Here is a 41,738-nt window from a genome sequence, read left to right as displayed (position 1 = left end):
CAACTGATAAATATCAAAAAAGACAAAAACTTAGAATTTGAGAAAATTAAAAACAAAGACAGTTATTTCAAACTTGTTCCATTATGGAACAAGTTTGAGGGGAATTAAAATAAAAACAGATCTTAAAATCAAACTGAAATTTTGAATATTTGTGTTTTAATGTTATAGAAATATATAATTTTGATTTTTTATACATTAAATCTAAAGTGTATTATATCTCCATCAACAACTTCATAATCTTTACCTTCTAAACGGAGTTTTCCAGCTTCTTTTGCTCCATTTTCACCTTTGTAGGCAATAAAATCTTTAAAACTGATAACTTCTGCCCTAATAAAGCCTCTTTCAAAATCATTATGAATAACGCTTGCTGCTTTTGGAGCTTTGTAACCTTTTTTTATTGTCCAAGAATGTACTTCAGTTATTCCAGCTGTGAAGTAGTTAATAAGTCCAAGTTTAGAAAAAGAGGTACGTATAATTTGCTCAAGTCCGCTTTCTTTTACCCCTAAGGAATTCAAAAATTCAATGCCTTCATCTATACTAAGACTTAATAATTCTTCTTCTATTTTAGCACAAAGTTTAATTACTTCGTGATCGTGTTTTGTTGCATATGTTTTGAGTTTTTTGACATAATCATTATCTTCATTGATGCTTTCTTCATCAACATTTGCCCCATAAATAACTTCTTTTGCTGAAAGTAAACGTAATTCTTTGATTAAAGCTTGATATTTTTCATCTTTTTTTTCAAAAGTATTTGCGCTGAAACCTTGATTAAGATGATGTAATAAAGAATCTATCAATTCTAATTTTTCTTTCGCTTCTTTAGCATTTGTTCGAGCTTCCTTTGCAAGTTTTTCTTTCCTTTTGCTTAGTTGTTCTATATCTGCTAAAATAAGCTCTGTATTAATAATTTCAACATCTCTCAAAGGATCCACATTTCCCTCAATATGAGTGATATTTTTTTCATCAAAACAACGTACCAAATGTAAAATTATTTCACTCTCTCGTATATTTGAAAGAAATTTATTTCCTAAGCCCTCACCCTTACTTGCTCCACGCACTAATCCTGCAATATCGACAAATTCAATAAAGGAATGGATTATTTTTTGAGGTTTTACAATTTTAGCCAACTCATCAAGACGTGTATCAGGTACTTTAACCATAGCTTTATTTGGCTCTATCGTGCAAAAAGGGTAGTTTGCACTTTGAGCGTTTTGAGCTTTAGTTAATGCGTTGAAAGTTGTTGATTTGCCAACATTTGGCAAACCTACTATACCAACACAAAGACTCATTGAGATTTCTTTAAAAGATGAAATAAAAAGGTAAGACACATTCTCACACCAGCTCCACCAGCCCCAAAAGCCGTATAGCCCCAGTTTTTTTCTGTATAGGCAGGTCCTGCTATGTCAAGATGAAGCCATTTGTCTTTATATTCTTTACGAATAAATTTTTCTAAAAAAAGTCCAGCTGTAAGAGCTCCACCATATCGACTTGAACTTGTGTTGCTTATATCCGCAATATTTGACTTAATAAGCTCTTTTAAATAAGGATTAAAGTGCAAGATAGTAGTATATTCTCCACTCTTTTTGCTACTTTGGTAAAATTCATTTTGCAGATCCTCATTCACACCCATAATCGCAGTTGTATATTCGCCAAGTCCTATTACACAAGCACCTGTTAAAGTTGCCATATCGATAAGCAAGTCAGGTTTTAAATCCTGTGCGTAGGAGAGACAGTCAGCCAAAACAAGCCTCCCTTCAGCATCTGTGTTTCTCACTTCAATACTAACACCTTCTCGAGAAATGAGAACATCATCAGGCTTATAAGCATTGCCCCCTATCATATTTTCAGTTGCTCCTATAATGCAATGTACTTCAAGATCCATAGTAAGTTCTGATACAGCTTTCATAATTCCTAAAGCAGCAGCCCCACCGCTCTTATCAGCTTTCATCGTAAGCATATAATCGCTTGGTTTTAAACTTAATCCTCCACTATCATAGGTTAATCCTTTACCTACAAAAACAACACGTTTTTTTGCATTTTTGCCTTTATAGCTTAGATGAATGAGTCTTGGAGGGTGAATGGAAGCACGGTTAACAGCTAAAAAAGCAGCCATTTTCTGCTTATGAAGGAAGTTTTCATCATAAATTTTACACGTTATATTCTTGTTTGTCTTTGCAAGATTTTGTGCGTCCTGTGCCATTGTAAGTGGGGTGTAGAGTTCCGGAATTTCATTGACTATATCTTTAGTGTAATTGGTAGCATTTGCAAAAATTTCTCCCCTTTCGATTCCTAGTCGTGCTTCTTTTATATCAAAAACTTTTTGTGAAAATTCTTCAGTAGAAATGAAAAATTTTTCTAAGGTAGATGTTTTTTTTTCACTTTTATATCTGTCGAATTTATAGGCGCCAAAAAGTACACCTTCAACTAAAGAAGCGAAACTTCTTACAACACATTTGCCAACAACGCTTGCAGTTTTTACACTCTTGATGTTGAGTTTTTCAAGGATTTTATAGGCAGTATAAAAAGTAAGTCTTATTTCTTCATATTCAACATTTTTAAGCTCTATAAAGAGTTTTTTATTTGTTATATCAAGACAAGCGCCTTCGCCTTTAAAATTGTTTATTTTAAAAAAATCTTTTTCTTTGGAGAATTGTTTTAGCTTTTCTTTTTGTACAAAAACAATCTCAAAATCTGCTTTAATAGCATTGAGTTTTTTGTTGCTTAATTCAAATTTCATTGTTTTTTCCTTTCTTTTAATATCGTTTTTTCCATCTGTTTAAAGCTAAAAAATAAGAGTGATAAAAAAGCCAAGATAAGAATAAGAGCAAGATACCAATGTTTTTTCGCCCAAAATAAAAAATCTTGTATTAAAGAACCAAAATACCAAGTTAAGAGTATGGTAATGCTTGCCCATATCCAAGCACTCAAAAGATTAATAAAGGCAAATTTCTTTGCACTGTAACGTGTAATACCTATGCTCATCGGTATAATTGTACGAAAACCATACATATAACGTTGAATAAAGATGATAGGCCAACCAAATTTTTGTAAAAGTAAGTGTCCTACTGCAAATTTGCGCCTTTGTGTATGGAGTTTTTTTTGGATATATTTTTTATTATATCTTCCTATGTAAAAATAAATTTGATCACCTACAAAACCACCAAGTCCAGCTATAAAAATAGCAAGGGCTAAATGCATTTTGCCATCGTGTACAGCAAGTCCTGCAAAAATAAGTCCAAGTTCGCCTTCTAAGATGCTCCAAAAGAATAATATAACATATCCCCATTTTTCAACGTGTTGATTCCATATATTTATAATAAAAGCTTCAAGAGAAAAATCATTTTGAATAAGTCCGTATATAATATAAGCTATAAGAGCTATTAAGATAAGAAAAATAAATATCTTACACCATTTTTTCATTCAAAACTCCTTAAAATTTTAAAATACTGTATACAGGGACAAAGAGACTTAATTTTTTTTCTCCACCTAAATTTTCAAGATTCATCAAAAAACAGACTTCAACACATTCTCCTCCTGCTTTTTTGATGAGTTCATAAGAGGCCAAGGCTGTTCCTCCTGTGGCAATAAGATCATCTACAAGTAAAACTTTTGCCTTATTTTTACCTTTGAAAGCATCTTGGTGAATTTGTATTGAGTCTTTACCATATTCAAGTTCATACTCACAGCTAAAGGTAGATGATGGAAGTTTGCCCGGTTTTCGCAGCGGAACAAAAGGCAGTTTTAAACTCGCACAAATCATAGCAGCGAAAATAAAACCTCTACTCTCTGTACCAACTACAAAGTCCAAATTCACATTTTTATAGCGGTTTGTGAGATGGGCAAGTAAAAGCTCTAAAGCTTTTTTGTCATTAAGCAGAGTGGTAATATCTCTAAATAAAATACCTTTTTTTGGAAAGTCAGGTATAACTCGTATGCTGTTGGTAAGGTATCGGCGTTCTTCAGCTGTAAGTTCTTTCATAGTAAGGCCTCTATTTTTGCTTCTAATTCTTTAATTCTTTGTCGCAATTTATCGTTTTCTAATCTGTATTGAGAATTTCGAGTCCTTAGTGAGGTAAGATCGGTTTTGATTTTATTAAGTTCTTCAGTTAATATATCGATATTTCCAAGACTTCTTTGAAGTTGAACTTGAAGTTTTCTAATGATAATTTCTGTATCATCTAGATTGTTTTTTATAAAATCTTTTGAAATTTTTTCTTTATTAAGTAAGGTTCTATAATAAAGCAACATAACGATTAAATAAAGAGTGGCACAAATAAGTATTGTTAAAATTAACCAATTTGCTAGCATTGTAAATTAACCTCAATTTTTTGAATTCTCTGTATATGCCTTCCTTGTTCAAAAGGTGTTTGGATAAAATGTGAAATAATATCAATAGCCAATTCAACACCTATTAATCTTCCGCCTAAAGCTAATACATTTGCATCATTATGTTTTCTTGCAAGTTTTGCACTCAAACTTTCATTGCATAGAGCACAACGAATATGTGGATGTCTGTTTGCAGCCATACAAACGCCTATACCTGAACCGCAAATAAGAATTCCAAAGCTTGTATCATCTATTTTTGAAGCTAATAAATGAGCATAGTCCGGATAATCGCAGCTTTGAGTAGAATTGACACCAAGGTCAGTGAAAGTAATATGTTCTTTTTGAAAAAAAAGACAAATTTTCTGTTTGAGTTCAAATCCTGCGTGATCATTAGCGATATAAATAATCTTTCTTAACATTATATTAAAGTGTATCCAAAAATAAATTTTTTAAGTTTATATTCTATCATAATAAAATTATAAAAATAGCCTTTTATCTAAAATTATAGAGTAAATTTTATTTTGTTTGTGTTATACTTCTGTTTTGACTTTTTTCAAGCACTTTAGAATTTAAATTTTCAAAGGCAAACTAATGAAGCTTATATTAATAGGTTCATCGACCGGGGGTCCTAATCAGCTTAAATTTCTTTTAAATGATGTGGATATTAAAAGTTCTTGCGTCGTGATTGCTCAACATATGAGTGCCGGGTTTATTCCTTCTTTTATTGGACAGTTTAATAAAGAAGCTTTAAGCGAGGTATCTTTGCTTGGAAACAAAGAATTACTAAGCAATAAAATTTATGTTTGTCAGAAAAACACTATTTTAACTGGAAATTTGAGTATTATGGCTAGTTGGAAAGATGTAGTTACGACTTTTAATCCTAATGTGGATTTGCTTTTTGAATCAGCTCTTTCACTTGTTGCTACAAATAAAATTCTTGCTATTCTTTTAACAGGAATGGGTGATGATGGAGCGAAGAGTCTTTTTAAACTTTACAAGGCAGGAGTAAAATGCTTGTGTGAAAATGAACAGGATTCTGTAGTTTATGGTATGCCAAAACGGGCTAAAGAGATAAATCCCTATCTGAAAACTATGGGCTTAGAAGAAATCAAAAAAGAGATTATACATTTCATAGAAGAATAACCAAAATTTAATATATTAAATAAAGTGGGGGGGGGGATTGAATTTTATGGAAAATAAAATTAGTGAATTAGAATTAAATGAATTTATTAAAATTGTAACTGAAATTAGCGGTATTGATTTGAATGAAAAAAGAAATATTTTGATGCTTAAATTACCCAATTTTATTAGCAAATTACATTTTCAAAATTTTGCCGAATTTGTAAATAAAATTCGACTCAATAAACAGCTAAGACAGGAAGTTTTAGATTTTGTAACTATTGGAGAGACCTATTTTCTAAGAGAGCTCTCTCAACTTCAAGACATTGTTGTATATGCGAAAAGTTTAGAAAAAAAAGTTGGAATTTTAAGTGCTCCCTGTTCAAGTGGAGAGGAAGTGTATTCTTTAGCTTTACTTGGAGCAAAAAATTGTTTTAAGGATATGTATATCTTAGGGATTGATATTAATTCAAATGCTATTGAAAAAGCAAGAATGGGTAAATATCAAGGCAGAACTCTACAACGTTTAAGTGAATCCGAAAAGAAGAAGTTTTTTGTTGAGGAAAATGGGGTTTTTAGCATTAATAAAAATGAAATATGCGTGTGTAAATTTGATATGTGTAATGTTTTGGAGGATAAGTTTTTAAAACTTGGGCAATTTGATATTGTCATTTCTAGAAATATGATTATTTATTTTGATTACAATTCTAGAGTAAAATTGATGGAGTATTTTTATAGAGTTTTGTCAAATAAAGGTCGTTTGTACGTTGGCAATGCAGATATTATTCCTGAAACCAAATTTTTTAAAAAAGTTTTTTCAGGTGGTAGCTCATATTATGAGAAAATGTAACTTTAATATAATGTTTTTTAAATTGTAACTTAATGAAACAAAATATTAAATTTTGTACAATTTTTAATTTTATTATAATGAAGTTGGAAACTCTAACTTTATAATTAACAGTAAGACTTTAAACTATAAAGTATTATTGAAAGGGAAATTTTGATTGAGTTAAAAAACGTCAGTAAATATTATGGCAAACATCAGGTGTTGAAAGATATTAATCTGTGTGTTAAAGATGGTGAAAAACTTGTTATTATTGGTCCTTCTGGAAGTGGCAAAAGTACAACTATAAGATGTATGAATGGTCTTGAAGAAGTCAGCTCTGGAGAAGTAGTTGTAAATGGTTTAAAGCTTACGCATAAAAACAAAATAGAAATTTGTAGAAAATACTGTGCTATGGTTTTTCAACATTTCAATCTCTATCCTCATATGAGTGTTTTGCATAATCTTACTTTAGCTCCTATAAAACTTCAAAAGAAAAGCAAAAAAGAAGCTGAAGAGATAGCATACCATTATCTTAAGGTTGTAGGGCTTGTTGATAAGGCAAATGTATATCCTGCTACTTTGTCCGGAGGGCAACAGCAACGTGTTGCTATAGCAAGGAGTTTGTGTACAAAAAAGCCTTATATTCTTTTTGACGAACCCACTTCAGCTCTTGATCCTGAAACTATACAAGAGGTTTTAGATGTGATGAAACAAATTTCAAAACAAAGCAATACAACTATGGTTGTTGTAACACACGAAATGGGCTTTGCGAAGGAAGTGGCGGATAGAATTCTTTTTATGGAAGATGGGAGTATTGTTGAAGAAAATAAACCAAAAGATTTTTTTTCATCTCCAAAAACAGAAAGAGCTAAACTTTTTCTAGGAAAAATTTTAAAAAATTAAATTCAATTCTAAAAAGGAGGAAAATATGGTTTGCAAAAATATTGCATTGAAATTGACAGCGTTATTTTTTGGTCTTTGTATGACTTTTAGTAATGTCTTTGGCTCTAAGATTGATGATATTAAAGCTAGAGGACAACTTGTTGTAGGTGTAAAAAATGATGTTCCTCATTATGCTTTGCTTGATCAAGCCACAGGAGAGATTAAAGGATTTGAAATTGATGTGGCTAAGAGTTTAGCCAAAAGCATATTTGATGATGAAAATAAAATCAAACTTATTCCTGTAAATGCAAAAACACGAGGTCCTTTGCTTGATAATGGAACTGTTGATGTTGTTATTGCAACTTTTACTATTACACCTGAAAGAAAAAGAATTTATAATTTTTCAGAACCTTATTATCAGGATGCTATAGGTTTGCTTGTTTTAAAGGAAAAAGGATATAAGTCTTTAGCAGATATGAAAAAAGCAAATATAGGAGTAGCTCAAGCTGCTACAACAAAAAAAGCTCTCACTCAAGCTGCTAAAAAAGAAGGTGTAGAAATAAAATTTACCGAGTTTCCTGATTATCCAAGTATTAAAGCAGCACTTGATGCAAAAAGAGTAGATGCTTTTTCTGTTGATAAATCTATATTGTTAGGATATGTCGATGCTCAAAGTGAAATTTTACCCGATTCTTTTGATCCACAAAGCTATGGGATTGTAAGCAAAAAAGGAGATGAAGATTTTGCAAATTATATTAATACTTTTGTTCAACAAAATAAGCAAAATATTGATGAATTAGCAAAAAAATGGGGATTATAAAATGAATGAAAGTGTTGGTTTTGTTGAGTATTTAAGACAGCTTCTTATTTTTTTAGGAATTTATGATGAAAATAGCATTAATCCTTTTGCTTTATGGAAATTTCTTGATGCTTTACAAGATTGGAAAGCCTTTTTACAAGGTTTTCTTTACACTTTGGAAGTAAGTTTTTTTGCTTTAGCTATTGCTATTATCTTTGGTACTATTGGAGGGATAATGGCGACAAGTAAAATAAAAATCATCAAAGCTTACACTCGGACTTATGTAGAGGTTTTTCAAAATACTCCTTTGGTTATACAAATTTTTTTCTTGTATTTCGGTTTGCCTCGTTTAGGAGTTAATCTTGATATTTATACTATAGGTGTTTTAGGCATAGGAGCTTATCACGGTGCTTATATCAGTGAAGTTGTTAGAGGCGGGATATTGGCTGTACCTAGAGGTCAGTTTGAAGCTTCTGCTGCTCAAGGTTTTACTTATGTTCAACAGATGCGATATATTATTATACCTCAAACTATAAAAATTATTTTGCCGCCGATGACAAATCAAATGGTAAATTTAATCAAAAATACTTCTGTGCTTTTGATAATAGGAGGTGTTGAACTTATGGGCACAGCAGATAGCTATGCAGCCGAATACGGAAATTATGCTCCATCTTATATCTTTGCGGCAATTTTATATTTTATAATTTGCTACCCTTTGGCGTATTTTGCAAAATTTTATGAAGAAAAGCTTAAGAAAACACATTTATTACGGTGAGATTTATATGGAAAATGTTTTAAACATTCAGAATTTTGATTTTTTACTACAAGGTTTGGCTTTGACTTTTAAAATTTTTCTAGCTACTTGTATTCTTTCTATCTTTTTTGGGACATTTTTAGCTATTACTAAAAATTATGGCGACAAAATAAGCAGGTTTTTTACTTCTTGTTATATAGATATTTTTCGCAATACTCCTCTTTTACTTTGGATGCTTGCTGCTTGTTTTGTTTTGCCAAGTTTTTTTGGTAGAGCTGAACCTGCTTTTTGGGGGACAATAGGTTTTTCTTTATATACAAGTTCTGTTATGGCCGAAATTATTAGAGGAGGTTTAAATTCTATCCCTAAAGGACAATTTGAAGCAGCATATTCTCAAGGCTTTGGAAAATTTTTTACTCTTTTTTACATCATTTTACCTCAAGCTTTTAGAAAAATTATCCCTTCTTTGCTTTCACAAATTGTTACAACTTTTAAAGATACCGCATATTTAGCAGGAATGCAGATCGCCGAACTTACTTATAAGTCAAAAATTCTCCTTGCTCAACTTAAGAGTTTTGAGGAAATTTTACTAATGATAGCTTTAGTGGCTGGAATTTATTTTATTATTTGTTTCTCTTTATCTATGAGTGTGCGTTATTATGCCAAAAAAACAGCTTATATTTTATAAAATCGTAATTTAGAGTGAGGTTATTTAATGCGTGGTTATAAAATTTTTTCAGGTTCTTCCAATGTTGAGCTTGCAAAGCAGATTTCAAAATACCTTTCTTTGCCTTTAAGTGATGCTGGAGTGAAACGTTTTAGCGATGGAGAGATTAGTGTTCAAATAGACGAAAGTGTACGTGGTAAAGATGTGTTTATTATACAAAGCACCTGTGCTCCTACAAATGACAATTTAATAGAACTTCTTATCCTTACAGATGCATTAAGACGTTCTAGTGCTAATTCTATCACAGCTATTGTCCCGTATTTTGGTTATGCAAGACAAGATAGAAAGGCTAATCCTAGAGTACCAATTACTGCTAAACTTGTGGCAAATTTAATAGAAGCATCAGGAATTGACCGTGTAGCTACTATAGATTTACACGCTGGACAAATTCAAGGCTTTTTTGATATTCCTGTGGATAATCTCTATGGAAGTATTATCTTTAATAATTATATCAAGGACAAACATTTAAGGAATGCTATCATAGCTAGTCCTGATATAGGAGGTGTTGCAAGAGCAAGAAGTATTGCAAAATCTTTAGACCTTGATATTGTAATAGTCGATAAACGTAGAGAAAGAGCAAATGAAAGTGAAGTGATGAATATTATTGGTGATGTTCAAGGAAAAGATGTTATTTTGGTTGATGATATTATCGACACTGCCGGAACAATAGTCAAAGCAGCCACAGCTTTCAAAAACAAAGGCGCAAATTCTGTTATGGCTTGTTGCACTCATCCTGTTTTAAGTGGAATGGCATATGAGAGAATAGCAAGTGGAGCTTTAGATGAACTTGTTGTTACTGATACTATTCCTTTAAAAGAAAAATTGTCTAATATTAAAGTCTTAAGCGTAGCTCCTGTATTTGCTGAAGTTATTAGACGTGTGTATCACAATGAAAGTGTCAATTCTTTATTCATATAATTATTCGTTTATTTGTTACCTTTTGTAAAACAAAATTTACTTTTTATTGGTTTTCTAATTCTTTTCTTTAAGAATTTGTTATGATTAGGAACTTTTAAATAATAAGGGGTTTGTAATGAGCAATGCTATCATAACCAAAATTTTGTGGTTTTTTGTAGCACTTTTGGGTGCATTTTGTTTTACTTATTTGGCTTTGCAAAATGGAGAATCTGTTTCAGCAGTTTATCTAGTCGTTGCTGCTTTGTGTATTTATATGATAGGATATAGATTTTACGGTCGTTTTGTAGCATACAAAGTTTTAGAGCTTGATAAGACAAGAGCCACACCGGCTCTTTTGCACAATGATGGACGTGATTTTGTACCTACAAATAAAATAGTTTTATTTGGACATCATTTTGCAGCTATTGCTGGGGCTGGTCCTTTAGTAGGTCCTATTCTTGCAGCACAAATGGGCTATTTGCCTTCTATGCTTTGGATTTTAGTAGGCGGTGTTTTTGCTGGTGCTGTACATGATTTTGTTGTTCTTTTTATCTCTACTCGTCGAAAGGGCAGATCTTTAGGCGAAATGATTAAAGATGAAATGGGGAATTTTACAGGCGGCGTTGCTATGGTTGCAATTTTTGGCATTATGCTTATTATTATTGCTATTTTATCTATGGTTGTTGTTAAAGCTTTAGCAGAGTCTCCTTGGGGTTTATTTACCATTGCTATGACCATTCCCATTGCTATTTTTATGGGAATTTATATGCGTTTTATTCGACCCGGAAAGATTGGTGAAGCATCTATTATCGGTTTTATTTTTCTTCTTTTGTCTATACATTATGGAGCAGAAGTGGCTTTACATCCTTATTGGAAAGAATTTTTTACTCTTGATGCTCCAACTTTAGCAATCATTATGATGATATACGGTTTTGTTGCGGCAATTTTACCTGTTTGGTTTTTGCTCGCGCCTAGGGATTATCTTTCTACATTTTTGAAAATTGGTGTTATTGTTGTGATGGCTGTGGCTATTGTTTTAGTTGCACCGGATTTACAAATGCCAAAAGCAAATACTCAATATTTTGATGGTAGTGGTCCTGTTTTTGCTGGTACAATTTTTCCTTTTTTATTTATCACTATAGCTTGCGGTGCTATTAGTGGTTTTCACGCACTCATTTCAAGTGGAACAACACCTAAAATGTTAGAAAATGAAACACACGCTTTAGCTGTAGGGTATGGTTCTATGCTTATGGAGAGTGCTGTAGCTATTATGGCTTTAATTTGTGCTTGTATTTTGCATCCCGGTTTATATTTTGCAATCAATTCTTCTGCAACTTTAATAGGCGCAGATGTAATGAGTGCTGCTGCAACTATTTCAACTTGGGGTTTTAGCATCAGTCCGGAAGAAATCGCTACTTTAACCACTAATATAGGAGAGCAAACTATACTTTCAAGAACAGGAGGAGCACCAACCTTTGCTATAGGTGTAGCTTTAATTTTACACGAACTTTTTGGTGGAGTTGATTTAATGGGCTTTTGGTACCATTTTGCGATTTTATTTGAAGCTCTGTTTATTTTAACAGCTGTTGATGCTGGGACAAGAGCGTGCAGATTTATGGTTCAAGATATTTTAGGGAATATATATAAACCTTTAGGTGATATTCATAGTATTAGCGCAGGAATCTTAGCCACAGCCTTAAGTGTTGGTGGTTGGGGGTATTTTCTTTATCAAGGAGCAATTGATCCAAAAGGTGGTATTTATACTCTTTGGCCTCTCTTTGGTGTAAGCAATCAAATGTTAGCAGGTATGGCTTTGCTTTTGGTAACAACTGTTTTGGTAAAAATGGGTAAAGCTAAATATACTTGGATAACTTTATTTCCAGCTATTTTTGTTCTTATAGCTACTCTTTATGGAGGTATTCAAAAGGTTCTCCCTTATAAGGAGGGCGATACAATTTCAAATGCAGTTTCTCATATTGCTGCTTTTACTATACAAAAAGAAAAAATAAAAACTTTAAAAACTGCATTGTTTTCTGCGAGCAGTGAAATTGAAAAAGAACAGATTGAAAAACAAATATATGCAGCTTCCCAAGCCAAATTTGCAAACATTCTTGATGCAGTGCTATGTGTATTTTTTATGATAACTACCTTGTTTGTTATATTTTCTTGTATAGGTATTTGTCTAGGAAAAATTACAATCCCATTAAAGGAAGATCCTTATGTTAGCATTAAATAAAATAATTTCGACAATGAAACTGCATTATGAAAGAGCTGAAAGATTCTTTCATCCTTTAGTCGGGTTGTCAAGTTATGATAAGTATTTAGAACATATGAAAGAAAAACATCCCAAAAGAATTCCTCAGAGTAGGTCAGAATTTTTTAAAGAATGTTTGGAGAGAAAATACAATAGTGGCGGTTTTAATAAATGCTGTTAATTTAATTTTATTGTTGTGAAAAATTCACGGATTCAAGAATCCGTGAATTTTTTTTAATTCATCGCTAATAGTCTTCTTTTTTCCGTGTTTATCAACACTGACATATGTTACTAAAGCTGAAGTTACATTAATACAAGAAGTACAACCAAATCCATCGACTCTTTGTGCATTCACTTCAACTTCAACACTAATCGAGGTATTTCCAACTTTTAGAATTTTTGCATAACACGAGACTATATCTCCAACATAAACAGGTTCTTTAAAAACAACCCTATCCATAGAAATGGTTACAACCCTTTCAGGTGAGAGTTCTCTTGCAGCTATTGCTCCAGAAAGATCGATTTGTGATAAAATCCATCCACCAAAAATGTTACCAGCCGGATTTGTATCTCCGGGCATTGCAACAATCTTTAATTTTGGTTCACCCATATTTTTCATCACTTTACTCCTTGTTAAAAAAAGTAATTATAATTAAAATTTTCAAATGTAAAGAGGGCTCAATGAATAATTTTAAAGAATTGTCAAAAATGGTTGCGGTTCGAAATAAAAAGTTTGCTTCAATGTATGATATTTTAGAAAACAATTTAAGCAATGAATGCATAGATAACTTAATTAAAATAAGCACTTTAAAACCTGAAAAAAATGTTATTTTAGCAGCTTTACGACGTTTGATTGATTTAAAAGAAGAAAATTTTGTAAAAGAATTGGAAAAGAAACATTTAAAAGAAGAACAAATCATTCATATAAAACATCTTTTATATGATGAAGTATGCAGATTTTATGAAAAAGAGCATCAAGAATTTATCAATGAGATAAAAGAAAAGAAAGTTTTGAATGAATTTTATCAGACCTTGATACAAGGAGTTCATAACATAGGTCTTGTAATGAATGCCTTTGAGAAGGTTTGGACTAGGGAGATTATAGAAAAGAATAATAAAATTTTAGATTCCATTTTTCCTAGTTTAGATGAGGCTTTACAATTTTTGAGTGAGAATGGTTTGTATCAAAGAGAACAAAATGGTCAAATGTGCGAAAGAAGTTACGGAGTTTTGGTAAGAATTGGCAATCTTTGGAGGTTTGTTTCGTATGCAGTATTTTTTGAAAATGAAATTTTAAAACTTGAATTTGCTTTTGATTCAATGCTTAATTCTTTGAGAAATCTTGCTTGTAATGAAGATGAATTAGCTTATATAGAGTATTTTACTAAACTTAAGGCAGCTTTTTGTGAAAAAGAAAATGATAGAGTTATAGCCGCTTGGCAAGAGGCTGAACTTGCTTGGTTGAAAGTAAAATCACCTTTGCAAGTCGGTCATCCTTTGGAGTATTATGAGGACAGTTACACTCACGCTGTGGCTTTAGAATGGGATTTAAGACTTCAAGATGAAAGGAATTTTGATTCTGCTTTGTTTATCAAGGAGATGAAAGAAAGCTTTTTAAGCGTATGCAAGCATATTGATATTGAAAATGTGCAGCTGCAAGATGAAGTGTGTATGAATATAGAAAGAACGCAGCTTTATATCTGCAATCCTGTCATTTTTTATGGTGCTGAGCTTAAAGGTTTGTTTTCGGCACAAGTTGTTCCAAATGATGAATTTGTCAGTAAGCAGGCAGGTAAAAAAATTTTTGCTTTTTTAAATTTTGTCTATGAAAATACTAAAAGTAAGCCTTTTATGCAGATTGCAACAGAAGTGTTTGATAAAGAATTTCTAACTTATGGTAGAGAGATTCTTTTTCATCGTAAGGAAATTTGGAAAAAAGTGTATGAAATTTCAACTTTAGGACATGAATTTGGACATATTTTCTTTACAGGTGAGAATACAGAAAAAAATATGAATAAAAGCGGTTTTTTTAAAAATATCGAGGAGTATAAGGCTACTGTAGGCGGACTTATTCATTTTTTTTATCACGAGAAAGAAGAGCTTAGATTGCCTGTTTTTCACGATCTTATTAAAAGAGCGGTTGGTCTTATTGCGTGGCAGAGAGTTGATGAGGTAAAAGCGTATTATACAGAAGGACTCATACATTTGACTTTATTGTTTGAAAGTGGAGCTTTATCTTTTCAACAGGGGAGTTTGAAAGTAGATTTTTCCTTGTGTGCTTATGAGAAATTTAAGAATGCAACTTTGCAAAATTATTATCAATTAGCAAAACATTATATTTTACAGCTTGATGCTAAGGATTTTTTAAGTCGTTTTTGTGTTTTAGAGAATGGATTGTTTTTACCAATTTTACCTGAATGTAAGGCTTTTGTGGAATTTTACTATGATTTATATGAAAAGATTGGCAACAAGCTAGATGAAAGTGGTGAATTTGAAAAATATAAAAAGACAAAGCAATAAAAAAATCTTAAAAAAGCTGTTTTATACTTGAAATTACTTTATAAATATGTTAGAATAACACATTTTAATAAAATTAAAGGAGCTTTTATGACTAAAGCGGATTTCATTTCAAAGGTCGCTCAAAATGCTGGGCTAACGAAAAAAGATGCTACCTCTGCTACTGATGCAGTGATTGAGACTATTACTGAAGTGTTAGCTAAAGGTGATACTATTAGTTTTATTGGTTTTGGAACTTTTTCAACAGCAGAAAGAGCCGCACGAGAAGCTAGAGTGCCAAGCACTGGTAAAACCGTTAAAGTTCCTGCGACTAGAGTTGCCAAATTCAAAGTAGGAAAAAACCTTAAAGAAGCTGTTGCTAATAAAGGTAAAAAGAAAAAATGACTTTTAAAGCTAGATTGAATTCTAGCTATTCTTCAAGCGATTCTGATTGTATATCTAGTTTTTGTAAAAATTAATAGATTATTAACAATAGCTCTAATAAGGATTTTTATGAGTATTTATAAAAGAGTAAGCGAATTAATAGGGAATACTCCAATACTTCAATTGGAAAAATATGGTGCGAATGTGTTTGCTAAATGTGAATTTTTAAATCCTAGTCATTCTATTAAAGACAGAGCTGCCTTTGAGATGTTAAAAGTAGCTTTAGATGAAGGTAGAATTAATCAAGATACAGTTGTTGTTGAAGCAACAAGTGGCAATATGGGAATTTCTTTGGCAATGATTTGTGCTGATTTAGGCCTTACTTTAATAATTACTATGCCAGAATCTATGAGTATAGAAAGACGTAAAATGATGACACTTTTTGGTGCTATCATAGAACTTACTCCAGCAAGTTTAGGGATGAAAGGCGCCTTAGATAAAGCAAATGAAATTCTAGCTCAAACGCCAAATTCTTTTATGCCATCTCAATTTGATAATTTGGCGAATAAAAATGCTCATAAAAGAACTACTGCGCAAGAAATTATACGGGATTTAGAGACAATAGATATTTTTGTAGCCGGTTTTGGTACAGGTGGAACTATTAGCGGTGTCGGTGAAGTTTTAAAAGAAAGATTGAAAGATGTAAGTATTATCGCTGTTGAACCTTTTGCTTCGCCACTTTTAAGTAAAGGAGAGGCTGGTCCTCATAAAATTCAAGGTATAGGGGCGAATTTTATTCCCGGAATTTTAAATAAAGAAATTATTGATGAGGTAATAACCGTAAGCAATGAAGATGCTATTCAGACAGCAAAAGAGCTTGCACAAAGTGGACTCATGGTAGGAATTTCAAGCGGAGCAAATGTTTATGCTGCAAGCTCTTTAGCTGAAAAATTTCCACAAAAAAGAATACTCACTATGCTCAATGATACTGCAGAACGTTATCTTTCTACCGATCTTTTTGCTTTTTGATTTATTTCAAAAAGCTTTTAAGTTCATTATAAAGTTCTTCTGGATTTAAATCGTTAATACTTTTGACAAATTTTCCTTTCTCATCGAACAAATAAAGCTCATTTGAATGAGCAATAGAATAAGACATAGCTGAATCTTTTAAATTGATTTTTTGATATGATACATTGTATTTTTTAGTAATTTTTTCTAATTCTTCTTCATTGTGGGCTATTAAAGCTGCGCTTTGGGGGTAAAAATATCTAAGCCATTCATTTGTCTTTTCTATATCGCCATCTCTAAGAGGATCTAAAGAGATAAAAAGCACATAAGCTTTTTCGCTGTGTATTTTTTTTAATTCTTTGCCAAGTAAAGCAAGAGTAGCAGGGCATACATCAGGACAAAAAGTATAACCAAAATATACAATAAGTTTTTTTCCTGCAAAATCTTTCAGTGTGGTTTGTTCTTTGAATTCAGATCTTAAGGAAAAATCATATTCTTTGTGATTTAAAAGAAAAAAGCTTATAATGATTAGAGCTGTAAGGAATATAAATGCTAAGATATTTTTCATTTTCGTAATTCAAAATCAAAAGAAAAAAGAATTTGCTGTTGTTGTTTTAATTCAGCCCTAAAACGCATAGAATCAAGCGTACAGGCTGCTAAAGCCATTTTACCTTCATAGTCTGTTTTGTTGATTTTGTTGAGTTTTGGTTTGATAGTTCCCATAAACATATTTAAGCCATAGATTTGAAGTTCTAAATCTTCATAATCTCCAAAATTTTTAATACTAAAATGTGTTACTTCTAGACTTTGTAAAGGCTTTGGAGAAAAAGATACTATAACTTTCTTGCCTTGAAAATCAAAAGCACAATCTTGCTTGTTTAAATCGCAAGATAAAGGTTGTGAAATATCGATATTTTCAAAAAGTCCTTTTGTATCTTTTAAAGCATAAAATTCAAAAAAAATATATGTAGCAATAAGAGCGAGACTAAAAATAAAGAAAAAAAGCAATTTTTTATTCAAGGCTTCTATTCTTTCACTGGAATATTTTCAAGCTTTATGCTTTCGTTGGTATCAAAGAAAAGTGTAACAGTGTTTTTTGTATTTTTATCTATTCTTTGGTGAATATTAAAAAGCATAATATGATCTCCACCAGATTTCAATTCTCTGCTTGAATTGGCTTTTATTACGATTTCTGGTACCGGGGTCATTACCATTGTATTATTTTTATGTATATGTGTATGTAATTCTGTAGCTTGGGCAAGATCTGTTTGAACATTAACAAGGGCTATATCTTTATTGCTTTTATTGTGAATAGTGAGAAAGATAGCTGTATTTTTTGCATTTGGTGGAGTTTTTTTGATAGAAGCATTTTGTATTTCGATATCTTGCGCAAAAAGAGTGAGAACGCAAACAAAATAGAGTAAAAACATTTTTTTCATTTTAGAATATTCCTTTACCTTAATAATTAATAATCATTATAAAGTTTTTTTGCTTTTAATTTCCTTTAAAATTATAAATCCTTTTTTAAGGAAAAAATAATATAATCAAAGTTTAATGTGAATTAAAATTATCTCTAGTTGTTTAAGGAAAAATATTGCTAAAAAAAATTATAGTAGTTTGTTTGATATTGGTCTGTACTCTTAAAGCTTCAAGTTTTGTTCAAATTTATCTTAATGAAGGTTTAAATGCTGTTGGCGTAGCTATTGAAAAAGAGCTTGCAAATAAAGATTTCTGGATAAAAGAATTGGGTGATAAAGATATTTCGTTTGGGTATTATAGCAATGATGTTGTTATAGTTCTTACAAATAAAACAGATAAGATACTTGGTGTATATTCCTATAAAGATGGAATTGTTACAAAAGAATTTGAACAAAAAGAGATTATTACAGGCTTAATGGGTGATAAACAAGTTGAAGGTGATTTGAAAACACCCATTGGTTTTTATGAGTTAGGACGTAAATTTAATCCCGGAGATCCTTATTATGGACCTTTTGCCTTTGCTACCACATATCCAAATTTATTTGATAAGGTTCAAGGTAAAACAGGTGGTGGTATTTGGATTCACGGCTACCCTTTAGATGGTTCAAGAATTGATGAATTTAAAACACGAGGCTGCATCGCATTATTTAATGATAATTTGCAAGATTTTGCTCGGATTGTAGAAAATAAAAAAGTTTATGTAATGACAGAAGAGAAAGAGAAAGTTAGGGCAAAAAAAGAAGATATTGCTTTGTTATTGGCTAGTCTTTTTGCTTGGAAACACGCTTGGACAGTAAGTGATATATCTAATTATTTAAGTTTTTATGATGAAGAAAAATTTAAACGTTTTGACAAAACTAGTTTTGCTCAATTTGCCTCAACTAAACGTTCCATTTTTTCTCGTAAAGAACAAAAAAGTATCAAATTTTCAAATATTAGCATCAGTCCTTATCCAAACTCAAATGGCGAGCTTATGTATAGGATTTCATTTTATGAAGATTATTATACAAAAAACTATCAATTCCGTGGCGATAAATTTCTTTATATAAGAATTAATAATGAAGGAAAAATGAAAATTGTAGCAGAACAATAATGTCTTTAATCAAACTTCACAAAGCTTCTTATGAATTTAATCTTGAAAAAATTGCTTCTAAAGCAGGCGGTTTTAATAAACTTATTTGTATTTTTAAAGACAATGCTTATGGACACGGTGCAAGACTCTTGGCGCCTGTAGCGAAAGAAAAAGGAATTTCTTTTATAGCTGTAAAAAATGAGCACGAAGCAAGAGAACTTGAAGATATTTTTGATTCTATTCTTATACTTTCGCACAGACCAAATGCAAATGAAAATCCACGATTTATCTATGCCTTAAATGAACCTTCAAAGATTAATGAGTATAAAAAAGGCACACGAATCCATCTTAAAATTGACACAGGAATGCACCGTAATGGTATTTACATAGAAGATTTACCAGAATTTTATAAAATTTTTAAACAAAAAGCTTTACAATTAGAAGGAGCTTTTACTCATTTTGCTAGTGCTGATGAATTGGATGGAAGTTTTTTCGTGCAGTATAAGAAGTTTCAAGAAGCTAAAGAGTTAATTAGGGGTTTGACTCGGAAACAACTTTTGTTTCACTCTTATAATTCTTCTGCTTTATTTAGAAATCCTTCCTTTCCGCAAGATGAGCTTTGTAGGGTTGGGCTTTCGCAGTTTGGATATACAGATGAAAGTTTGAAAAAAGTTTTACATCTTTATGCTCATAAGCTTAGTCAAAGAACACTCAAAAAAGGACAAAGTGTAGGTTATGGTCAAAGTTTTAGTGCGTCCAAAAAGCTTCAAATTGCTACTTATGATTTAGGTTATGCTGATGGATTGTTGCGTTACAATGGAGTAGGGGATTTGTACTTAGCAAATGGAAAAAAAATACTTGGTAGAATTTCTATGGATAGTTTTTCTTGTGAAGATGGAGGAGAAGAACTTTGTGTTTTTAACGATGCAAATATTTGGGCTAAGTTTTTTCAAACGATACCTTATGAAATATTAGTAAAACTTCATCCACAACTTCCTAGAATTCTTGTATAAATTATGTTTCATATCGTTCTTGTTCATCCTAGAATCCCACAAAATACAGGTAGTATAGGAAGAATGTGTTTTAATGCCGGTTTTACACTTCATATTGTAAAACCTAGTGTTTTTGATTTATCTCAAAAGGCTGTACAAAGAGCAGGGCTTGATTATTGGAGAAAGCTAAAACCTGTGATTTGGGAGAATTTAGAGAGCTTTTTACAGGCAAATTTACAGCACCAAAATCGTTTTTTCTTTGCAACGACAAAGGGTACAAAGCCATATTTTAAAGCTGAATTTCAAAAAGGAGATTTTTTATTTTTTGGAAGTGAGAGTTATGGTTTGCCCAAACATTTGCTTGATTTAAATTGGGATAATACTCTTATTATTCCGATGAAATCCTGTGGAAGAAGTTTGAATTTAGCGACAAGTGTAGGTGTTATTTCTTATGAAGCTTTAAGGCAGAATTTTGCTTTTTTTACCCCATAATAATATGTCTTAGTGATTGAGAATTTTATTGAGAAATTCTTTTAATCTTTCATCCTTTGGATTTTCAAAAATCTCATTTGGTTTCGCATCTATCGCGATTCTTCCTTTATCCATAAAAAACACACGGTTTGCAACATTTTTTGCAAAACCCATCTCGTGAGTAACTACAAGCATAGTTAAACCTTCATTTGCAAGATTTCTGATAATATTAAGTACTTCGCCTATCATTTCAGGATCAAGTGCTGAAGTTGGTTCGTCAAATAAAATAATATCAGGATTCATCATTAATACTCTTGCAATTGCTATCCTTTGTTTTTGACCCCCTGAAAGTTTATGAGGCATAACTTCTTCCTTTTCACTCAAGCCGACTTTTTGAAGAAGAAATTTTGCTTTTTCAAAAGCTTCTTGCTTTGTCAAAATTTTTGTTTTTATTGGCGCTAAACAGAGATTTTCTAAGACATTTTTATTATGAAAAAGATTAAAATGTTGAAACACCATAGAGACTTTTTGACGTATTTTGTTAATATCAGTACTTTTATCAAGTATATTAGTATTGTTGATGATAATTTCACCGCAGTCGGCTACTTCTAAGCGGTTTATACAACGCAAAAAAGTGCTTTTACCACTTCCACTTGGTCCTATAATCGCTAAAACATCGCCTTTATGAATGTGTGTATTGATATTTTGCAAGACTTCTAAATTCTCATATCTTTTATATATGTTTTTTATTTTAATCATTTTTAGCAAGTCTCGTTTCTATATGTTTTGCACAAAAGCTTAAGAATTTTACACTAGCGTAATAAACAAGTCCTGTGAAAATAATAGGATTAGGATTGTAAAGTATGGCTTGAAAACTTTTACTTTGCATAGTGATGTCAATTACACTAATAAAGCCAACTACAGAAGTTTCCTTAAAAAGCAAGATAAATTCATTTGAAAGAGCTGGAAGTATATTTTTAATAGCTTGTGGCAGAATAATTTCTTTCATAGAAGTACTGTAATTTAATCCCATAGCCCTAGCTGATTCCATCTGTCCTTCATCAACACTGTTGATTCCACTTCGTACAATTTCAGCGATATAAGCAGAGCTATTTAGCCCAAGTGCTAAAATAGCAGCGTAGAGATTGTCAAGAAAGGTGAAGAAAACAAAAGCAAATATCATAAGTTGTAAAATAACAGGTGTGCCTCGTATAATATCAATATATTCATCGATACAAAAATTCAATATTCGAATTTGAATACAACGCAAAAGAGCCAAGAAAAATCCAAGTACTAATCCGATCAAAGCAGCACAAAAGCTTAATAGTAAGGTTATAAGGTAGCTTTTGACATAGGCCGCAGCATTTTCAGTATAAGCGTAATGTACAGTTTCACCAGTTTTAACAGTTATAATTTCATAGGGAAAAGAAAAATAACCCCATAAGAAAAGAATGAGAAAAAAAACAATGATTTTTATATTTTTTTCACTCAAAATGCAACCTTAATAGTGGTATAAATCTTGAATTTTATACAAATATCTTTGCTTTTTCTTTAAAAATTTATGTTTTTGTGTTAGACTTTAAAGAAAGGGAGTTTATGAAGATTTTAAATTGTATAATGATTGTATTTTTTGTATGTTTAATGATGTTTTTAATTATAGGTTTTAACAGGCAGATGATTCAAAAAGCAAAAGAACGTGAGAAAAAATATAAAAAATTGAATAAAGGAGATGATAATGAGTAAAAAAGTTTTAATTCCTTTGGCACAAGGTTTTGAAGAGGCTGAATTTATAGGTATTGCTGATGTATTAAAGAGAGCAGCACATTTAAGTAACGCTTTAGAAGTAGTTATTGCTTCTTTAGATAAAGAGCTTGCAGTACAAGGGGCAAATGGTATTACAATACAAGCAGAATGCGTTCTTGATTCTTTACAGCTTGAAAGTTTTGATGCCATTGCTTTACCGGGAGGCTTTGAGGGTATGAATGCTCTTAAAAAGAATGCAATCATTCTAAATACCATTAAACAACTGCACTCCCAAGGAAAAATTGTTGCTGCTATTTGTGCTTCCCCTATAGTTTTGAATGAAGCAGGTGTTTTAGAGGGAGAATTCTCTTGCTATCCAAGTTGTGAAAATGGTCTTAATGGTACAAGAGTGGAAAAAGCCGTTGTTGTTAATAAAAATGTGATTACTTCAGCAGGTCCTGCAACAGCTATTTTATTTGGATTAGAACTTGTAAAAAAGCTTTGTGGCGATGAAGTGTATCAAACTTTATACAACGGTATGCTTGTACCTTTATCGAAACAAGGATAGTTATTTAATTTTTAAGGTTGTTTGTATGATGAAAGAAAAGGATATTGTCTTTGTCAATGGAGAATTTCTAAGGAGTACAGAAGCTACAATTAGTGTTTTTGATAGAGGCTTCCTTTTTGGCGATGGTGTTTATGAAGTACTACCTATTGTAGAAGGCAAAATCATTGATAGAGAAGAATTTTGGGAGAGGTTTAAACGAAGTCTCAAAGCTATTTCTCTTGAGATTCCCTATAAAGAAGATGAATTTGAAGAACTTATAAACCATTTGCTTGTCAAAAATTCTCTACAAGAAGGGGGTGTTTATATACAAATTACTCGAGGTATAGCTTCAAGAGAATTTGCTTTTTTAAAAGGTTTAAAACCTAGTATTTTCATTTTTGTCTTTGAATGCGATATTTTAAACAACAAAGCTGAAAAAAATGGTTTAAGTATAATAAGCGTACCTGATTTGCGTTGGAAGAGGCGAGATATTAAGACTATTTCACTTATAGCACAGTGTTATGCTAAACAAAAAGCTTTAGAAGCTGGTGCTGATGAGGCGTTTATGATAGAGAATGGTAAAGTAACTGAAGGTACAAGTTCTTCAGCTTTTATCATTAAAGACAAAACTCTCATTACAAAAGCTTTATCAAATGAAATTTTAGGTGGAATTCGTAGAAAAAATATACTTATTTTTGCCAAAGAACTTAATTTAAAGATATGTCAAAGAGCTTTCAGTATGAATGAAGTATATGAGGCTGATGAGGTTTTTATTTCAGCAGCTACTTTTTTACTCTTACCTGTTGTTAAAGCAGATTCAAGACTTATCAATGGTGGAAAAATAGGCGAATTTGTTCCAAAACTTCGCAAAAAGTATAAACAGAAAATTCTTGACGAAATTAAAACTCACTCTTTTTAAAATTTTCTAAATATCTTTCAATTTCCATTTTTTCTGTATCATTTAATGAGATAATAGAAACTTCTGCTAGTTTGCTAAGCAACAAATCTTCATTTTTAATTTCTTTTTTGCCTATCTCTAAACTTGTAAGAGCACTTTGTGAGAGAAGCAGTCTCTCATCTTTGCTTTTTCGAAGTCCCCAAATGCTGTGAAAGACACTATTTTGTCCTTGTATTTGTCCAACATAAAGCATAATATGCCCTTTCAAATAGAGCAAACTTAAATAAGGTTTTGCAAATTTGCTTAGAAATTCTTGTTTTTGAGTATTGTTGAGCAAACTTATATCAAAATGTGCGAAAGCATTTTTTTGGGGGAGGGAATTTCTAGGCAAGAAAAGTCCAAATCCAGAAAAAAGTTCTCGTAAAAGCAAAGAACAGTCTCGTTCAAAACTATAACCACCCCAACCATAAGGTAATCCTAAGGTTTGTGAAATTTGATTCTTAAGATTTGTACTATTAAACTGAAGAGGAAATTTTGCGGCACTATTTTTTGCAATGCGGAATTTATTTTTTCCTATTTTTCCATAAAAATAATGTTTGTCTTCTTTATAATATGGGTATAAGCTTCCTATTCTTGTTTCAAAGAAGAAAGTCCCATCTTCTTTGAAAACAGGTAATTTTTCTTTCAGAGGGGTGAGAAAGTGTAAATTTTCGTAAATCTTTACTCTTTCTTCACTGAAAAATTCTATATTTTGACTTTCGATAAAACCAAAACCGCTCTCACTCTGTACAAAAACATATTTTTTATCTTTGCTGTAATGAGAAATAAGGACAGCAGAGCCTATGTTAGCAATACTATCATTTGCATAGTCAAAAGGAATCCCTTCATTTTCTTTAAAAGGATCTTTTAAAATCGCCATTTGTGTTGGAAAATTTTTTAAGAGGCTATTTTGTATTACAAGAGCTTTTTTGTTGATTGTGCCTAATTGACTTACATTAGCATTTGCAATTTGTTTTTCAAACCAAGACAAAGGAATTCTTTGTTTGTTAAAAAAATAGTATTCATTTTTAGGATTTTTATAGATATCAAAAGACCAAAAAAATTCTTTAGCTTTTATATTTTTAAAACTGCTATGCCAAGGACTAAAGAAATGCTTCTTATAAGCTTTTTCATCAAAATGTACAGTGTCGCTTAATTGTGGTAAAAGCGTCGTATTTTGTTCAAATTCTAATGTTGCGTAATGAGAAATTTCATTTATTTCTTTACTATATGTTGTATTTTTTACAGCACAAGCACTTAGGACAAGTAATGAGAGGTAAATAAAAAAACGCATAGTAAAACCTTTAGATAATTAAAATGTTATAATTATACGACAAGGAAGTATAATGCTTGATAAATTGGAAAAAACTTTAAGGCATAATAACGTTTTTTTAAGTGGAGGAGCCGGGGTTGGTAAAAGTTTTTTAACTACCAAGCTCATTCGTTCGTATAAGAATAAAGGTAAAAATGTTATTGCTTTGGGTTCTACTGCTTTAAGTGCTTTTAATATTAATGGAGCAACTCTCCACAGTTTTTTTTGTTTAGGATTTTGTACTAACGCAACAGAGCTTGCTTCTTATGATAAAAAACAAAAAGAAAAGCTTGTTAAACTGAATGCAATTTTAAAAAAACTTGAACTTATTGTTATTGATGAGATTTCTATGGTGAGTGCGTTTGTTTTTGATATGATAGCCTTAAGACTTAAAAATTCTTTATTTAGCGGTACAATTTTACTTGTAGGTGATTTTTATCAACTTCCTCCTGTTATAAAAGAAAAGAGTGAGAATTTATTTTCAAGCTCTTATTATGCTTTTTCCTCTTTGTTTTGGGAAGAATTACAATGTGTCAATTTTGAACTTAGCTCTCCAAAAAGGACTGAAGATATGGAATTTTATAAACAGTTATCCTTTTTACGCAAGGGGGTTGCAAGTCAAAAAACTGTACAATATTTTGAAAATTTAGTAATCAATTCTGAAGAATTAGAACAATTAAGCGATCATTTTATTTTACTCTGTGGTGTTAATAAGAAAGTCAATTTTATAAACAATCAAAAACTCTCTGCTTTAAAAGGTGAGTTGTTTTCTTTTGAAGCTGAATGCAAAAAAGAAAAGGAGAATTTGAATGATTTAAGTTTGCAATCTTGGATTAAGGGTTTAAATGTGCTTGAAGTTTTACATCTTAAAATTGGAGCAAGAATAATATTTTGTTTAAATAATAAAGAACAAAATTATTATAATGGAGAGCAAGGTGTTGTTGATTCTGTTTTAGAAAATGATGGAGAGATTTGTATTCAAATTACAAAAAGTAATGGAGTAAAAATTGTACTTAAACCTTATGTTTTTACAATGCAAGAATTAATTAACAATGATGATACTTTAACAAATACTATTCTTGCAACTTTTAAGCAATTTCCTATTAAACTTGCTTATGCCATAACTATTCACAAAGCTCAAGGAATGAGTATTCAAAATCTTGTATGCGATATAGATAATGTTTTTGAAAACGCACAGCTTTATGTTGCTCTTTCTCGTGCGCTTAGACCTCAAGGATTGAAAATTTACTGTTCTAGAGGAAAGAATTTTAGAGAGTATTTTGGTAGTATTTTAAAATTTGATGAAACTGTTTCTCGTTTTTACAGGGAGAATCTTTTTCTGAATTTAGAATACAATTAAGGAGAAATAATGAAGAAAATATTTGTGTTTTTATTCCCTATGATTTTAAATGCAAATAGTTTAGAAATTAGCAAACTAAGAACGGACTTATATTCTAAGAGTACAACACATACTCTAAAAAAAGTTGAGCTTTCTTTAGAATTTGAAGGTGATAGTCTTGTTCCAAATGAAAAGAAAATTATTGATAGTGTTTATACTGTTATATCAGGTTTTTTTTATGAAGATCTTTTTACAGAACGTGGTAAAAATAATTTTAAAAATACTTTGGAAAAATTTATAGAAAAGAAATATAAATTGCAAATAGATAATATTTATATTTTATCTTTGAGTGGTGTAGAAAAATTTGACATAGAAGAATTGAAACGTTTTTTGCAAAGTACTGATGTTAAAGAGAAAAATACAAGTGCCATCATCGAAAATACTATTAATAATTTAGAAATTCCAAAAGTACAAATACCACAAGTCGATATGCTTTTTACTGGAGAAAAGCAAGAAAATGATGATCTTAATATAGAAAATTTAAACGTTCCTAAAATGACATTTGATATTGAGGAGAAGACAAAAGGAGCTTTAACAGAAAAAGCAGAGAGCAATCTTTCAAAGTTTCAATCTTTGAATAAACAAGAAGTTGAAAAACAAAGCAAAAATAATTTAAATGCACCATTCCAAATAGAATTTGATGATGAAAATACAAGTTTATGAATTCTTTGAATGTATAAACTTAATACACTTTGTCATAATTTTTTGGGAATTGAGGTACAAAAATATTCTCATTTATAGGAAAATCTTTCTTTTGATTTGAAAGGTTGATGGTAATTATATTATCAAATTCATCATTATAATTTATGCTTTGAATTTGTTCTTTGTTTAAAATTATTGTATAGGTTTTATCTTCATAATGTGCTATTAATTTGTTTTTGTCAATCATTGTGGCTTCTTTGAAAATTTCATTTAAATTTGGAATATTTTGCAAGGTGGAAAATATGACTTGTTCTAAGTCGTGTTCAACTATGGTAATATGGTGTTGATTGATATAAATCTCTTTTTTTGTTGGACTTGTGTAACTCCAAAATGCTTTTTGTTTGGTTAAAACAAAGGAACCTCTATATGACAAGGTAGAATTTTTTGTTTTGATTGTTTGAGTAAAATCGCTTGAAAAGGTATTGAAATCAAAAGCGAAAAGTTGTATAGAGAGAGTAAAAAAAAACACGATTTTTTTCATACTTTTCTTTTTTTCCTTATGTAAAGTTGGACAGAAATTCTAGCTAAATTAATTAAATAATCGTTATAATAAAAGCTTTAAAATCAATTTTGACAAAATATAAAAGGTTGTGTAATGTTTTTAAGCACCTTAAAAGCAGTATTTGGGACGAAAAATGAACGCGAGTTGAAAAAATATACTAAAAGAGTTGAGCTGATTAATGCTTTAGAAAAGAAATACAGCATTTTGAGTGACGAAGATCTTCAAGCAGAATTTGCAAAACTTAAAAATCAAATTCAAAATGAAGAAAAAAATGAAGATGAAGTTTTAAATGATGTTTTTGCCATAGTGAGAGAAGTTGGAAAACGGACTTTAAATATGCGTCATTTTGATGTACAGCTTATTGGCGGTATGGTATTGCACGATGGCAAGATTGCTGAAATGAAAACAGGAGAAGGAAAAACGCTTGTAGCAACTTTACCTGTGGTTTTAAATGCTATGAGTGGAAAAGGGGTGCATATTGTAACTGTAAATGATTATTTGGCAAAAAGAGACTCTGAACAAATGAGCGCTATTTATAATTTTTTGGGCTTTTCAGTTGGTGTTGTGCTTTCTTCTCAAAATAGCGATATGCTTCATAAGCAAGCTTATGAATGTGATATTACCTATGGAACAAATAATGAGTTCGGTTTTGATTATTTGCGTGATAATATGAAGTTTTCCTCAAAAGAAAAAACTCAAAAAGAGCACCATTTTGTTATAGTGGATGAGGTTGATAGTATTTTAATTGATGAAGCAAGGACACCACTTGTTATTAGCGGTTCTACAAGCCGTACTTTGGATGGCTACATTAAAGCAAATGAGGTGGCTAAACAAATGAAACGAGGTGAAGTAGTTGAATCTAAACCTACAGGTGATTTTATTGTTGATGAAAAAAGTCGTACCATTTTAATCACTGAAGAAGGTATAGCCAAAGCTGAAAAGCTTTATGGAGTAGAAAATTTATACAGCCTTGATAATGCAATTTTAGCACATCAGCTTGATCAAGCTTTAAAGGCTCATACTTTGTTTGAAAAAGATGTGCATTATGTCTTACGAAATAATGAAGTTATCATTGTAGATGAATTTACGGGTAGATTAAGCGAAGGTAGACGTTTTAGCGACGGCTTACATCAAGCTTTAGAGGCGAAAGAAAATGTAAAAATTCAAGAAGAAAGTCAAACTTTAGCTGATATTACTTTTCAAAATTATTTTAGAATGTATAAAAAACTCGCAGGTATGACAGGAACAGCTCAAACAGAAGCAAGTGAATTTTCACAAATTTATAATCTTGATGTTGTTTCTATTCCTACCAATGTACCCATTAAAAGAATAGATAAAGATGATTTAATTTATAAAACACAAAATGAGAAATTTAAAGCTGTAATCGAAGAGATAAAGAAAGCAAATTCGAAAGGACAGCCTGTTTTAGTAGGAACAGCAAGTATAGAACGAAGTGAAGTGTTTCATACTATGCTTGTTAAAGAGAAAATTCCTCATCACGTCTTAAATGCAAAAAATCACGAACAAGAAGCCCTTGTTATAGCTGATGCTGGAAAAAAAGGTGCTGTTACCATAGCTACAAATATGGCAGGACGCGGGGTGGATATAAAAATTGATGATGAAGTAAGAAAATTAGGTGGGCTTTATATCATAGGCACAGAAAGACACGAAAGCAGACGTATTGATAACCAGTTACGTGGTCGTTCAGGACGTCAAGGCGATCCCGGTATAAGTCGTTTTTACCTTAGTCTTGAAGACAATCTTTTGAGGATTTTTGGAGGCGATAGGATTAAAAGTATTATGGATAGACTTGGAATTAAAGAAGGTGAAAGCATAGAGTCAAGCATAGTAACACGAGCAGTACAAAATGCACAAAAGAAAGTAGAGAGTTTGCATTTTGAAAGTAGAAAACATTTACTTGAATATGATGATGTAGCAAATGAACAAAGAAAAACGATCTATCGTTACCGCAATGAACTTTTAGATGAAAAATATAATATAGGAGCGAAAATTTCTCAAAATATTAGCGAGTATGTCGAAAATATAATAAGTGAATACTTCTCTGATGAAAATGTAGCAGAGTTTGATTTTGAAAATTTAAAGGTAAAAATTCTTTATGAATGTTCTACCGAATTACAATCAAGTGATTTTAAAAATTTAGATAGAATGCAAATCGAACAAAAATTAAAAGAAATTTTGATGTCTTCTTATAAAAAGAAAATGCAAAATGTTCCAGAAAATGAGCTTTGCAACTTAGAACGTATTTTGTATTTGCAGGTTCTTGATACTGCTTGGAGAGAACATTTATATCAAATGGATATTTTAAAGACAGGTATAGGGCTTCGTGGATACAATCAAAAAGATCCTTTGGTAGAGTATAAAAAGGAAAGTTACAATCTTTTTTTAGATCTTGTTAATCGCATAAAATTCGACAGTGTTAAAGTGCTTTTTAGCGTACAAATGCAACAAAATCAAACTGATGATTTTCAGCAAAAAGCTTTGCAGAAAAATGAAAGGTTTTTACAAAGCACTATTGAATTAAGAGACGATAAAAATGTTTTAGCAGAAACCCCATTGAAAAAAGTTCCAAGAAATTCTCCTTGCCCGTGTGGTAGTGGGAAAAAATTTAAAGAATGTCACGGAAAAGGTGGTCCAAAACAAGGGATTTTAGCTTGAGTGTTTGTCGGTATTTGCTTTTTAAATATTTGCGTTTTGACAAAGAACAACCTTTTATCAATCTCTCTATGATTTTGGCTTTTTTAGGAGTTTGCGTAGGACTTTGTGTTTTGCTTGTTGCAATGGCTATTATGAATGGTTTTGATAAAGAATTTCAGAAGAGATTTTTTGTAATGAGCTATCCTATCACTATTTTGCCTAAATTTTATACATCTATAAATGAAAATTTATTACATCAGCTTAAAACACATTTTCCTAATCTTTTTTTTAGTCCTTATCAAAGTACTCAAGTAGCAATAAGAGGAGAAAATCGTTTTGATGGAGCTGTAGTTTTTGGTGTCAATTTTCAAGATGAAATTCTTGTAAATGAAGTACTTAGCAAAGCTTTAAAAGAACAAAATATCAGTTCTTTTGATATAGTAATAGGTTCAGTACTTGCTGATGAGCTTGATTTAAAAGAAGGAGATAAACTTTCTCTCATCTTTGCGAATTTAAATCCTAGCGGGTTTTCTTTAATGCCTCAGAGCAAACGTTTTGATGTTAAAGCTCAATTTACTTCAGGTCTTGCTTTTTATGATAAGGCTTATATGTATGTTGATATAAACACTCTAAACAAAGTTCTTCATTCTTCTTATAAATACGATGGAATTCACATTTTCAGCAAGGATGCTTTTAGTGATGTGAAAGCTTTAAAACAATTTTTACAAGATGATTATATTGTTGTGGGATGGTGGGAACAAAATAAAAATATCTTTTCAGCTTTAGAGCTTGAAAAAAGAGCACTTTTTATAGTATTAATGCTTATTATTATTGTAGCAAGCTTGAATATAGTGAGTTCTTTATTGATGATAGTGATGAACAGGCGGAATGAAATTGCTCTTTTACTTGCACTTGGTGCAAGTAAAAACGAGATTAAGAAAAGTTTTTTTACATTAGGAATGCTTATTGGCGGAAGCGGAGTATTACTTGGCATAGTTTTAGCTTTTATAATTCTTTGGATTTTAGGAAATTTTGATATTATCAGTTTGCCTGCTGATGTGTATGGTATAAGCAAATTGCCTCTTGATTTATCGTTATTTGATTTTTTATTAGCTGTAATAGGTGCTTTATGTATCATAGCCTTGTCTTCTTTTTATCCTGCGAAAAAGGCAGCGGAATTAAATATTTTAGACACTTTGAGAAATGAGTAGCGATTCTTGTGAAATCTTATTTTCCTTGAAATTAAAAATACAGTTTCTTTCTATAACGCCATCAAGCCCTATTTTGTAAGCTTTATGGAGATTTTTTATCTTTTTTACTAGCAAGAGGGTTTTGCTATCAAAAAGATAAAATTCAGCTGCTTTTGCCCCAAACTTGGCAAGTTTCTTATCGTTAAAGAGAAGAAACTTTGCCCCTAAAGCATTGCTTAAAAAAATATCGTCAGTGTTTTGTATAAGGACTGCAAAATCAAAGCCTTTGGCTTGAGAATTGTGAATTAATTTTGTGTCATAAAAAAAACATAGCACTGTTTTTTTGTTTGTAAAATGTCTCGAAAAATTAAAAGAATCTATCCATAAAAATTCCAGCATTGTTGATTTATCGTATATAAGCATTGTTCTTCCTTATAAATTAAGATTTATATTGTAACAAAACATTATATTGATTTCGTATGAATTTTCATCGCGTGTTTTAGGTTGAGACTTATAAGTTCTTTGTTGTAAATAAAAAATATAGCTCAAACTTGACAATAAAAATGTATTTTGGCATAATCACTCTTTTATTTTTGTCTCGTTAGCTCAGCTGGTAGAGCATCTCCCTTTTAAGGAGGGGGCCGTTGGTTCGAATCCAACACGGGACACCAAATTCGGTCGCTTAGCTCAGTTGGTAGAGCGCCACCCTTACAAGGTGGATGTCATAAGTTCGAGTCTTATAGCGACCACCACTATCAAGAGCATATACTGACATTTTTGTTGCGGCGGTAGTTCAGCTGGTTAGAATATCGGCCTGTCACGCCGGAGGTCGCGGGTTCGAGCCCCGTCCGCCGCGCCACATATTAAATTACTAATTGGTTTATGTTTGTCAAGAAAATAAGTTTATTTTTTTATCAATTTTGTCTCGTTAGCTCAGCTGGTAGAGCATCTCCCTTTTAAGGAGGGGGCCGTTGGTTCGAATCCAACACGGGACACCAAAAATATTTGCACGACCCTTTCGTCTAGTGGTTCAGGACAACACTTTCTCTGTGTGGAAACAGAGGTTCAAATCCTCTAAGGGTCGCCATCTTAGTATAATGGTATTGCTTTTTAACACGAATAGCAAGTTTTGAATTCATATGCTGTAGGACGGGCTTCTACTGGCCATACCTGTGTTTCAAATTTTAAGTGTTGATAATGGTCGATAAACAAATCGCTCATCACAGGCTTAAGATAAGAATTATATCGTATCAGTGCTTCAAGACTTCCTCTAAGAGTGTGCGGTAATTGCTCTATACCTTTTTCACGGACTTCGTCTAAGGTAAGATGAAATAAATTTTCATCCATTGGACCTACAGGTATATCTTTATTTTTAATCCCATCAAGTCCTGCCATCAAAAGACTTACAAAAGCCAAATAAGGATTTGAAGTGCTATCTGGAAATCTAATTTCTATACGAGCAGAATTCTTGCTTATTCCATAAGGCACACGACAACTCGCACTTCTATTTTGACACGAATAGGTAAGTATGCAAGGTGCTTCAAAACCCGGAACTATTCTTTTATATGAATTAGAACTAGGATTTGTAAAGGCTGCAACGCTTCTTGCATTTTTCAATATCCCACCTATGTAGTGGATAGCTGTTTGGCTTAAAGAACCATATCCTTCTTTATCGTAAAATAAATTTACTCCATCTTTCCATAGACTCATATGCACGTGCATTCCATTACCATTGTCGCCATACAGCGGCTTGGGCATAAAAGTCGCAGTTTTTCCGTTAAGATGAGCAACCATTTTTACAATGTATTTGTAAATTTGCACGTTGTCAGCAGCTTCAACTAAGGTGTCAAAATTGACTCCAATTTCTGATTGACCTTGTGCTACTTCGTGGTGATTAACAAAGGTTTTTATACCTACTTTTTCAAGAGTTTGAACCATTTCTGCACGAATATCTACTAAAGAATCTATTGGTTGGACAGGAAAATATCCTCCCTTGTTTCTTGGACGGTGGCCTGTATTGTAGCTTTCGCTGAAATCTTTGTTATCATTCCATTCTCCTTCTTCTGTATCCACCTCGTATTTTGAACAATTTGCTGTATCGATAATTTTCACACTATCAAAAACAAAGAATTCATTTTCTGGTCCAAAATATGCTGTGTCAGCTATACCACTATTTTTAAGATATTGCACAGCTTTTTTGGCTATACTTCTTGGACATTTTTCATACATTTGCCCTTTGTAAATGTCATAAACATCGCAAAAAACTATAATAGTAGGATCTGCTGTAAAAGGATCTAAAAAAGCACTTTTAACATCTGGTTTTAACACCATATCTGATTTTTCTATTGGTTGCCAACCTTCTATGGAACTTCCATCAAAAGGAATGCCATTTTCAAAGGTTTCTTCATTGATAACATTAAGATTGTAAGTCATATGATGCCAAACTCCTGTCATATCGGTAAAACGAAAATCAACAAAAAATACTTCATTTTCTTTACAGAATTTAAAAAATTCATCAACATTAGAAACGAACTTACCCATTTTTTTACTCCTTTTTTTTAAAATTTATGAAATTGTATCATAAATTTTTTAATTTATTTTTAATTAATATTTTTTTATTAAGTTATTTAAATTTTTATTTTTGAGAGTTATCTCTTTTTTGTTGAAAAAAGAATTAAAGAAAGTTTTTAGCCTTGCATTTAATTAAAGGAAATAGAAAATTCTTTATTGCAGTTTTAAGTTATTTTTATTATAATGAAAACATTTAAAAATATAAAGAAATTAGAATAAAGGACATTAATGACTCAAGAAGAGCTTGATAGTTTGATGAATGGTGGTGTTGATTTAAATTCACTTCAAACAGAGACTGCAGAAGATAATCAGGATGATAACAACTTAACTCTTCAGGAAGTTAGTATGAGCGATTATAAAGACAATCCTACTATGGTTTGGCCACCACCACCACCGAATCAAGAACATAAAGTTGTCCATCAACTTGATGATGTAACAAAGGATAGTGAAAAAAAAGCTACTGAAATAATGGATAAGCTTGAGAGTATCAATATTTTTTTTGCAGATTCTGAAGCATTGGTCGGTGAACTTAATCAAGTGTTTGATGAAAATATAGAAATTTTTTCTAAACTTAATGAGAAATTTCCAAATGTTGAAAGTTTTAGCAGGATTTTAGACTTAAATAAAAATATTAAAAAGAAAAGTAAGGAAGTGATTGATAATTTGCAAAGCGGACAAGATGAAGTGATGATGACAATGGATGCAATGCAATATCAAGATATTCATCGACAAAAAATTGAAAGAGTTATCAATGTTATGAGAGCTTTAAGCCGTTATATGAATTCTTTGTTTGAAGGTAAAATCGATGATAGTAAACGAGTGAGTTCTGCTGTGTTTATTGAGGGTGATACTGATACTGATACTGTAAGTAATGATGAAATTGAAGCTTTGATTGCAAGTTTAGGGCAGAAATGATCATTCCAGAGCTTGTTGCACCTGCTGGAAATTTTACTAAATTAAAAATAGCTTTAGCGTATGGGGCTGATGCTGTTTATGCTGGAGTAAATAACTTTTCTCTTCGTTCACGCACATCAAGAGAATTTAATTACGAAAGTTTTGAAGAGGCTATACAATACACTCACAAAAAAGGAAAAAAGCTTTACGTTACTCTTAATGGATTTCATTTGAGTGCTCAAATAGAGGGTTTAAAAAAGCATATTTTAAGACTTAGAGCAATGAAACCGGATGCTTTTATTGTAGCTTCTGTTGGCGTAATGGAATTAGTGCGTGAGCTGGCTCCTGAAATTGCTTTACACGTTTCCACTCAAGCAAATGTTCTTAATTTTCTTGATGCAAAAGTATACCAATCTATGGGAGCAAAGCGTATAGTTATTGCTAGGGAATTAGGCTTGAAAGATGCTAAAGATTTAAAAGAAAATTGTGAAGTGCAATTAGAAGCTTTTGTACACGGTTCTATGTGTTTTGCTTATTCTGGTCGTTGTTTGATAAGTTCTGTACAAAGTGGAAGAATGAGCAATCGCGGTTCGTGTGCTAACGATTGTCGGTTTAATTATGAACTCTATGCAAGTAATCCTGAAAATGGTACTTTATTTCGCATAGAAGAATATGAAAGCGGTAGTCATATTTTTAATTCTAAAGATTTAAATTTGTGTTCTTATATAGAAAAAATTATGGCGCAAAATTGTATTAGTGCCTTTAAGATTGAAGGTCGCACAAAGAGTGAATATTATGTAGCACTTACTACTCGCACTTATAAAATGGCAATTGAAGATGTTCTTTCTGGAAAATTTGAAGCACAAAAATATGAAAAAGAGATTTACACTTTGAAAAATAGAGGTTTTACAGAAGGTTATCTTGTGAATCGTGCTTTTGAAAAGCTTGATACTCAGAATTTTAAAACAAGTATGGAAGAAGGTTCGCATCAAGTTCAGGCTTTTAGCGAAGATGGATTTTTTTTAAAATGTAAAGGCAAAATTGTACCTTATGTACCTTATGAGCTTTTTTCTCCACTTGGAACGAAATATCCTTGTTGCGAAAATCATTTGGGCAAAATTTATGAAAAAGACGGGAAAACTTTTTTGGAATTCAAAAAACTTTTTACAAAAAATAAAAAAGAGATGAGCGTGATTCATAGCGGCAATGAAAATGAGATAGAAATGCCTTGTAAGATAGAAGAATTTAGTTTTTTGAGAAAAGAACTTTGCTAAAGGAAAAATGATGGAATTCGTATCTATTGTAATGGGAAGTAAAAGCGATTATGAAATAATGAGTGAGTGTGTTAAAGTATTTAAAAATTTTGGAGTTAAATATGAGCTTGTTATCACTTCAGCACACCGAAGCCCAAAAAGAACAAAAGAATACCTTGAAAATGCAGAAAAAAAAGGAGCAAAGGTTTTTATAGCCGCGGCTGGTATGGCAGCGCATTTGGCTGGTGTTTGTGCAGCCTACACTCTTAAACCTGTACTTGGTGTACCGATGAGCGGGAGCAATCTAGCGAGTATGGATTCTTTATTTTCGACTGTGCAAATGCCAAGTGGCATTCCTGTAGGTACTTTAGCCATAGGGAAGGCAGGTGCTATCAATGCAGCCTATTTAGCATTGCAAATTCTTGCCTTAAATAATGAAAAATTAGCTCAAGCATTAAAACAGGACCGGCAAGAAAATGAAAAAAAGATTGAAAAAGATTCAAAGCAAGTAGAAGTTTTGTTATAAAGGATATAAATGCAAGCATATTTAGAACTTCAAGAATTTTGCAAATTAGTTCATTTGAACGAAGATGTTGTTAAAGGGATGATGGCAAATGGAGCACTGAATTTTAAAGAGGAAGAAGGTAAAATTTATATAGAAGCTAATCAAGGTACTTTTTCAATTGTTCCAAGTGCAGCAAAATCGCAAAACACTTTAGTGAATTCTATGACTTTAGCTGGTGAAAGTTTTGTTGAAAAAACAATAGGGACAATTTTAAATTTACACGAAAAGGTTTTAGATGCTAAAGATGAAACCTTAGAAGCTTTAAAAAATGAAAATAAATTCTTAAAAGATGCTTTATATTCTATGCAAGAATTATACGATGAGGGAAGAACTACTGCAGAAACTTTGAATATTGAGCTTAAACACGCTCGTGAAGAGATAGAATTTCTTAAACGTAAATATAAATTAATGTGGAATAAAACCATTGATGTTTTTGGTAAAGAATCTCGATTAGAACAAAATGATGCATTAGAAAATAATGAAAAAAGCAAAGAAGAGTAATATAGATGACCTTTTCACAAATGATATTAAATTTGCAAAATTATTGGCAAGAACAAGGTTGTGCTATTATGCAGCCTTACGATATGCCGGCTGGGGCAGGTACTTTTCATCCTGCAACTTTTTTGAGAAGTTTAGGAAAAAAAGCTTGGGCAAGTGCGTATGTTGCACCAAGCAGAAGACCTACAGATGGGAGATATGGAGAAAATCCTAATCGTTTGGGGATGTACTATCAATTTCAGGTGCTCATTAAACCTAGTCCTGATGCTATACAAGAACTTTATCTTAAGAGTCTTCAACAGCTTGGTTTTGATTTGAAAAATCACGATGTTCGTTTTGTTGAAGACAATTGGGAGAGTCCGAGTTTAGGTGCTTGGGGTTTAGGTTGGGAAGTATGGCTTGATGGTATGGAAGTAACACAATTTACTTATTTTCAACAAGTTGGAGGTTTGGCAGTAGAGCAGGTTAGTGTGGAGATCACTTATGGGCTTGAGCGAATTGCAATGTATTTGCAAAATGTTGAAAATGTATATGATATTATTTGGAGTGAATATAAAGGAGAGAAGATAAGCTATGCAGATGTGCATAGGCAAAGTGAGTATGAATTTAGTAAATATAATTTTGAGTTGAGTGATGTTTCTATGTTACATTCACAATTTGAAAATGCATATAAAGAATGTAAGAGAATTTTAGAGCAAGGATTAGCACTTCCTGCTTATGATTACTGTATGCTTGCTGCCCATACTTTTAATTTGCTTGATGCTAGAGGGGTGATTTCTGTTGCTCAAAGACAAGAATATATGTTAAAAATACGAGAACTTTCTAAAACTTGTGCTCAAACTTATAAGAATACATTGAATGAAATTAATTGAAGTTTATGAATTTTTAAATACATTAAGTCCTTTTGAAACTCAGGCGAATTGGGATAATAGTGGGCTTTTGTTAGGCAATAGCAATGATGAAATTGAAAAGATTTATATAAGTCTTGATCTTAGTAAAAAACTTGTTGATGAATTTGAACCGAATTCTCTTTGTATCACCCATCATCCTTTACTTTTTAAAGCTCTAAAGAATTTAAGAGGAGAGCAGTATCCTGTGGGAATAATAAAGGATATGTTGCTAAAAAATATTTCTTTGATTTCTTTGCATACGAATTACGATTTAAGTCATCTTAATGCCTATGTTGTTTCCGAAATTTTAGGTTTTCAATCTTATACACAAGAAAAATTTTTGATTTATATAGATGTAGATATGTGTTTTTCGAAATTATGTGAATTGGTAAAGAAAAGTTTTAATATGCAATTTTTAAGAGTAAGCTATTGTGGAAAAAAAAATCTTAGACGTATCGCGGTTTGTGTTGGTAGTGGCGGTGATTTACTACAAGAAGTTAATGCTGATTGTTTTTTGACAGGAGATTTAAAGTATCATCAGGCTTTTGAGGCTATTGAAAATCAATTAAATCTTATCGATATAGGGCATTTTGAATCTGAAAACTATTTTGCTCAAAGTCTTGCAAGAAATTTGCAAAATTTATCGCTAGAGGTTATAATAAGAAATTCTAAAAATCCATTTAATTATGTTTAAGGAAAATAAATGAATAAATATCTTGAGCAATTGGTGCTTTTGTCCAAAATAGACCAAGAAATTGATAGTTTTGAACCTAAAATTGAGACCATAAGTAAAGTTTTAAAAGACGCAGAAAATAAAATTCTTAAAATTGATATTCAATTAAGCGATTTGGATAATGAAATTAAAGACACCCAGCAGCAAAAAATTCAAAACAATACTCATATTACAGAATTTTCGACTAAGATCAAGGAGCTTTCAAAAAAAAGTACTATGGTAAAAACTGAAAAAGAAGCCAATGCTCTAAAAATAGAAGAAGATATAGCAAGAGAGCAGTTAGACGCAGCAAATGATGAGATTGTCAGGCTTGATAAAATTTTAGACAGCAAAGAGGCTTTTAAAAAAGAACTCTTAGATGAAAAAGCAAAAGAAGTGCAGCAAATGGAGAGTGTTAAAATTGATATTCAAACTCAAATACAAACCATAGAAAAAGAGAGAATGGGTGTTTATGATAGAAAAACACAATTAATAGCTGAAATGAATCAAAGAGTTTTGAGTTTTTATGAAAAAATTCGCAAATGGGCGAAAAATACAGCTGTTGTCCCTGTGAAAAAACAGGCTTGTTATGGATGTTTTATGAAAATTTATGATAAAACTCATCTTTCTATAATACGAGGCGAAGAAATCGTTACTTGTCCGCATTGTGGAAGGATACTTTATAAAGTCCAAGAATAAATTTGCTTTTTCTTTATTATATCATTGTTGTAATAGTATGGTTTTTTGCCGCTCCTTTCATCTTTCTTCTTTCTTTTGCAAAGGTGAAATATAAAAATAGCTTAAAGGCTCGTTTCTTTCTTTATAGAAATATAAAACAACAGCTTGCCGCAGTACATTTTCACATTTGTTCTTTGGGTGAAGCAAAAAGTATTGAAAAATTAGTACTTTGTTTTGATTCTCGAGTGAGCACTATTACACAAACAGGTTTTGATTATGCTTGTATGTTTTGTAAAAAGGTTAATTTTTTAGCTTTTGAACCTTTTCTTCCTTTTTGGTTAAAGCCTTGTAAAGTTTTGGTACTTTTTGAAGCAGAGTATTGGTTAATGCTTGTTTTTTGCGCTAAAGTTAAAGGTGCGAAAGTCATTCTTGTGAATGCAAGAATTACAGAAAAATCTTATAAAAATTATAAAAGATTTGCTTTTTTTTATAGAAAAGTGTTTTTTTATATTGATGAGGTATTTGCTCAAAGTGAAAAAGATAAAGAAAGGCTTTTAGAGCTTGGTGCGAAAAATGTACATGTTTTTTGTAATATAAAAGCAAGTTTAGAGCCAAAACTTACAAGGAAATTGCAAAAACTTTGTTCAAAACTTATTCTTTTTGCAAATACCCACAATAACGAAGAAGAACTTTTGCTTAAAAATATTAGTTTGCTTGAGAATGAAAAATTGCTTATAGCACCGAGACATCCTGAGCGTTTTGTAGAGGTTAAAGAATTGTTATCAAGCAAAGGCATAGGTTTTAGCACAGTAAGTGATTTTTCTTTCGATAATGGAATAGAAGAACTCTTTAAAAATCAAATCGTCTTGCTTGATGTTTTGGGAGAGCTTGTGAATTTTTATTCTATTAGTGATGTAGTAGTACTTGGCGGTTCTTTTGTGAAAGGTATAGGAGGACACAATCCTGTCGAAGCGGCTTTTTTTAAAAATAGCATTATAAGTGGAAAATATATTGATAACCAAAAAACACTTTTTTCTCAAGTAGAAAATATTATTTTCTGTGAAAATATACAAGAATTTGATGAATTAGTTCATAGGCAAAATAATCAAGCCATAGTTAAGCAAAAAAAAGATTTACAACCGATCATTCAAGCTATCCAGAAAGGTGTGTATGCAGGAAAAAGCTTATAAACTTTTAGCATTTCAAGAAAGAATTTCTCATAAGAAAGCAAAAGATATGATTGATAAGGGTTGTGTTTTTTCACAAGGAAGAAAAATTATTCTTGCAAGAACTTTGATGGATAAAAAGAGCAAATTTGAAGTATTACAAATAAAAAAAGCTCATATACTATTTGAAGATAATAGAATTCTTGCTATAAATAAACCTTATAATTGCATTAGTGAAGATTTAGAAAAACTCTATAAGGCTAAGTTGCTTCACCGTTTGGATAAGCAGACAAGTGGAGTGCTTGTATTGTGCAAAGATGATGCAATTCGTAAAAAGTGTATAGAAGAATTTAGAGAACAAAGGGTTTTTAAAAGCTATATCGCAGTACTTGATGGAGTATTAGCTGAACAGATTACTATTAATGAGCCTTTATTGACTATGAAAATAAAAGGTGGTGCTTATACTAAAGTATCCAAACAAGGACTCCAAGCACTTAGTATTATTACACCGTTAATGGTTATTGGAAAAAAAACTCTTGCAAAAGTAGTAATACAAACAGGCAGAACGCATCAGATTAGAGTACATACAGCTTTTATTAAACATGGAATTATAGGAGATGAAAAATATGCCAAAATTTCAGCTCGTAGAATGTATTTACATAGCTATGAAATACGGTTTTTAGAATATTCTTTTAAAGCCCATTTAGACGAAACTTTTTCTCAAATGGGCTTTGAAATAAAAAATCTAGATTTTAAAGGCATTTAAGCAAAGCTTTTATATAATAATTGGTTTTATAATTTTAAGTAAGAAAGGCGAAAGTAGTGTTTGAAGTTATCAGCGAATCTTTTAAATCAGCAGTAAATAAACTTCGTTTTGTTGATGATGAAAAAGCCTTAAAAAATGCTTTGGAGACTTTAAAAAAAGCACTTTTGAAAGCTGATGTGTATCACAAAGTTGTAAAAGAGCTTTTAGTTTTGATTGAAGAGGAAGTAAGAAAGAATGGTATAGGACAAAAACATTTTCTTAATTCTATAAAG

General features: G+C 31.4%; 48 protein-coding genes and 5 tRNA genes (1 of these 53 running past the window's edge). 37 read left to right on the top strand and 16 right to left on the bottom strand.

Annotation, left to right across the window (positions count from 1 at the left end):
• Positions 1–188: 188 nt before the first annotated feature.
• The 6 genes from ychF to rpiB are packed head-to-tail and all read right to left on the bottom strand — an operon-like array spanning position 189 to position 4,745.
• Entirely contained in the window at positions 189–1,289 is a 1,101-nt protein-coding gene (ychF, locus tag OQH62_RS03045) for a redox-regulated ATPase YchF (protein WP_266013616.1), read from the bottom strand.
• Positions 1,286–2,737 carry a leucyl aminopeptidase gene (locus OQH62_RS03040; RefSeq protein ID WP_266013612.1) on the bottom strand — a complete coding sequence of 484 codons (1,452 nt, stop codon included), beginning with the start codon at positions 2,735–2,737 and terminating at the stop codon, positions 1,286–1,288. The genes ychF and OQH62_RS03040 overlap by 4 nt, the downstream gene beginning before the upstream one ends.
• Positions 2,734–3,420: a DedA family protein gene (locus OQH62_RS03035; protein ID WP_266013609.1), complete on the bottom strand. Its 687-nt coding sequence runs from the start codon at positions 3,418–3,420 to the stop codon at positions 2,734–2,736. The genes OQH62_RS03040 and OQH62_RS03035 overlap by 4 nt, the downstream gene beginning before the upstream one ends.
• Positions 3,421–3,430: 10 nt before the next feature.
• Entirely contained in the window at positions 3,431–3,979 is a 549-nt protein-coding gene (gene apt / locus OQH62_RS03030) for an adenine phosphoribosyltransferase (protein ID WP_266013606.1), read from the bottom strand.
• Positions 3,976–4,308: a hypothetical protein gene (locus tag OQH62_RS03025; RefSeq protein WP_266013603.1), complete on the bottom strand. Its 333-nt coding sequence runs from the start codon at positions 4,306–4,308 to the stop codon at positions 3,976–3,978. The genes apt and OQH62_RS03025 overlap by 4 nt, the downstream gene beginning before the upstream one ends.
• The gene (gene rpiB, locus OQH62_RS03020; RefSeq protein WP_266013597.1) at positions 4,302–4,745 is read right to left on the bottom strand and encodes a ribose 5-phosphate isomerase B; all 444 of its coding nucleotides are present in this window, start codon (positions 4,743–4,745) and stop codon (positions 4,302–4,304) included. The genes OQH62_RS03025 and rpiB overlap by 7 nt, the downstream gene beginning before the upstream one ends.
• 172 nt (positions 4,746–4,917) lie before the next feature.
• On the opposite strand from rpiB, the gene OQH62_RS03015 reads away from it, so the two are divergent.
• From OQH62_RS03015 to kcuS, 9 genes are all read left to right on the top strand, one after another.
• Complete coding sequence (locus tag OQH62_RS03015) at positions 4,918–5,469, top strand: CheB methylesterase domain-containing protein (protein ID WP_266013594.1); 552 nt, start codon at positions 4,918–4,920, stop codon at positions 5,467–5,469.
• A 46-nt stretch (positions 5,470–5,515) separates the two neighbouring features.
• Positions 5,516–6,295 carry a CheR family methyltransferase gene (locus tag OQH62_RS03010; protein WP_266013591.1) on the top strand — a complete coding sequence of 260 codons (780 nt, stop codon included), beginning with the start codon at positions 5,516–5,518 and terminating at the stop codon, positions 6,293–6,295.
• 150 nt (positions 6,296–6,445) lie between these two features.
• Positions 6,446–7,174 (top strand): amino acid ABC transporter ATP-binding protein, encoded by a 729-nt coding sequence (locus OQH62_RS03005; RefSeq protein WP_266013588.1) that lies wholly within the window; start codon positions 6,446–6,448, stop codon positions 7,172–7,174.
• A 25-nt stretch (positions 7,175–7,199) separates the two neighbouring features.
• Positions 7,200–7,973 carry a transporter substrate-binding domain-containing protein gene (locus OQH62_RS03000; protein WP_266013585.1) on the top strand — a complete coding sequence of 258 codons (774 nt, stop codon included), beginning with the start codon at positions 7,200–7,202 and terminating at the stop codon, positions 7,971–7,973.
• A gap of 1 nt (position 7,974) precedes the next feature.
• Entirely contained in the window at positions 7,975–8,727 is a 753-nt protein-coding gene (locus OQH62_RS02995; RefSeq protein WP_266013581.1) for an amino acid ABC transporter permease, read from the top strand.
• Positions 8,728–8,734: 7 nt separating this feature from the next.
• Positions 8,735–9,394 carry an amino acid ABC transporter permease gene (locus OQH62_RS02990; RefSeq protein WP_266013578.1) on the top strand — a complete coding sequence of 220 codons (660 nt, stop codon included), beginning with the start codon at positions 8,735–8,737 and terminating at the stop codon, positions 9,392–9,394.
• Between the two features lie 27 nt (positions 9,395–9,421).
• Positions 9,422–10,351 carry a ribose-phosphate pyrophosphokinase gene (locus tag OQH62_RS02985; protein ID WP_266013576.1) on the top strand — a complete coding sequence of 310 codons (930 nt, stop codon included), beginning with the start codon at positions 9,422–9,424 and terminating at the stop codon, positions 10,349–10,351.
• A gap of 115 nt (positions 10,352–10,466) precedes the next feature.
• Positions 10,467–12,566 (top strand): carbon starvation CstA family protein, encoded by a 2,100-nt coding sequence (locus OQH62_RS02980; RefSeq protein WP_266013573.1) that lies wholly within the window; start codon positions 10,467–10,469, stop codon positions 12,564–12,566.
• Positions 12,550–12,765 (top strand): KCU-star family selenoprotein, encoded by a 216-nt coding sequence (kcuS, locus tag OQH62_RS02975; protein ID WP_266013569.1) that lies wholly within the window; start codon positions 12,550–12,552, stop codon positions 12,763–12,765. Before OQH62_RS02980 ends, kcuS begins: the two co-directional genes overlap by 17 nt.
• A gap of 24 nt (positions 12,766–12,789) precedes the next feature.
• On the opposite strand, the gene OQH62_RS02970 is transcribed toward kcuS, so the two are convergent.
• Positions 12,790–13,203 carry an acyl-CoA thioesterase gene (locus OQH62_RS02970; protein WP_266013566.1) on the bottom strand — a complete coding sequence of 138 codons (414 nt, stop codon included), beginning with the start codon at positions 13,201–13,203 and terminating at the stop codon, positions 12,790–12,792.
• A gap of 62 nt (positions 13,204–13,265) precedes the next feature.
• Here OQH62_RS02970 and ciaB point away from each other — a divergent pair, with 62 nt between their 5' ends.
• The 3 genes from ciaB (at position 13,266) to cysK (ending at position 16,493) form a co-directional block, all read left to right on the top strand.
• On the top strand, positions 13,266–15,104 hold the full coding sequence (gene ciaB / locus OQH62_RS02965) for an invasion protein CiaB (RefSeq protein ID WP_266013563.1): 1,839 nt from the start codon (positions 13,266–13,268) through the stop codon (positions 15,102–15,104).
• A gap of 87 nt (positions 15,105–15,191) precedes the next feature.
• Entirely contained in the window at positions 15,192–15,485 is a 294-nt protein-coding gene (locus OQH62_RS02960; protein ID WP_266013560.1) for an HU family DNA-binding protein, read from the top strand.
• Between the two features lie 108 nt (positions 15,486–15,593).
• Entirely contained in the window at positions 15,594–16,493 is a 900-nt protein-coding gene (cysK, locus tag OQH62_RS02955; RefSeq protein ID WP_266013558.1) for a cysteine synthase A, read from the top strand.
• 1 nt (position 16,494) lies between these two features.
• On the opposite strand, the gene OQH62_RS02950 is transcribed toward cysK, so the two are convergent.
• From OQH62_RS02950 to OQH62_RS02940, 3 genes are read right to left on the bottom strand one after another with little or no spacing between them, the layout of a single operon-like run.
• Positions 16,495–17,040, bottom strand: a complete 546-nt coding sequence (locus tag OQH62_RS02950) for an SCO family protein (RefSeq protein WP_266013555.1) — start codon at positions 17,038–17,040, stop codon at positions 16,495–16,497.
• A complete protein-coding gene (locus OQH62_RS02945; RefSeq protein WP_266013553.1) occupies positions 17,037–17,492 on the bottom strand; it encodes a hypothetical protein in 456 nt (151 codons plus the stop codon). The genes OQH62_RS02950 and OQH62_RS02945 overlap by 4 nt, the downstream gene beginning before the upstream one ends.
• Before the next feature lie 5 nt (positions 17,493–17,497).
• Positions 17,498–17,911, bottom strand: coding sequence for a copper chaperone PCu(A)C (locus tag OQH62_RS02940; RefSeq protein WP_266013551.1), 414 nt, complete (start codon positions 17,909–17,911; stop codon positions 17,498–17,500).
• A 155-nt stretch (positions 17,912–18,066) separates the two neighbouring features.
• Between OQH62_RS02940 and OQH62_RS02935 the strand changes: the two genes are divergently transcribed.
• The 3 genes from OQH62_RS02935 to OQH62_RS02925 are packed head-to-tail and all read left to right on the top strand — an operon-like array spanning position 18,067 to position 20,507.
• Positions 18,067–19,044, top strand: coding sequence for a L,D-transpeptidase family protein (locus OQH62_RS02935; RefSeq protein WP_266013549.1), 978 nt, complete (start codon positions 18,067–18,069; stop codon positions 19,042–19,044).
• Positions 19,044–20,036 (top strand): alanine racemase, encoded by a 993-nt coding sequence (locus tag OQH62_RS02930; RefSeq protein WP_266013547.1) that lies wholly within the window; start codon positions 19,044–19,046, stop codon positions 20,034–20,036. Before OQH62_RS02935 ends, OQH62_RS02930 begins: the two co-directional genes overlap by 1 nt.
• Before the next feature lie 3 nt (positions 20,037–20,039).
• On the top strand, positions 20,040–20,507 hold the full coding sequence (locus tag OQH62_RS02925) for a tRNA (cytidine(34)-2'-O)-methyltransferase (protein ID WP_266013544.1): 468 nt from the start codon (positions 20,040–20,042) through the stop codon (positions 20,505–20,507).
• Positions 20,508–20,516: 9 nt separating this feature from the next.
• Here the strand turns inward: OQH62_RS02925 and OQH62_RS02920 are convergent, their stop codons facing one another.
• Both OQH62_RS02920 and OQH62_RS02915 read right to left on the bottom strand, forming a co-directional pair.
• Positions 20,517–21,245, bottom strand: coding sequence for an amino acid ABC transporter ATP-binding protein (locus OQH62_RS02920; protein ID WP_266013541.1), 729 nt, complete (start codon positions 21,243–21,245; stop codon positions 20,517–20,519).
• Entirely contained in the window at positions 21,238–21,978 is a 741-nt protein-coding gene (locus tag OQH62_RS02915) for an amino acid ABC transporter permease (protein WP_266013538.1), read from the bottom strand. Before OQH62_RS02915 ends, OQH62_RS02920 begins: the two co-directional genes overlap by 8 nt.
• A gap of 104 nt (positions 21,979–22,082) precedes the next feature.
• Between OQH62_RS02915 and OQH62_RS02910 the strand changes: the two genes are divergently transcribed.
• Genes OQH62_RS02910 through OQH62_RS02900 form a run of 3 tightly spaced genes read left to right on the top strand, consistent with a single transcriptional unit; the run spans position 22,083 to position 23,695 of the window.
• A complete protein-coding gene (locus OQH62_RS02910; protein WP_266013535.1) occupies positions 22,083–22,229 on the top strand; it encodes a hypothetical protein in 147 nt (48 codons plus the stop codon).
• On the top strand, positions 22,222–22,797 hold the full coding sequence (locus OQH62_RS02905; RefSeq protein WP_266013531.1) for a DJ-1 family glyoxalase III: 576 nt from the start codon (positions 22,222–22,224) through the stop codon (positions 22,795–22,797). The genes OQH62_RS02910 and OQH62_RS02905 overlap by 8 nt, the downstream gene beginning before the upstream one ends.
• Before the next feature lie 25 nt (positions 22,798–22,822).
• Complete coding sequence (locus tag OQH62_RS02900; protein ID WP_266013528.1) at positions 22,823–23,695, top strand: aminotransferase class IV; 873 nt, start codon at positions 22,823–22,825, stop codon at positions 23,693–23,695.
• Here OQH62_RS02900 and OQH62_RS02895 read toward each other — a convergent pair.
• Positions 23,676–25,007, bottom strand: a complete 1,332-nt coding sequence (locus OQH62_RS02895; protein WP_266013525.1) for an SH3 domain-containing C40 family peptidase — start codon at positions 25,005–25,007, stop codon at positions 23,676–23,678. The two genes, OQH62_RS02900 and OQH62_RS02895, sit on opposite strands and share 20 nt — an antisense overlap.
• A gap of 52 nt (positions 25,008–25,059) precedes the next feature.
• Here OQH62_RS02895 and OQH62_RS02890 point away from each other — a divergent pair, with 52 nt between their 5' ends.
• The gene (locus OQH62_RS02890; protein ID WP_266013520.1) at positions 25,060–26,385 is read left to right on the top strand and encodes an ATP-dependent DNA helicase; all 1,326 of its coding nucleotides are present in this window, start codon (positions 25,060–25,062) and stop codon (positions 26,383–26,385) included.
• Positions 26,386–26,394: 9 nt separating this feature from the next.
• Positions 26,395–27,087 (top strand): hypothetical protein, encoded by a 693-nt coding sequence (locus tag OQH62_RS02885; protein WP_323053599.1) that lies wholly within the window; start codon positions 26,395–26,397, stop codon positions 27,085–27,087.
• 19 nt (positions 27,088–27,106) lie between these two features.
• Here OQH62_RS02885 and lolA read toward each other — a convergent pair whose 3' ends face one another.
• A complete protein-coding gene (gene lolA, locus OQH62_RS02880) occupies positions 27,107–27,607 on the bottom strand; it encodes a LolA-like outer membrane lipoprotein chaperone (protein ID WP_266013517.1) in 501 nt (166 codons plus the stop codon).
• A 114-nt stretch (positions 27,608–27,721) separates the two neighbouring features.
• Here lolA and secA point away from each other — a divergent pair, with 114 nt between their 5' ends.
• Both secA and OQH62_RS02870 read left to right on the top strand, forming a co-directional pair.
• Positions 27,722–30,304 (top strand): preprotein translocase subunit SecA, encoded by a 2,583-nt coding sequence (secA, locus tag OQH62_RS02875; RefSeq protein ID WP_266013514.1) that lies wholly within the window; start codon positions 27,722–27,724, stop codon positions 30,302–30,304.
• Positions 30,301–31,494: an ABC transporter permease gene (locus OQH62_RS02870; RefSeq protein WP_266013511.1), complete on the top strand. Its 1,194-nt coding sequence runs from the start codon at positions 30,301–30,303 to the stop codon at positions 31,492–31,494. The genes secA and OQH62_RS02870 overlap by 4 nt, the downstream gene beginning before the upstream one ends.
• Here OQH62_RS02870 and OQH62_RS02865 read toward each other — a convergent pair.
• The gene (locus tag OQH62_RS02865; RefSeq protein ID WP_266013508.1) at positions 31,471–31,896 is read right to left on the bottom strand and encodes a hypothetical protein; all 426 of its coding nucleotides are present in this window, start codon (positions 31,894–31,896) and stop codon (positions 31,471–31,473) included. The two genes, OQH62_RS02870 and OQH62_RS02865, sit on opposite strands and share 24 nt — an antisense overlap.
• Before the next feature lie 172 nt (positions 31,897–32,068).
• Here OQH62_RS02865 and OQH62_RS02860 point away from each other — a divergent pair.
• The 5 genes from OQH62_RS02860 to OQH62_RS02840 all read left to right on the top strand — a co-directional run bounded on the left by OQH62_RS02860 (position 32,069) and on the right by OQH62_RS02840 (position 32,560).
• Positions 32,069–32,144 (top strand) — tRNA-Lys (locus tag OQH62_RS02860).
• A gap of 5 nt (positions 32,145–32,149) precedes the next feature.
• Positions 32,150–32,225: transfer RNA gene (locus OQH62_RS02855), tRNA-Val, on the top strand.
• A 30-nt stretch (positions 32,226–32,255) separates the two neighbouring features.
• Positions 32,256–32,332: transfer RNA gene (locus OQH62_RS02850), tRNA-Asp, on the top strand.
• Positions 32,333–32,395: 63 nt separating this feature from the next.
• Positions 32,396–32,471 (top strand) — tRNA-Lys (locus tag OQH62_RS02845).
• A gap of 13 nt (positions 32,472–32,484) precedes the next feature.
• A tRNA-Arg gene (locus tag OQH62_RS02840) sits at positions 32,485–32,560 on the top strand.
• A 23-nt stretch (positions 32,561–32,583) separates the two neighbouring features.
• Here the strand turns inward: OQH62_RS02840 and glnA are convergent.
• Complete coding sequence (gene glnA / locus OQH62_RS02835) at positions 32,584–34,014, bottom strand: type I glutamate--ammonia ligase (RefSeq protein WP_266013503.1); 1,431 nt, start codon at positions 34,012–34,014, stop codon at positions 32,584–32,586.
• A 258-nt stretch (positions 34,015–34,272) separates the two neighbouring features.
• Here glnA and OQH62_RS02830 point away from each other — a divergent pair, with 258 nt between their 5' ends.
• The 10 genes in view from OQH62_RS02830 to ffh are tightly spaced (at most 56 nt apart) and all read left to right on the top strand, a layout consistent with a single transcriptional unit that may run on beyond the window.
• Positions 34,273–34,959, top strand: a complete 687-nt coding sequence (locus OQH62_RS02830) for a chemotaxis protein (protein ID WP_266013500.1) — start codon at positions 34,273–34,275, stop codon at positions 34,957–34,959.
• The gene (locus OQH62_RS02825; protein WP_266013497.1) at positions 34,956–36,212 is read left to right on the top strand and encodes a peptidase U32 family protein; all 1,257 of its coding nucleotides are present in this window, start codon (positions 34,956–34,958) and stop codon (positions 36,210–36,212) included. Before OQH62_RS02830 ends, OQH62_RS02825 begins: the two co-directional genes overlap by 4 nt.
• Positions 36,213–36,222: 10 nt before the next feature.
• On the top strand, positions 36,223–36,717 hold the full coding sequence (purE, locus tag OQH62_RS02820; RefSeq protein ID WP_266013632.1) for a 5-(carboxyamino)imidazole ribonucleotide mutase: 495 nt from the start codon (positions 36,223–36,225) through the stop codon (positions 36,715–36,717).
• A gap of 9 nt (positions 36,718–36,726) precedes the next feature.
• A complete protein-coding gene (locus tag OQH62_RS02815; RefSeq protein WP_266013494.1) occupies positions 36,727–37,257 on the top strand; it encodes a DUF3972 domain-containing protein in 531 nt (176 codons plus the stop codon).
• 5 nt (positions 37,258–37,262) lie between these two features.
• The gene (gene glyQ, locus OQH62_RS02810) at positions 37,263–38,126 is read left to right on the top strand and encodes a glycine--tRNA ligase subunit alpha (protein WP_266013491.1); all 864 of its coding nucleotides are present in this window, start codon (positions 37,263–37,265) and stop codon (positions 38,124–38,126) included.
• A complete protein-coding gene (locus OQH62_RS02805) occupies positions 38,113–38,838 on the top strand; it encodes a Nif3-like dinuclear metal center hexameric protein (RefSeq protein WP_266013489.1) in 726 nt (241 codons plus the stop codon). The genes glyQ and OQH62_RS02805 overlap by 14 nt, the downstream gene beginning before the upstream one ends.
• 9 nt (positions 38,839–38,847) lie before the next feature.
• On the top strand, positions 38,848–39,555 hold the full coding sequence (locus tag OQH62_RS02800; protein ID WP_266013487.1) for a zinc ribbon domain-containing protein: 708 nt from the start codon (positions 38,848–38,850) through the stop codon (positions 39,553–39,555).
• A gap of 2 nt (positions 39,556–39,557) precedes the next feature.
• On the top strand, positions 39,558–40,724 hold the full coding sequence (gene waaA, locus OQH62_RS02795) for a lipid IV(A) 3-deoxy-D-manno-octulosonic acid transferase (protein ID WP_266013485.1): 1,167 nt from the start codon (positions 39,558–39,560) through the stop codon (positions 40,722–40,724).
• Positions 40,705–41,466: a pseudouridine synthase family protein gene (locus OQH62_RS02790; RefSeq protein ID WP_266013484.1), complete on the top strand. Its 762-nt coding sequence runs from the start codon at positions 40,705–40,707 to the stop codon at positions 41,464–41,466. The genes waaA and OQH62_RS02790 overlap by 20 nt, the downstream gene beginning before the upstream one ends.
• A gap of 56 nt (positions 41,467–41,522) precedes the next feature.
• Positions 41,523–41,738 carry the 5' end (the start) of a signal recognition particle protein gene (ffh, locus tag OQH62_RS02785; RefSeq protein WP_266013483.1) on the top strand. It continues 1,122 nt past the right edge of the window, so 216 of the gene's 1,338 nt are visible here — the first part of the coding sequence; it begins with the start codon at positions 41,523–41,525; its stop codon lies beyond the right edge, outside the window.

The sequence above is a fragment of the Campylobacter sp. MIT 21-1684 genome (assembly GCF_026241315.1).
GTDB lineage: Bacteria > Campylobacterota > Campylobacteria > Campylobacterales > Campylobacteraceae > Campylobacter_D.
This window is presented reverse-complemented; position numbering and strand designations above follow the sequence as displayed.

Excerpts from the sequence above, each read along its gene's own strand:
- OQH62_RS02920 (WP_266013541.1), bottom strand. The coding sequence starts at position 21,245 with ATGATTAAAATAAAAAACATATATAAAAGATATGAGAATTTAGAAGTC.
- OQH62_RS03035 (WP_266013609.1), bottom strand. The coding sequence starts at position 3,420 with ATGAAAAAATGGTGTAAGATATTTATTTTTCTTATCTTAATAGCTCTT.
- rpiB (WP_266013597.1), bottom strand. The coding sequence starts at position 4,745 with ATGTTAAGAAAGATTATTTATATCGCTAATGATCACGCAGGATTTGAA.
- OQH62_RS02885 (WP_323053599.1), top strand. The coding sequence starts at position 26,395 with ATGAAGAAAATATTTGTGTTTTTATTCCCTATGATTTTAAATGCAAAT.
- OQH62_RS02790 (WP_266013484.1), top strand. The coding sequence starts at position 40,705 with ATGCAGGAAAAAGCTTATAAACTTTTAGCATTTCAAGAAAGAATTTCT.
- OQH62_RS02980 (WP_266013573.1), top strand. The coding sequence starts at position 10,467 with ATGAGCAATGCTATCATAACCAAAATTTTGTGGTTTTTTGTAGCACTT.
- OQH62_RS02905 (WP_266013531.1), top strand. The coding sequence starts at position 22,222 with ATGAGTAAAAAAGTTTTAATTCCTTTGGCACAAGGTTTTGAAGAGGCT.
- glyQ (WP_266013491.1), top strand. The coding sequence starts at position 37,263 with ATGACCTTTTCACAAATGATATTAAATTTGCAAAATTATTGGCAAGAA.
- OQH62_RS02950 (WP_266013555.1), bottom strand. The coding sequence starts at position 17,040 with ATGAAAAATATCTTAGCATTTATATTCCTTACAGCTCTAATCATTATA.
- kcuS (WP_266013569.1), top strand. The coding sequence starts at position 12,550 with ATGTTAGCATTAAATAAAATAATTTCGACAATGAAACTGCATTATGAA.
- ciaB (WP_266013563.1), top strand. The coding sequence starts at position 13,266 with ATGAATAATTTTAAAGAATTGTCAAAAATGGTTGCGGTTCGAAATAAA.
- secA (WP_266013514.1), top strand. The coding sequence starts at position 27,722 with ATGTTTTTAAGCACCTTAAAAGCAGTATTTGGGACGAAAAATGAACGC.
- apt (WP_266013606.1), bottom strand. The coding sequence starts at position 3,979 with ATGAAAGAACTTACAGCTGAAGAACGCCGATACCTTACCAACAGCATA.
- OQH62_RS02995 (WP_266013581.1), top strand. The coding sequence starts at position 7,975 with ATGAATGAAAGTGTTGGTTTTGTTGAGTATTTAAGACAGCTTCTTATT.
- OQH62_RS02830 (WP_266013500.1), top strand. The coding sequence starts at position 34,273 with ATGACTCAAGAAGAGCTTGATAGTTTGATGAATGGTGGTGTTGATTTA.
- OQH62_RS02805 (WP_266013489.1), top strand. The coding sequence starts at position 38,113 with ATGAAATTAATTGAAGTTTATGAATTTTTAAATACATTAAGTCCTTTT.
- OQH62_RS03025 (WP_266013603.1), bottom strand. The coding sequence starts at position 4,308 with ATGCTAGCAAATTGGTTAATTTTAACAATACTTATTTGTGCCACTCTT.
- ychF (WP_266013616.1), bottom strand. The coding sequence starts at position 1,289 with ATGAGTCTTTGTGTTGGTATAGTAGGTTTGCCAAATGTTGGCAAATCA.
- lolA (WP_266013517.1), bottom strand. The coding sequence starts at position 27,607 with ATGAAAAAAATCGTGTTTTTTTTTACTCTCTCTATACAACTTTTCGCT.
- OQH62_RS02815 (WP_266013494.1), top strand. The coding sequence starts at position 36,727 with ATGCAAGCATATTTAGAACTTCAAGAATTTTGCAAATTAGTTCATTTG.
- OQH62_RS02825 (WP_266013497.1), top strand. The coding sequence starts at position 34,956 with ATGATCATTCCAGAGCTTGTTGCACCTGCTGGAAATTTTACTAAATTA.
- OQH62_RS02985 (WP_266013576.1), top strand. The coding sequence starts at position 9,422 with ATGCGTGGTTATAAAATTTTTTCAGGTTCTTCCAATGTTGAGCTTGCA.
- OQH62_RS02990 (WP_266013578.1), top strand. The coding sequence starts at position 8,735 with ATGGAAAATGTTTTAAACATTCAGAATTTTGATTTTTTACTACAAGGT.
- cysK (WP_266013558.1), top strand. The coding sequence starts at position 15,594 with ATGAGTATTTATAAAAGAGTAAGCGAATTAATAGGGAATACTCCAATA.
- glnA (WP_266013503.1), bottom strand. The coding sequence starts at position 34,014 with ATGGGTAAGTTCGTTTCTAATGTTGATGAATTTTTTAAATTCTGTAAA.
- OQH62_RS02960 (WP_266013560.1), top strand. The coding sequence starts at position 15,192 with ATGACTAAAGCGGATTTCATTTCAAAGGTCGCTCAAAATGCTGGGCTA.
- OQH62_RS02895 (WP_266013525.1), bottom strand. The coding sequence starts at position 25,007 with ATGCGTTTTTTTATTTACCTCTCATTACTTGTCCTAAGTGCTTGTGCT.
- OQH62_RS02910 (WP_266013535.1), top strand. The coding sequence starts at position 22,083 with ATGAAGATTTTAAATTGTATAATGATTGTATTTTTTGTATGTTTAATG.
- OQH62_RS02925 (WP_266013544.1), top strand. The coding sequence starts at position 20,040 with ATGTTTCATATCGTTCTTGTTCATCCTAGAATCCCACAAAATACAGGT.
- OQH62_RS03015 (WP_266013594.1), top strand. The coding sequence starts at position 4,918 with ATGAAGCTTATATTAATAGGTTCATCGACCGGGGGTCCTAATCAGCTT.
- OQH62_RS02865 (WP_266013508.1), bottom strand. The coding sequence starts at position 31,896 with ATGCTTATATACGATAAATCAACAATGCTGGAATTTTTATGGATAGAT.
- OQH62_RS02930 (WP_266013547.1), top strand. The coding sequence starts at position 19,044 with ATGTCTTTAATCAAACTTCACAAAGCTTCTTATGAATTTAATCTTGAA.
- purE (WP_266013632.1), top strand. The coding sequence starts at position 36,223 with ATGGAATTCGTATCTATTGTAATGGGAAGTAAAAGCGATTATGAAATA.
- OQH62_RS02970 (WP_266013566.1), bottom strand. The coding sequence starts at position 13,203 with ATGAAAAATATGGGTGAACCAAAATTAAAGATTGTTGCAATGCCCGGA.
- OQH62_RS02900 (WP_266013528.1), top strand. The coding sequence starts at position 22,823 with ATGATGAAAGAAAAGGATATTGTCTTTGTCAATGGAGAATTTCTAAGG.
- OQH62_RS03010 (WP_266013591.1), top strand. The coding sequence starts at position 5,516 with ATGGAAAATAAAATTAGTGAATTAGAATTAAATGAATTTATTAAAATT.
- OQH62_RS02940 (WP_266013551.1), bottom strand. The coding sequence starts at position 17,911 with ATGAAAAAAATGTTTTTACTCTATTTTGTTTGCGTTCTCACTCTTTTT.
- OQH62_RS02800 (WP_266013487.1), top strand. The coding sequence starts at position 38,848 with ATGAATAAATATCTTGAGCAATTGGTGCTTTTGTCCAAAATAGACCAA.
- OQH62_RS02890 (WP_266013520.1), top strand. The coding sequence starts at position 25,060 with ATGCTTGATAAATTGGAAAAAACTTTAAGGCATAATAACGTTTTTTTA.
- OQH62_RS03000 (WP_266013585.1), top strand. The coding sequence starts at position 7,200 with ATGGTTTGCAAAAATATTGCATTGAAATTGACAGCGTTATTTTTTGGT.
- OQH62_RS03040 (WP_266013612.1), bottom strand. The coding sequence starts at position 2,737 with ATGAAATTTGAATTAAGCAACAAAAAACTCAATGCTATTAAAGCAGAT.